51 protein-coding genes are annotated in these 57671 nt (G+C 44.4%); 28 read left to right on the top strand and 23 right to left on the bottom strand.

The genetic code is table 11. From position 1 onward, the window contains the following. Positions 1-220 precede the first annotated feature (220 nt). The 4 genes from BW928_RS08635 to hpt all read left to right on the top strand — a co-directional run bounded on the left by BW928_RS08635 (position 221) and on the right by hpt (position 4519). Complete coding sequence (locus BW928_RS08635) at positions 221-1621, top strand: 3-oxoacyl-ACP reductase (protein ID WP_076555828.1); 1401 nt, start codon at positions 221-223, stop codon at positions 1619-1621. Between the two features lie 100 nt (positions 1622-1721). After that, complete coding sequence (locus BW928_RS08630; RefSeq protein ID WP_076555827.1) at positions 1722-2609, top strand: MaoC family dehydratase; 888 nt, start codon at positions 1722-1724, stop codon at positions 2607-2609. 22 nt (positions 2610-2631) lie between these two features. Beyond that, positions 2632-3894 carry a serine hydrolase domain-containing protein gene (locus tag BW928_RS08625; protein ID WP_076555826.1) on the top strand — a complete coding sequence of 421 codons (1263 nt, stop codon included), beginning with the start codon at positions 2632-2634 and terminating at the stop codon, positions 3892-3894. Between the two features lie 88 nt (positions 3895-3982). Further along, positions 3983-4519 (top strand): hypoxanthine phosphoribosyltransferase, encoded by a 537-nt coding sequence (hpt, locus tag BW928_RS08620; protein ID WP_076555825.1) that lies wholly within the window; start codon positions 3983-3985, stop codon positions 4517-4519. Positions 4520-4640: 121 nt separating this feature from the next. On the opposite strand, the gene BW928_RS08615 is transcribed toward hpt, so the two are convergent. Beyond that, on the bottom strand, positions 4641-5027 hold the full coding sequence (locus tag BW928_RS08615; protein WP_076555824.1) for a hypothetical protein: 387 nt from the start codon (positions 5025-5027) through the stop codon (positions 4641-4643). 93 nt (positions 5028-5120) lie between these two features. Beyond that, complete coding sequence (locus BW928_RS08610; protein WP_076555823.1) at positions 5121-6623, bottom strand: YihY family inner membrane protein; 1503 nt, start codon at positions 6621-6623, stop codon at positions 5121-5123. A gap of 264 nt (positions 6624-6887) precedes the next feature. Here BW928_RS08610 and wrbA point away from each other — a divergent pair, with 264 nt between their 5' ends. Both wrbA and BW928_RS08600 read left to right on the top strand, forming a co-directional pair. Beyond that, positions 6888-7499, top strand: coding sequence for an NAD(P)H:quinone oxidoreductase (gene wrbA / locus BW928_RS08605; protein ID WP_076555822.1), 612 nt, complete (start codon positions 6888-6890; stop codon positions 7497-7499). Beyond that, the gene (locus BW928_RS08600; protein ID WP_076555821.1) at positions 7489-7914 is read left to right on the top strand and encodes a hypothetical protein; all 426 of its coding nucleotides are present in this window, start codon (positions 7489-7491) and stop codon (positions 7912-7914) included. The genes wrbA and BW928_RS08600 overlap by 11 nt, the downstream gene beginning before the upstream one ends. A 170-nt stretch (positions 7915-8084) precedes the next feature. Here the strand turns inward: BW928_RS08600 and BW928_RS08595 are convergent, their stop codons facing one another. Beyond that, a complete protein-coding gene (locus BW928_RS08595; protein ID WP_076555820.1) occupies positions 8085-8777 on the bottom strand; it encodes a DUF3108 domain-containing protein in 693 nt (230 codons plus the stop codon). 338 nt (positions 8778-9115) lie between these two features. Here BW928_RS08595 and BW928_RS08590 point away from each other — a divergent pair, with 338 nt between their 5' ends. After that, a complete protein-coding gene (locus tag BW928_RS08590) occupies positions 9116-9406 on the top strand; it encodes a co-chaperone GroES (protein WP_169835308.1) in 291 nt (96 codons plus the stop codon). Positions 9407-9465: 59 nt separating this feature from the next. Next, on the top strand, positions 9466-11109 hold the full coding sequence (gene groL / locus BW928_RS08585; protein WP_076555818.1) for a chaperonin GroEL: 1644 nt from the start codon (positions 9466-9468) through the stop codon (positions 11107-11109). 439 nt (positions 11110-11548) lie between these two features. On the opposite strand, the gene mqo is transcribed toward groL, so the two are convergent. Beyond that, positions 11549-13231, bottom strand: coding sequence for a malate dehydrogenase (quinone) (gene mqo, locus BW928_RS08580; protein WP_076555817.1), 1683 nt, complete (start codon positions 13229-13231; stop codon positions 11549-11551). 214 nt (positions 13232-13445) lie between these two features. Here mqo and BW928_RS08575 point away from each other — a divergent pair, with 214 nt between their 5' ends. The 9 genes from BW928_RS08575 to xerA all read left to right on the top strand — a co-directional run bounded on the left by BW928_RS08575 (position 13446) and on the right by xerA (position 21537). Continuing rightward, positions 13446-13949, top strand: coding sequence for a hypothetical protein (locus BW928_RS08575; RefSeq protein WP_076555816.1), 504 nt, complete (start codon positions 13446-13448; stop codon positions 13947-13949). Positions 13950-14047: 98 nt separating this feature from the next. Further along, a complete protein-coding gene (lgt, locus tag BW928_RS08570) occupies positions 14048-14926 on the top strand; it encodes a prolipoprotein diacylglyceryl transferase (RefSeq protein WP_076555815.1) in 879 nt (292 codons plus the stop codon). Continuing rightward, positions 14923-15765 carry a thymidylate synthase gene (thyA, locus tag BW928_RS08565; RefSeq protein ID WP_076555814.1) on the top strand — a complete coding sequence of 281 codons (843 nt, stop codon included), beginning with the start codon at positions 14923-14925 and terminating at the stop codon, positions 15763-15765. The genes lgt and thyA overlap by 4 nt, the downstream gene beginning before the upstream one ends. A gap of 11 nt (positions 15766-15776) precedes the next feature. After that, complete coding sequence (locus BW928_RS08560; RefSeq protein WP_076555813.1) at positions 15777-16319, top strand: dihydrofolate reductase; 543 nt, start codon at positions 15777-15779, stop codon at positions 16317-16319. A 115-nt stretch (positions 16320-16434) separates the two neighbouring features. Next, complete coding sequence (locus tag BW928_RS08555; protein WP_375537537.1) at positions 16435-17433, top strand: FAD:protein FMN transferase; 999 nt, start codon at positions 16435-16437, stop codon at positions 17431-17433. Positions 17434-17604: 171 nt separating this feature from the next. After that, a complete protein-coding gene (locus BW928_RS08550) occupies positions 17605-18045 on the top strand; it encodes a hypothetical protein (protein WP_076555812.1) in 441 nt (146 codons plus the stop codon). A gap of 40 nt (positions 18046-18085) precedes the next feature. Next, positions 18086-19279 carry a 5-demethoxyubiquinol-8 5-hydroxylase UbiM gene (gene ubiM / locus BW928_RS08545; RefSeq protein WP_076555811.1) on the top strand — a complete coding sequence of 398 codons (1194 nt, stop codon included), beginning with the start codon at positions 18086-18088 and terminating at the stop codon, positions 19277-19279. A gap of 366 nt (positions 19280-19645) precedes the next feature. Beyond that, positions 19646-20545: a diaminopimelate epimerase gene (gene dapF, locus BW928_RS08540; protein ID WP_076555810.1), complete on the top strand. Its 900-nt coding sequence runs from the start codon at positions 19646-19648 to the stop codon at positions 20543-20545. Between the two features lie 2 nt (positions 20546-20547). Next, positions 20548-21537: a site-specific tyrosine recombinase/integron integrase gene (gene xerA, locus BW928_RS08535; protein WP_200800841.1), complete on the top strand. Its 990-nt coding sequence runs from the start codon at positions 20548-20550 to the stop codon at positions 21535-21537. Positions 21538-22174: 637 nt separating this feature from the next. Here the strand turns inward: xerA and lysA are convergent. After that, positions 22175-23485: a diaminopimelate decarboxylase gene (gene lysA, locus BW928_RS08530; RefSeq protein WP_076555809.1), complete on the bottom strand. Its 1311-nt coding sequence runs from the start codon at positions 23483-23485 to the stop codon at positions 22175-22177. Between the two features lie 33 nt (positions 23486-23518). Next, complete coding sequence (lptM, locus tag BW928_RS08525) at positions 23519-23653, bottom strand: LPS translocon maturation chaperone LptM (protein WP_076555808.1); 135 nt, start codon at positions 23651-23653, stop codon at positions 23519-23521. A gap of 340 nt (positions 23654-23993) precedes the next feature. Here lptM and BW928_RS08520 point away from each other — a divergent pair, with 340 nt between their 5' ends. Both BW928_RS08520 and pta read left to right on the top strand, forming a co-directional pair. Beyond that, positions 23994-25178 carry an acetate/propionate family kinase gene (locus tag BW928_RS08520; protein ID WP_076555807.1) on the top strand — a complete coding sequence of 395 codons (1185 nt, stop codon included), beginning with the start codon at positions 23994-23996 and terminating at the stop codon, positions 25176-25178. A gap of 80 nt (positions 25179-25258) precedes the next feature. Continuing rightward, positions 25259-26731, top strand: coding sequence for a phosphate acetyltransferase (pta, locus tag BW928_RS08515; RefSeq protein WP_076555806.1), 1473 nt, complete (start codon positions 25259-25261; stop codon positions 26729-26731). Between the two features lie 58 nt (positions 26732-26789). Here pta and BW928_RS08510 read toward each other — a convergent pair whose 3' ends face one another. Continuing rightward, positions 26790-27668, bottom strand: a complete 879-nt coding sequence (locus tag BW928_RS08510; protein ID WP_076555805.1) for a pirin family protein — start codon at positions 27666-27668, stop codon at positions 26790-26792. A gap of 177 nt (positions 27669-27845) precedes the next feature. Beyond that, entirely contained in the window at positions 27846-28619 is a 774-nt protein-coding gene (gene yaaA, locus BW928_RS08505) for a peroxide stress protein YaaA (protein ID WP_076555804.1), read from the bottom strand. 271 nt (positions 28620-28890) lie between these two features. Here yaaA and BW928_RS08500 point away from each other — a divergent pair, with 271 nt between their 5' ends. Next, positions 28891-29973, top strand: a complete 1083-nt coding sequence (locus BW928_RS08500; protein WP_076555803.1) for an enoyl-CoA hydratase/isomerase family protein — start codon at positions 28891-28893, stop codon at positions 29971-29973. 180 nt (positions 29974-30153) lie between these two features. Here BW928_RS08500 and BW928_RS08495 read toward each other — a convergent pair whose 3' ends face one another. Beyond that, on the bottom strand, positions 30154-30759 hold the full coding sequence (locus BW928_RS08495) for a rhomboid family intramembrane serine protease (RefSeq protein ID WP_076555802.1): 606 nt from the start codon (positions 30757-30759) through the stop codon (positions 30154-30156). A 377-nt stretch (positions 30760-31136) separates the two neighbouring features. Here BW928_RS08495 and BW928_RS08490 point away from each other — a divergent pair, with 377 nt between their 5' ends. Both BW928_RS08490 and BW928_RS08485 read left to right on the top strand, forming a co-directional pair. Continuing rightward, entirely contained in the window at positions 31137-32765 is a 1629-nt protein-coding gene (locus tag BW928_RS08490) for an OmpA family protein (protein WP_076555801.1), read from the top strand. 103 nt (positions 32766-32868) lie between these two features. After that, complete coding sequence (locus BW928_RS08485; RefSeq protein ID WP_076555831.1) at positions 32869-33585, top strand: pseudouridine synthase; 717 nt, start codon at positions 32869-32871, stop codon at positions 33583-33585. A gap of 70 nt (positions 33586-33655) precedes the next feature. On the opposite strand, the gene BW928_RS08480 is transcribed toward BW928_RS08485, so the two are convergent. Next, on the bottom strand, positions 33656-35467 hold the full coding sequence (locus tag BW928_RS08480) for a M61 family metallopeptidase (protein WP_076555800.1): 1812 nt from the start codon (positions 35465-35467) through the stop codon (positions 33656-33658). A 307-nt stretch (positions 35468-35774) separates the two neighbouring features. On the opposite strand from BW928_RS08480, the gene BW928_RS08475 reads away from it, so the two are divergent. The 3 genes from BW928_RS08475 to BW928_RS08465 all read left to right on the top strand — a co-directional run bounded on the left by BW928_RS08475 (position 35775) and on the right by BW928_RS08465 (position 39929). Next, entirely contained in the window at positions 35775-36260 is a 486-nt protein-coding gene (locus BW928_RS08475) for an FKBP-type peptidyl-prolyl cis-trans isomerase (RefSeq protein WP_076555799.1), read from the top strand. A 234-nt stretch (positions 36261-36494) separates the two neighbouring features. Then, the gene (locus BW928_RS08470; RefSeq protein WP_076555798.1) at positions 36495-38084 is read left to right on the top strand and encodes an AbgT family transporter; all 1590 of its coding nucleotides are present in this window, start codon (positions 36495-36497) and stop codon (positions 38082-38084) included. Between the two features lie 330 nt (positions 38085-38414). Continuing rightward, positions 38415-39929, top strand: coding sequence for a catalase (locus BW928_RS08465; protein ID WP_076555797.1), 1515 nt, complete (start codon positions 38415-38417; stop codon positions 39927-39929). 258 nt (positions 39930-40187) lie between these two features. Here the strand turns inward: BW928_RS08465 and BW928_RS11675 are convergent, their stop codons facing one another. The 9 genes from BW928_RS11675 to rnr all read right to left on the bottom strand — a co-directional run bounded on the left by BW928_RS11675 (position 40188) and on the right by rnr (position 49532). Then, complete coding sequence (locus BW928_RS11675; protein WP_158078447.1) at positions 40188-40343, bottom strand: hypothetical protein; 156 nt, start codon at positions 40341-40343, stop codon at positions 40188-40190. Between the two features lie 78 nt (positions 40344-40421). Next, a complete protein-coding gene (gene nqrF / locus BW928_RS08460) occupies positions 40422-41657 on the bottom strand; it encodes an NADH:ubiquinone reductase (Na(+)-transporting) subunit F (RefSeq protein WP_076555796.1) in 1236 nt (411 codons plus the stop codon). Positions 41658-41666: 9 nt separating this feature from the next. Beyond that, positions 41667-42275, bottom strand: coding sequence for an NADH:ubiquinone reductase (Na(+)-transporting) subunit E (gene nqrE, locus BW928_RS08455; protein WP_076555795.1), 609 nt, complete (start codon positions 42273-42275; stop codon positions 41667-41669). Beyond that, positions 42275-42937 (bottom strand): NADH:ubiquinone reductase (Na(+)-transporting) subunit D, encoded by a 663-nt coding sequence (locus BW928_RS08450; RefSeq protein WP_076555794.1) that lies wholly within the window; start codon positions 42935-42937, stop codon positions 42275-42277. Before BW928_RS08450 ends, nqrE begins: the two co-directional genes overlap by 1 nt. A gap of 2 nt (positions 42938-42939) precedes the next feature. Continuing rightward, the gene (locus BW928_RS08445) at positions 42940-43743 is read right to left on the bottom strand and encodes a Na(+)-translocating NADH-quinone reductase subunit C (protein ID WP_076555793.1); all 804 of its coding nucleotides are present in this window, start codon (positions 43741-43743) and stop codon (positions 42940-42942) included. Further along, positions 43727-44959, bottom strand: a complete 1233-nt coding sequence (locus BW928_RS08440) for an NADH:ubiquinone reductase (Na(+)-transporting) subunit B (RefSeq protein ID WP_076555792.1) — start codon at positions 44957-44959, stop codon at positions 43727-43729. Before BW928_RS08440 ends, BW928_RS08445 begins: the two co-directional genes overlap by 17 nt. Positions 44960-44961: 2 nt before the next feature. Next, positions 44962-46314 (bottom strand): Na(+)-translocating NADH-quinone reductase subunit A, encoded by a 1353-nt coding sequence (locus BW928_RS08435; protein ID WP_076555791.1) that lies wholly within the window; start codon positions 46312-46314, stop codon positions 44962-44964. Between the two features lie 581 nt (positions 46315-46895). Next, positions 46896-47231 carry a hypothetical protein gene (locus BW928_RS08430; RefSeq protein ID WP_076555790.1) on the bottom strand — a complete coding sequence of 112 codons (336 nt, stop codon included), beginning with the start codon at positions 47229-47231 and terminating at the stop codon, positions 46896-46898. Between the two features lie 12 nt (positions 47232-47243). Further along, positions 47244-49532: a ribonuclease R gene (gene rnr / locus BW928_RS08425; RefSeq protein ID WP_076555789.1), complete on the bottom strand. Its 2289-nt coding sequence runs from the start codon at positions 49530-49532 to the stop codon at positions 47244-47246. Positions 49533-49618: 86 nt separating this feature from the next. Between rnr and BW928_RS08420 the strand changes: the two genes are divergently transcribed. Beyond that, positions 49619-50176 (top strand): GNAT family N-acetyltransferase, encoded by a 558-nt coding sequence (locus BW928_RS08420; RefSeq protein WP_076555788.1) that lies wholly within the window; start codon positions 49619-49621, stop codon positions 50174-50176. 59 nt (positions 50177-50235) lie between these two features. Here BW928_RS08420 and infC read toward each other — a convergent pair whose 3' ends face one another. The 4 genes from infC to thrS all read right to left on the bottom strand — a co-directional run bounded on the left by infC (position 50236) and on the right by thrS (position 53882). Beyond that, a complete protein-coding gene (infC, locus tag BW928_RS08415; protein WP_197719021.1) occupies positions 50236-50733 on the bottom strand; it encodes a translation initiation factor IF-3 in 498 nt (165 codons plus the stop codon). A 368-nt stretch (positions 50734-51101) separates the two neighbouring features. Next, positions 51102-51410 (bottom strand): SH3 domain-containing protein, encoded by a 309-nt coding sequence (locus BW928_RS08410; RefSeq protein WP_076555786.1) that lies wholly within the window; start codon positions 51408-51410, stop codon positions 51102-51104. A gap of 63 nt (positions 51411-51473) precedes the next feature. Next, positions 51474-51776: an SH3 domain-containing protein gene (locus BW928_RS08405; protein WP_076555785.1), complete on the bottom strand. Its 303-nt coding sequence runs from the start codon at positions 51774-51776 to the stop codon at positions 51474-51476. A gap of 168 nt (positions 51777-51944) precedes the next feature. After that, on the bottom strand, positions 51945-53882 hold the full coding sequence (gene thrS / locus BW928_RS08400; protein ID WP_076555784.1) for a threonine--tRNA ligase: 1938 nt from the start codon (positions 53880-53882) through the stop codon (positions 51945-51947). 348 nt (positions 53883-54230) lie between these two features. Between thrS and BW928_RS08395 the strand changes: the two genes are divergently transcribed. Together BW928_RS08395 and BW928_RS08390 are read left to right on the top strand one after the other, a co-directional pair. Then, positions 54231-55271: a threonine aldolase family protein gene (locus BW928_RS08395; protein ID WP_076555783.1), complete on the top strand. Its 1041-nt coding sequence runs from the start codon at positions 54231-54233 to the stop codon at positions 55269-55271. A gap of 438 nt (positions 55272-55709) precedes the next feature. Next, positions 55710-57443, top strand: coding sequence for a YadA-like family protein (locus BW928_RS08390; RefSeq protein ID WP_143821513.1), 1734 nt, complete (start codon positions 55710-55712; stop codon positions 57441-57443). Positions 57444-57671 lie beyond the last annotated feature (228 nt).

Genomic DNA, 57671 nt, shown 5'->3' with positions numbered 1-57671 from the left:
CAGTTGTGCAAGTGGTCAGAGCCACCTTTATCATTTATGATAATTTCACTTAATCAACCAAAAAGCACGATTTATCATTATTGTTGTTTTGTGCTACAATGGGGCGTTGTATTTGTATAAGATTTGGTTGCAAGGCATCTTGTGCTTAGTATTGCTGATGTGGCATTGCTAAGCATGGGTGTTTGACAAAAACAGGTTATTGTTTTATCAAGGAGTATTTATGAGCGATCGTTATGGGGAATTGGTGCAATCACCACTGGGCAGAAAAGTAGCAAAAAATCTTGGCTTGCCAATGCCAATCAAACTTGACCGCTATGAGCTGGGGCAGCCCGTGGTGCGTGGTGAGTTGGCACTGGGGCTGTCGGTGGGCGATGATAATTCGGTATCTGATGCATTGGCTGATATTTTGCAGGTGCATCAGGCGAAGATTGCCTGTAGTGAGCCTGAGCGTTTTGCTCTGCCAAGCAGCTCAATCAAGACGCGTCTGGAGGACGAAAATGCACGCTTTAAGGTGGTGATTTTTGATGCCAGTAATATCAAAAGCAGCGAGCAGTTGCAGCAGTTGTACCAATTTTTTCAGCCGCTGGCTCGCCGCATTAAGTCATCAGGTCGTGTGATTGTCATTGGTCGCCCTGAGTGCTGCACTGGCACAGATATTGGCTTTGCCTTAGCACAGCGTGCTTTGTTGGGCTTTGTTAAGTCCATCGCCAAAGAATTTAAACAGGGCATCACCGCCCAAGTGCTGTATGTAAAAAAAGGAGCAGAATCAGAGCTTGCGGTGGCACTTGAGTTCTTTATGTCAGCAAAATCTGCCTATGTGTCAGCACAAGCCGTTACCATTGTTGATGCTTATCAGTCTGCCACGCCGAGCGAATTGACAGCTTTTGCATTAAATAAATCTTTGCTTGACAAAAAAATACTGGTAACGGGTGCCAGTCGTGGCATTGGTGAGGCGATTGCACAGGTGCTGGCTCGTGAGGGTGCCAAAGTCTATTGCCTTGATGTGCCTGCCAATCTGGCACAATTGCAAAAAGTTGCAGGGCGGATTGGTGGCTATGCACTGCCGCTGGATATTACCGCCGATGATGCTGCCGAGCAGATTGTCCGTGCGTGTGGCGTGCTTGATGGCGTGGTGCATAATGCAGGCATTACACGAGATAAGACTTTGGCAAAAATGAGCCAAGAGCAGTGGGATTTGGTGATGCAGATTAACCTTGCTGCCATCGTGCGTATCAACGATTATTTGCTTGAGAATAATGGGCTTAGCGATACAGCTCGCATTGTGTGCGTGTCATCAATTTCGGGCATTGCTGGTAATTTGGGTCAGACAAATTACGCCACCAGCAAGGCAGGGGTGATTGGACTGACGCAGGCAACGGCCAAACTATTTGCTGGTACGGCACGCACCATCAACGCCGTTGCACCTGGATTTATTGAGACCAAGATGACCAGCCAAATCCCCTTTGCAATCCGTGAGGCAGGTCGCCGTATGAACTCAATGAGCCAAGGCGGCGAACCTGTTGATGTTGCCGAGACCATCGCATGGCTATTATCGCCTCGCTCAGGCGGCATTAATGGCAACATTATCCGTGTTTGTGGTCAGAGTTTATTGGGTGCTTGATGGGATTTTGGTGAATTGTTTGATAATGTGAAAATCTTCTAAAGAGATTTTATTGTAATTTCAAACAATTCATACAGTTTTTTGCACCAAGGGAGAAATTATGTCAGATTTACAATTTCAAGAGTTGCCAAAGCTGCACACCACTTATGCCAATGTCATCAAAAGCCTGCTGCCATCTGCTGACAATAAGGCAACCAGTCTGCCCAGTGGCGTATATACAGTGCAAAAATTAGCAATTGACCAAAGCAATTTGCGTGAATATCGCAAAATCTGCGGTTTTGTTGATGATGGCCGTGTGCCAGCGACTTATTTTGCAGTATTGTCGCAAACTTTGCAGATGAATATGATGGCAAGGCATGATTTTCCTTTTGCCATGCTTGGGCTTGTGCATATCGCCAACAGTGTCGTGCAGCACCGTGTGATTTTTGATACCGAGACGGTGAGTATGTCTGTGCGTTTGGACAATCTACAGCCGCATGACAAGGGGCAGCAGTTTGATTTTATTACCACAGTCAGTGTTGCAGATGAGCTGGTTTGGCAAGGGGTTTCGACCTATTTATCTCGCCAAAAAAAGAGCAAGCAGCGAACTGCTGGCGATACCAAACAGCTTGTCGCCGCCAAAATGCAACCAGTGGCAGGCGGTGTGGCACAAGAGATTGTCATCGATGAGGATATTGGTCGCCGTTATGCTTTTGTTTCTGGGGATTTTAATTTGATTCATCTGCATCCTTTGTCGGCTCGTGCCTTTGGCTTCCCGCGAGCAATCGCTCATGGTATGTGGACAAAGGCTCGCTCACTGGCGATAATTTCTCGTCAATACGCTCTGCCTGCTGCATTTCGTGTAGATGTGTCGTTTAAATTGCCAGTATTTTTGCCGTCAACGGTGGAGCTGATTAGCGATGAACCATGCCAGTTGGGCATTGAGTTTGCGATGTATGCCAAAAACAGCGACAAAACGCACCTGCTTGGTACAATTGCTTTTTTATAAATCAATAAATATAGGAAAATCAATGCAGTATGCAGATTTTCAAGCGACATTAGACGCTTTGCAATTTGATGATGTACCTGCTGGCGGTGCTTTGGTGATTTATCATCAAGGCGAGCAGGTGGTTTGTGCCAGCACAGGGCAAGCACTGCCAAATCAGCCGTGGTCAGACCAAACTTTGTCGGTGAATTTTTCTATCGGTAAAGGTGTGATGGCAACCTTGATTGCCATCTTGGTATCGCAGGGATTGCTGGAATATGAGCGACCTGTTAGCTATTATTGGCAAGATTTTGCCAAAAACGGCAAGGCGGATATTTTATTAAGTGAAGTCTTAAGTCATCGTGCTGGTTTGTTTGATATCAGTTCGGTGGCAAGTGATGCCGCGATATTGCTTGACTGGACGCAGATGCTCGATAGGGTTGCTGCCATGCCTGTCTGTATACCAAAATCACAAGACAAGGAAAACTATGCCAGTGCTTATAGTGCGTTGGTGTCAGGCTGGGTGCTGGGTGGTGTGGTTGAGCGAGCAACTGGTATGTCGCTTAATGAAGCCTTGCAGCGATATTTGGCCGAGCCGCTTGGGGTGTCAGGTCAGTTGTACTATGGTATCGATGCCTCTTTGTTAAATCAGATTGCCAAGCCAGTGCGGTATTTTTATGAATCGCCCAATGACACCACGGTGCGTCGCAAACCTGTGCTAAAGCCAGACAGTGAGGCGGTGCTTGAAAAATTAACCCAGCTTTCTGCCGCCAAGCACTGGCAAGAGGCACTGATGGGGCAAAAGCTCACCACCGCCAATATCAATCGCTTGTATTTTGATACCAGTCGCATGAATTTGAGCAATTATAAGAATGCACTCATGCCCAATGCCAAAGATGGGTTGGAGTATCATCGTGATGATGTGCTGATGGCGTGCATTCCAGCGGCAAATGGCGTGTCCACCGCACAGGCTTTGGCACGCATCTATGCCATGCACGCAGCCGATGGTGTATGGCAGGACAAGCAGTTTATTCGTCCTGAGGTCATGGCTCGGTTGCGTCTTGTGCAAACTGATGGCTTTGATGCGGTCATGCCAGCAAATATGCGTTGGCGTATGGGGTTTCATCGCTTATTTGCTCTACAGCAGACCGATGGCTATGGGCATATGGGTTATAATGGTTCGGTGGCATTTTGTGATCCCAAACGCAGGCTTGCTTTTGCTTTTATTCATAATTTTGACACTACCATGCTCAACGATATCAGGCAATTTGCCTTGTCCGAGATGGCGTTGGCAATGTTTGCACCGTGATGGAGCGGTGCTTATCTTTTAGCCTTGTTGGCATTATCAAGCAGATGGCACAACAAGCGTGAATGCGTATAACGATTTAGGAGTTTTTATGAAACAGCCAAAGGCACTGACTGTGATGATTTCTGCCGAGCAGATTGCCAGCAAGGTTACGCAGCTTGGTGAACAAATCACCGCCCATTATGCAACCAGCGACAAGCCGTTGGTGCTGATTGGGTTGCTGCGTGGCTCGGTGATTTTTATGGCAGATTTGTGCCGCAAGATTGACAAGCCGCATGAAATTGATTTTATGACGGTTTCTAGCTATCTGAACAAAACGACCATCTCTAGTGGCGATGTCAAAATCCTAAAAGACTTGGACAGCGACATTAAGGGCAAAGATGTGCTGGTGGTTGAAGATATTATTGATTCAGGGCGTACATTGGCAAAAGTTGTACAAATTTTACAAACGCGTGAGCCAAACTCGTTGCAGATTTGCACTTTGGTGAGCAAACCATCACGCCGAGAGGTTGAGATGGTAGTGCAGTTTTGTGGCTTTGAGGTTGAGGATAGATTCATCGTGGGCTATGGTTTGGACTATGATCAAAAATACCGCCACCTGCCATTTATTGGTGAGATTGGTTTGTAAGTTGCATAAAAAGTTTTGCCAAGTGGTCGCTTGGTTGGTTAATTGCCAATTATTATTTTGGCACTTGCCATTGCCCAAAAATCAAATGCCATCAAACAAATGATGGCATTTTTGTTGAAGGTTATTTATTCAGAAAGCTGCTTAAGGTATCGCTCATGCAGGCTTGTAGCGAGCCAACCACCACTTTTTGAGCCACTTGGGTGCGTGCTGCAGGGTCGATGGCAGCGGTAGCAACTTCGGCTAGGCTGACGGTTTTTGGTGCTTTGTCGGCAACGCAGCCACAGACAGTGTCAGAGACTTTGGCTTGTGTCTCTTGGGTCATGGCGACGCTGGCGATTTTCCAATATTGGTTTTTGTTAAGTTGGTTTTGGCAGCTTTGTTTGACCGCCGATTGGACAATGCCCATGCCGATGTTATTGGCAGTTGTGCCTACTTGAGTTGGGTCGGTGCTGGCACAGCCTGACAGGGCAATGATGGTTGCCAAGGTGGCAAGTTTGAAGCGTTTCATAAGCGTTCCTTTGGTTGGTTTTATAAAAATTAACTAAATAAAATGTACAAAATACTTACAATTAAATGAAATATTTTGACGGTTTAATTTGGCTTATTTATCAAATAATCGTTTGACTTCATTGATTTTTTGCTTGCTTTGACCAAAAATATGCCGTGCTTTTTTGAGCAGTCGCAAAACCTGCACAAAGCGACTTTCGGTAAAGGCTGCCTTGCCATCAGGAATCACCACCGAATTGCCAGATTCATCGATGGTGCGGCGTGCATCATTATCAAAACCTTGCATCTCGCCCGTGTCGTCAGTTTTTTCATCTGTGATACGCACGATGGTTTGTTTTTCACGCAGTGGCGTGGTGTCAAACAGCGTCGCCAATGACATATCCAAGGCAGAGCTTGCCGTGCGTTCGATTTTGTCCAAGTGCTGATATAGCTCAACAAACCATGGATCGTAGTCAGCAGCCTCAAGTTGATCAAGCTCTTGGCGAATGGGCAGTGGATAGGGCAGTTTTTTATAAAATTGCCACAAATTGATGGTGTTTAGGTCGGTTTTGAGCAGATATTCGTTATTTCTGGTTTCGGTAATTAGGTCGTTTTGCTGCAATTGAGCCAAATACATACTCCACTTGGGCAGCTCTTTGCGACCAAGCATATTGCGTAGCTCGTTTTCGCTGACGGTTTCGCCATTTTGATAGCGTTTGTATGCCAAATTAAGCATATCAAGCAAGCTAAGCAACGGGTGGCGTACTGGCACTTCTTTGGTCTCAAAAATTGTCAGCGTGTAGCTGATTTGTACACCAAGCAGGATTAAATTCCATGACAAATACACCCACAGCAAAAAGATTGGCAGGGCGGCAAATGCCCCATAGATTGCCTCATAGCTGGTGAAGTTGGTCATCACAGTGCCAAAAACTTGCTTGAGGCTTTCAAACAATACTGCAGTAACGATACCTGCGATGGCGGCATTTTTGATGGGAACTTGTGCTTTTGGGATAAACCAGTACATCAGCACAAAGCCACAGGTCATCAGGGCAAATGAGATGAGATATGCCCAAATACCCCAATCAATACCATAGCCACCGATTTGACGGTTCAAAAAATCCACGCTCTGAATGGCACTTGACGCACCAAATGCCACGCCCAAAATCACAGGGCCTAAGGTGATAATCATCCAGTAACGCACAATGCTTGCTGCACCGCCTGAGCGGTCTTGCACACGCCAAATTTTGTTAAATGCGTGCTCGATGGTATTGAGCGTCATGATGGCGGTAATGAATAAGCCTGCAACACCGATGATACCAAGATTGCTTGATTTTTCGGCAAAGGTCTTGATATGCTCACTGATTTGATTGCCAGCAGCTGGGAACAGATTGGTAGAAATCATCTGCTGAACCTGCTCACGCAAATCCGCCAACGCTGGCACACTGGAGAATATCACCAGTACCACAGTCAGCATAGGAACAAGCGACAGCAAAGTGGTATAGGTGAGACTGGCGGCTTTTTGTTGGCATTCGTCTTCCATAAAATGCCGTACCAATAACCGCAAATACATAAACCAAGCGTGATGTGCAAAGGGTAATTTGTTCAAAAAATTAGTCATGATAGCATCTTAGTGAGTGAGTTTGTCTATTAGTGTAACAAATCTGCTGTAATTTTACACAAGAAAAATTTTTGTAATTATGTATCTGTTGTTTGATATTTTGGCAATTTTACTTAGCTTGGTAAAATCGGCGGTTTGGTGTATTGGTTTTTGGATTTTCTGGTTTGGTTAATGATGAATGCAATGAAAAGTTATCTTGACTGCCAAAATCTTGTTATAATGCAGTTATTGGCTTGTGATTTTAGATAATAATGTGGGAAATGTATGACCGATTCTTATATTCTGGTGCTGTATGACAGCAACAAAAACACCACCAAGCAGTTGGCATATTTGATTGCCCAAGGGGTGAATGATGCAGGCATGGCGGTGAAAATTCGCCGTGTGCCAAAAGTTTCGCCATTAAGCGAGGCTGTGCTGCCAAGCATTCCTGATGAAGGCGATTTATATTGCAGTATTGATGAACTGATTGATTGTGCTGGGCTGGCACTGGGCAGTCCGACGCATTTTGGCAATATGTCAGCTTCAATGAAGTACTTTTGGGACAATACGGTGTCGGCTTGGCTGGCGGGTGATTTGCAGGGTAAGCCTGCTTGTGTGTTTACCAGTACAGGCAGTCAGCATGGCGGTCAAGAAAGTACGCTGTTGTCCATGATGTTGCCATTGTTGCATCATGGTATGTTAATCATGGGATTGCCTTATGCGTATCCTGAATTATCCAACACGACCAAAGGTGGCACGCCATACGGAGCAAGCCATGTGTCAGGTACGCAGCATCAATATCCTGTTAGCCAAGATGAGCAGGTGCTTGCCATTGCACAAGGTAGGCGATTGGCGATGTTGGCTCAAAAATTACAGGCGGGCAAAAATGAATCATAAGTATGATGACAAGGCGATTGTTGTAGCACGCCGTAGACTGTGGTGGTCTTGGTGCCTGTGGCTTGTGGTGGCATTGCTGCTGTATCCGTTGGCGGTGGTATCTGTGGTATCCTTGTCTTTGCCTTTGTGGCTTGGGGTGGTGGCTGAGCTACTTATGGTGCTGCCTGCATTGCTATGCACACCAGCGATAAAACGGGGCAGTTCGCCGTATGCGTTGATGTGGGTGAGCATGATTATGCTTATTTATTTGGGTCTGGCAGGTGTGCAGGTATTGATGGGTTTTTATGAAAAAGCACCAACATTGCTGTGGGCGGTGCAGTTTATCCGTATGCTGGCATTGCTTGCGGTGAATTACTGTTTGTTTATTCTGCTCAAGCGATTACCCGCCATGCATAAGCAGTACAATGCCGACTAAGTCAAATCAGCGATGATTTTTGGCATTGCTTGGTCAAACTTAGTCGGTTAATTGACTCTATGGCAATAGTGATTGTGCTGATTAATGTGCCACTTATAACAGAGCAGTACCAGCTGGATAATGGACTGCTCTGTATTTGTTTTAGATGGCAGATAACCAAAATTACCCCATCAGTTGATTTTGGTTAGCTCCATAGAGATGGTCTTGCCATCGTTGGTTTGGCTGACTTTGATCGGCAGATAATTTAGCGTGGGAGCCAGCCAAAAGCTGGTTGCACGATCTTTGTCATCATGAATGCGATCGATGCGTATCGTGTCATAAGTGCCTGCTGGTACGGTGATTTTGCTGCTGCCAGCTCGCTTGAATTTGGTGGTCTCCAGCCTGTCTCGCTTGACCAAGAGATAATTGCCAGAGAATTTACCCTGTAGTAGCTCTTGGCGAATTTGTGCCTCAAGGCTTAGGTCGTCATAGGCTTGGCGAGGCATATTGAGCGTGGCTGTCTTGCCCTTATAGGTGCTGGCAACACTTTTGGCACGATTATTAAAGCGGATATTGTGCGTATAGCCAATGCCCAAAATGCGGGTTGATAGGCTTGCTGAATTTGGCACAATGCGACCATCAGTCAAACTAAAGCTGGCTTCTTGCTTGAGTGTGGCGATGCCTGCTGCACGACCATCGATTTGGTATTGATAGGCATTGCCTGACTTGGTCAGCGTGCGTGTGGCGGTGCCAGTTTTGCCTTCGGCATTGATTTTATAAGTGGCTGAATAAGCGGCCAAATCCGCAGCACTTGCCAAAGTGGCTAGGCTGGTTGCCCCTGCGATGGCAGTGCTTGCGAATAAATTTTTGATTAAGTGTTTCATGATTGACCTCTTGTATGCATAAAGATGCTTGGCATCGAATGGTTGTATAATGGATAAATTTTGTTACATTTTCAAGGGCAAATACTCATGATTGTTTGAGTTTTTTGTGTCGCAATCGTCATTTTCTTGCACAGAGTTATACCAACGATGCGTAAATTCACAGTTATTTGGTGAAAATGTAATCAAATGATACTTTTTGTAAACTTATTAATGGGTGAAAAATCGCCAAATGGCAGAAATTTTTTGACTTTTTTCTTGAAATTTATCCAGCAAACTCCATTTTACAAAACATCTTAGGCTTTTGTGCCGATATTTTTTATTGACAACCAAATGGAGTGATTATGAAAATTCGTCCACTACACGATCGCATTGTCGTTCGCCGTACCGAAGAAGAGCAAAAAACCGCAGGGGGTATTTTATTGCCAGGTTCTGCCACCGAAAAACCACAACAAGGCGAAGTGCTTGCTGTTGGCAACGGTCAAATCACCGACAATGGCGTACGCTCATTGGATGTAAAAGTTGGCGATACCGTACTGTTTGGTCAATATGCTGGTCAAACTGTCAAGGTTGATGGCGAAGAGCTTCTGATTATGAAAGAATCTGATGTGCTTGGCGTGTTAGAAGCTTAATGCTTTTGACACTATGTTAAATTGCTAATAAACATAATTTATTTTAATTTAAGGAAACTATCATGGCAAAAGATGTAAGTTTTGGCACAAATGCTCGTGAAAAAATGATTGATGGCGTGAATATTTTGGCAAATGCCGTCAAGGTAACTTTGGGCCCAAAAGGTCGCAATGTGGTGATTGATAAATCATTTGGTGCACCAACCATTACCAAAGATGGTGTTTCTGTTGCCAAAGAGATTGAGCTTGAGGATAAGTTTGAGAATATGGGTGCACAATTGGTGCGTGAGGTGGCTGCCAAGACCAATGATGTTGCAGGCGATGGCACAACAACGGCAACCGTATTGGCACAGGCAATCTTGGTTGAGGGCATGAAAACCGTTGCTGCAGGCATGAACCCAATGGATCTAAAGCGTGGCATTGATAAAGGTGTGCGTGCTGCTGTTGCAGAAATCAAAGCACTATCAACCCCAGCCAACGACCATAAGGCAATCGCTCAAGTTGGCTCAATTTCGGCAAACTCAGATGCCACCATCGGCGAGCTTATTAGCCGTGCGATGGAGACCGTTGGCAAGCAAGGCGTGATCACCGTTGAGGAGGGTTCAGGCTTTGAAGATGCGTTGGAAGTGGTTGAGGGTATGCAGTTTGATCGTGGTTATATCAGCCCATATTTTGCCAACAAGCAAGACAGCCTAACTTGCGAATTTGACAATCCGTTTATCCTATTGGTGGACAAAAAAATCAGCAATATCCGTGAAATCGTACCTTTGCTTGAAAAAGTCATGCAAACCAGCCGTCCGCTACTTATCATTGCTGAAGATGTAGAAAATGAAGCATTGGCAACTTTGGTGGTGAATACCCTGCGTGGTGGTCTGAAAACTTGTGCGGTAAAAGCCCCCGGCTTTGGCGATCGCCGCAAAGCAATGCTGCAAGATATTGCTATCTTGACAGGTGGCGTGGTGATTTCTGAAGAAGTTGGACTGTCGCTTGAAGCTGCCGAAATTGAACATTTGGGTACTGCCAAAAAAGTTACCATCGGCAAAGAAAACACAGTGATTGTTGATGGTGCTGGCGACAAGGCAGCCATTGATGCCCGTGTTGAATCTATCCGCCGTCAAGTTGAAGAATCAACCTCTGAATACGACAAAGAAAAGCTACAAGAACGCGTGGCAAAACTATCAGGCGGTGTTGCTGTTATTAAAGTTGGTGCAGCCACCGAAACCGAAATGAAAGAGAAAAAAGACCGTGTTGATGATGCTTTGCACGCAACTCGTGCAGCGGTTGAAGAAGGTGTTGTACCGGGTGGCGGTGTGGCGTTGGTGCGTGCATTGGCAGCACTTAATGAGCTAAAAGGTGACAACGAAGACCAAAATGCTGGTATCAATATCCTACGCCGTGCGATGGAGGCACCGCTGCGTCAAATCGTAACCAACGCAGGTGATGAGGCCTCTGTGGTTATCAATGCAGTAAAAAATGGCACAGGCAACTATGGCTATAATGCTGCAACTGGCGAATATGGCGATATGATTGAGATGGGTATTTTGGACCCTGCAAAAGTAACTCGTTCTGCCTTGGAACACGCTGCTTCTGTAGCAGGTCTGATGCTGACCACTGAGGTGATGATCACCGATTTGCCTGCCAAAGATAATGCTGCTGCAATGCCTGCTGGTATGGGCGGTATGGGTGGCATGGGCGGTATGATGTAAACCGTCCGATTGCGGGCTGATGCACCATGGTGTCAGCCACGCTTAAGAATTTGACACCCTAAATAGCAGATGGCAAAAATACTTTTGGCATCTACAATCCCCAAAATCTTGCTGGTTTTGGGGATTTTTTAAGTCAAATTTTTGACAAAAAAACACTTGACTGACATTATAAAACCGCAACAATGAAAATTAGAAAATTAGAAAATTAGAAAATTAGAAAATTAGAAAATTAGAAAATTAGAAAATTAGAAAATTAGAAAATTAGAAAATTAGAAAATTAGAAAATTAGAAAATTAGAAAATTAGAAAATTAGCAATACGCCATTACGGCTGATGATTCGTGGCTGATGGCAAGGTTAATCTTGCCCAAGAGATATTCTGACGAAAAAAATAGGGGCTGATTTGCCCCTATTTATGCCAAGTAATTTTCTGCCAAGTAATCAAGCAGCAGGTTTGATGACAACTTCATCGCTGGTTTGCTTTAATCGTTCAACATTGGCTGCATCTGTCGCAGGTGAAACAGCAGGCGTGGACTTTGGTTGATAGTTCAAGCCCAAAGTACGGCTGGTATTGCGGCGAACTTCATCAAGCAAGGCAGCATCTTTTGACAAATCTTTGCCGTATGATGGAATGATTTCTTCAATTTTTGCCTTCCATTTGCCTTGAACCTGCTCAGGGAATGATTTTTCTAGTAGATTTAGCAAAATATGTGGCGAGGTTGATGCACCTGGTGATGCACCCAGTAGGGCGGTAACAGTACCGTCTTCAGAGCTGAAAATCTCTGTACCAAATTGTAATTTGGCTGGTTCGTTTGGCAGTTTTTTGATGATTTGCACACGCTGACCGCCTTGTACTGCTGTCCAGTCTTCCAGCTTGGCATTTGGATAGTATTTTTGTAGCTCTTTTAGGCGTTCGTCATCACTTAGCATGACTTGGCTGATTAAATATTTTACCAAATCAGTATTCTCAAGACCGATATTAATCATCGGTAGAGCATTATCCTTGGTGGCTGACTTGATAAGGTCAAGCTGCGAGCCATTTTTTAGGAACTTGTTAGAATAGGTGGCAAATGGGCCAAACAGCACATATTTTTTGCCATCAACATAGCGAGTGTCAATGTGTGGCACAGACATTGGCGGTGCACCCAATTCAGCCTTGCCGTACACTTTGGCGGTGTGTGCTGCAGTGATGGCAGGATTGTCGGTCATCAGGAACAGTCCGCCAACAGGGAAGCCTGCGTAATATTTGCTTTCTGGTAGGTCGGTGTATTGCAGTAATTTCACCGCTGCACCACCAGCACCAATGAAAACAAAGCGAGTTTTGGTTTGGCTAAGCTCACCTGTTTTTAGATTTTTGACGCTCACTGTCCAAGTTTTGTCAGCATTACGGCTAATTCCTGTTACTTCGCTATTGGTGGCAAGTGAGAAATTGGCGTTTTTGCTTAGGCTGTCAATCAGCTGTGTGGTGATTGCACCATAATTGACATCTGAACCAATGTCCATGCGTGTGGCAGCGACTTGTTGGTTGGCATCACGGCCTTGCATCACCAGCGGAGACCAGCGTTCGATTTCTGCCTTGTCTTCGGTATAGACCATGTCGGCAAATAAAGGTGATTTTACCATCGCTTGATAGCGGCGTTTGAGATAATCAACCTCATTGCCCCAGACAAAGGCGATGTGCGGCACAGGGTTGATGAAGGTATTTGGCTGACCCAAGCGGCCGTTTTGTACTTGATATGCCCAAAATTGCTTGGCGACCTCAAACTGGCTGGCGATGTTTTCGGCACGCTTGATGTCAATGCTGCCATCGTCAGCTTGTGGCGTGTAGTTCATTTCCATAAAGCCAGAATGCCCTGTGCCAGCATTATTAAAGGCGTATGAGCTTTCTTGGGCAACCGTATCAAGTCGCTCGTACATTTGGATTTTCCAGTCAGGTTCAAGCTCATTCAGATAAGTACCCAGCGTGGCACTCATGATACCGCCACCGATTAGCACAGCATCAACGACAGGCTCGCCATCGTTGCCAGTAACAGGTTTGCTGGCAACAGGGCGGAATAAAAATACCAAGATTGCCAGCAGGATGAGTGCCAGTACAATCAGTAAATAACGCAAAAATTTTTTCATAATAACACTTATTGGATTAATAAAAAAACGCCCCAGCGACAGAAATAAAGACAACTCCTGCTTGGTCGGCGTAGAAAAACGGTCTATTATACCCCATCATTCACCAAAAGTCATCAAGCACTGATTGATGGTGTGCGTTTGCTGTGGTTTTGCAGTATAATACAGTTGTGGCATTGTGCCGCATGATTTATAAGCCCAAAACAAAGGATGGACCATGAAAAACCGTATCTGTGCGACGCTGCTTGTGGTATTGTGTGGCGTAGCTGCTGCCCTGCCGACAATAACCCATGCCAAGACTGGCAAAAAATCAGTTTCGCTGACTGCCACAGAGCGGAAGATGCTTGGCAGGTGGTTTTGCCAAGCGACTTGGAATCCACCCTTTGAGATGCTATCTTTTGTCACCATTGATTATCGCCCTGATAGAACTTATCAAGCCGAAGAGGTCGGGCAAATGACTTATGATGAACTGACGGGCTTGTGGCGTGTTGGCTACCAAGGAAAGTGGTCAGCCCGAGATGATAGCTATCAGTGGCAGATGCAGACAGTACATAGTCCAAAATTTGATGATGTGCTCCTTGCAATAAATGATGGGGAACTTGAGCCTAATTATGAACCCACTACGGTAGAAATCCAAAAACTTGATGACAAAAACTTGACATATAAAATCACCGAACGGGATTCGGAGTCGGAGATAGCCACAATGAACTGCAAACGCTAAATTTATGATGAATTTTGGCAAAAAGTATAAAAAATAGCGAAATTGCACTATAATAAGCACCCTTAATCAACCAATAACAAATCAATGGTGGGCGGACTATGGCTGTATTGCATCCACAATTTAACCCAGTGGCACTGGATTTGGGCGTCATCAAGCTGCATTGGTATGGCTTGATGTATTTGCTTGCTTTTGCGGCGGCGTATTTTTTGGCATGGCAGCGTACCAAAAAGCGTGAGGATTTTAATGCTCAGATGGTATCGGATTTGGTGTTTTTTGGCTCATTGGGCGTGATTTTGGGCGGTCGCATTGGCTATGTGCTGCTTTATAACTTTGGTGAGTTTTTGGCAAATCCATTATATCTGCTGCGTGTTTGGGAAGGGGGCATGAGTTTTCATGGCGGCTTTGTGGGTGTCTTGGTTGCCATGTGCTATTTTGCTTATAAATATCAAAAGTCAGCTTTTACCGTGCTTGATTTTATTGCTCCGTGCATACCGACAGGGCTACTGTTTGGGCGAATTGGTAATTTTATCAATGGCGAACTGTGGGGGCGTGTTTCACAAGCAAATGCGTCTTATTTGATGTATTTTCCGCAAGCAGCAGATGCCGATTTTCAGCTGCTACAAGCTGAGCCGAGCCTACAAAGTCTTGCCAGCAATATCGGCGGTTATTTGTTATTGCCACGCCATCCCTCGCAGTTGTATCAAGCAGCAACGGAGGGCGTGTTGTTATTTGTGCTTTTGTGGTGGTTTAGTGCCAAGCCTCGCCCACGCTATGCAGTATCGGCGTTATTTTTGTTGGGTTATGGCATCAGTCGCTTTATCACCGAATTTTTCCGCCAGCCAGATGTCGGCTACCAGCTGATTTTTGGGTGGATGAGCAAAGGGCAATTATACAGCGTGCCGATGATTGTCGCAGGTGTCATTTTGATGATTATGGCGTATCGCAAACCGATTTATGACTGGAAAATAACCCAATGAAACAGTATTTGCAATTATTACAGCATATTCTAGACAATGGTGAGGATAAATCTGACCGAACAGGCACAGGCACTCGCTCGGTTTTTGGTTATCAAATGCGTTTTGATTTGGCGACAGGTTTTCCGCTGCTAACGACCAAAAAAGTACACATCAAATCCATCGTCCATGAGCTGCTTTGGTTTTTAAGGGGTGAAACCACCATTGACTATCTGACCGCCAATCAAGTAACCATTTGGGATGAGTGGGCAACCGATGAGCAGACCGCACGCTTTGGGCGGCAGGCAGGGGACTTGGGGCCTGTGTATGGTCATCAGTGGCGAAATTTTGGGGCGAGCAAAGATGAGGCTGGCAACTATCGTGATGATGGTTTTGACCAGATTTCTTGGCTGGTGAATGAAATAAAAACCAACCCAAACTCACGCCGACTTATTGTCTCTGGTTGGAATCCCAACGAGGTAGCCACAGTAGCTCTGCCACCTTGCCATACGCTGTTTCAATTTTTTGTGCAGCAGGGCAAATTGTCTTGTCAGCTGTATCAACGCAGTGCTGATGTATTTTTGGGCGTGCCGTTTAATATCGCAAGTTATGCACTTTTGACCCACATGATTGCCCAAGTGTGCGATTTGCAAGTGGGCGAATTTGTTTGGACAGGTGGCGATACGCATCTATATAGCAACCACTTTGAGCAGGCTCGTTTGCAGTTAAGTCGCAGCCCCATGCCGCCATGCCAGCTGTGGCTCAATCCGCAAGTGCGTGATATCTTTGATTTCACCTTTGAAGATATTAAAATTCTTAATTACCAATCACACTCTGCCATCAAGGCAGAAGTGTCTGTTTGATGGATAGTGCTATGAAAACACTTTTTTGCCAGTCGGCTGTCCAAATTGTGCAGGTGGTCGCCATCAGTCGCAATCGTGCCATTGGCAAAGACAATCAGCTCTTGTGGCATATTCCTGAGGATTTGCAGCACTTTAAGCGGCTAACAGATGGCGGTGTCATCGTCATGGGTCGCAAGACCTTTGAGTCGCTTGGACGAGTGTTGCCCAATCGCAGCCATCATGTCATCACTCGCCAAAGCGATTTTTGTCATGCAGGCGTGGTTGTTGCAGGTTCGCTTGATGAGGCATTACGCCAAGCAGTTGATGATGCCATCAGTCGCAATCAGCAAAAAATCTTTATCATTGGCGGTGGTGAAATTTATCAGCAAAGCCTACCAATTACTCATGTGCTGGAGATTACCGAAGTGGATATTGAGGTGGCGGGCGATGCTTATTATCCAGATATTGATGATAAATTTTTCATAAAAACTTATCAAAGCGATACAAAAACGGACAAAAAAAGCGGTCTGAATTATCGCTTTACTACTTGGTGCCGCCGATCAGAAGCGGCTTAGATTTGCTAAGATTTATTTCATTAAATGTATATTAATTATTAATAAAATTACCCCTGTGGAGTGGTGAATGACTATGCGTTATGCTTATGTTGCCTTGGCTTGTAGTGCGATTGTGATGGCTGCGTGTGATAGCAAGCCCAGTTACCAGCGTATCAGCGGTGAAACGATGGGAACAAGCTACCATATTAGCTTGCAGGCAAACAAAGCAGACCTTGCCAAGATTCAGTCGGTGATAGATAAGCGATTGCAGGACATTAATAACAGTATGTCCACCTATCAGCAAGATAGCACCATCAGCCGCTTTAATCGTCTACAGGCAAATACACCTTTGGTGATTGATGCTGATTTTATCAAAGTGCTAACAGACAGTCAGCAGGTATATCAAGCGTCAAATCGTGCCTTTGATCCGACTGTGTATCCTTTGGTTGAGCTATGGGGCTTTGGCAGCAAGATGAGTGTTGAGCGACTGCAATCACCACCAAGCGACAGTGAGATTGCTGCCGCATCAGCTTTGGTTGGTTTGGATAAAATCAGCCTAGAGGGCGACAAAATCAGCAAACGCACACAGGGCATTGGCTTGGATTTTTCGGCAATTGCCAAAGGCTATGCGGTTGATGTGATTGCTAATACCTTACGAGAGAATTATGGCATTAATAATTATATGGTTGAGATTGGCGGCGAGGTTGCAACCATGGGTGTCAATGACAAGGGCAGGGCATGGGTGCTGGGCATTGATGCACCTGTGATTGATAGCACGCAGAGCAATCGCACAACGCTAACAACACTCACTCAGCCTGCTGGTGGTTCTTTGCACATCGCCACTTCGGGAGGTTATCGCAACTCGGTGGTTTATGATGGCAAGCGATACAGCCACACGATCAACCCTGTTACGGGCAAGCCTGTGGCAGACAATGCACCAAGTGTAACAGTGCTGCACGATACGGTTGCACTGGCGGACGCGTGGGCGACTGCTTTGACCGCCATGCCATATCAGCAGGCGATCAATCTTGCCAATGAACAGGGCGTGATGGCGTTGTTTGTGATTGAAAATGCCAACAAAACAGGTTTTGAGCTGGTTAAAAGCACCGCCATGCAACAAAAGTTTACCCAATAATATCAGATTGCACGCACGGCAGTTTTGATTTACAATACTATTAATTAATAGTTTTACAGATTATATTCGGTGCTTGTTTGGCAAATGAGCGGTTGTTGGGCGTTTTGCATTCATCGACAATTGCCACCAAATGGGCAACGGTTTATATTCACCAACCAAAAAAGGTTTGCTATGGCTAATTTTTCACCAAGTATTCAGTTTGCCAAGCGTTGGCTTGCCACACCAGCTGCAGCACGCAAGGCGATCTATGATGAGCTAGATGATATTATCAATTTGCTTGATAGTGATACGCCAAGCAAAGCGTTTGTTTTTACCCATGCTGATTTTTATCAGGCAGTTGCTACAGCCATCAATCAAGGCGAGGCTGTCAGCACACCAAGCCGCTTGATTCATTCCATCGAAACCACCTCATTGAGTGCTGAAAAAACTTCCCATGCGGCAAATCAGGTGGATTTTAAGGCGGTTGAAGCTCGCCTAAATGAGAGTTTGGCAACGCAGATTGATGAATTTTTGGTGGAGCATACCGCCCAATTGGCTGACGATTTGCGAGCATGGGTACAGATGGCAGTGCGTCATGAATTGGCAAACTATCAGCAAGCAGGTCAAGAATAATCCCTGTTACAGATAAGAAAATAGTGCGATTGGAGCGGTCATGAACACAGTGCAGCATAGCGACATCATCGTTGTGGGAGCAGGGCCTGCAGGGCTGGCGTTTGCTCGCTTTTTTTTGGGTAGCGATATTCGTTTGCGTGTCATTGACAAAGCACCGATAGCCGCACTGCAAAATCCAGCGTATGATGGGCGTGAAATTGCTCTAACCAACAGCTCCAAAGAAATCCTGCAAAATTTGGGCGTGTGGCAGCGTCTGAATGAGGATGAAATTTACCCACTAAAAGATGCCAAAGTTTATAATGGCACTTTGGATTATGCGTTGCATTTTCAAGTTCCCAAATCTATGCGTGCCATGCGTTCGCTTGACCGCTTGGGCAATCTGGTCTCAAATCACCACATCCGCAAGGCACTGTACGATGAAGTGTCAACGATGCCAAATGTTGAGCTGATTGGCGATGCGTGTGTTGATACAGTAAAGACAGGAGAGGGCAGGGCGACTGTTACGCTATCAGATGGGCGACAGTTTACCGCAGATTTGTTAATTGCTGCTGATAGTCGCATGTCTGGCGTACGGCGTTTGTTGGGCATTGGTGCAGATATGAATGACTTTGGGCGGACGGTGATTGTGTTTCGTGTTAGCCACCCAGAATCCAATACTGCCACTGCTCAAGAATGCTTTTTGCACGGTCGAACTTTGGCGATTCTGCCATTGACTGATACCATGAGCAATTGTGTGATTACTGTGGATAATACACAGGCTCAAGCACTGCTTAGTCTGTCGCCAGCCCAATTGGCACACGAGGCACAGCGAATGTTTGGCGATAAATTGGGCAAGTTTAGCATTGCTGGCACGGTGCATCATTATCCATTGATTGGGGTGCACGCACAGAGCTTTGTGTCGCAGCGTGCGGCATTGATTGGTGATGCTGCGGTTGGTATGCATCCTGTAACTGCACACGGTTATAATTTGGGGCTTGCCAGTGCCAAGACGCTGACTTCGCTGATTTTGCAGGCTTATGATAAGCAATCTGATATCGGCTCTTGGCAGCTGCTCGCCAGTTATAATCGCCAGCATCAAGCTCATACACGACCTTTGTATCATGGCACCAATGCGATGGTTCGGCTGTTTACCACAGACAATAAGCTTGTGCGTCCACTGCGAGATTTGACGCTGCGAGTGAGCAATAATTTACCACCCATTAAGCACTGGATTGCCAAGCAGTTGGTTGGCTGAGTTGTTTGATGTTTGATGTTGATAGGGCTTGTCGGTTTGTTTGGCGACAAGCCTGATTTATAAAAATGCTTGGTGGTTTAATTTCTCAATTTCTCAATTTTTTAATTTTTTAATTTTTTAATTTTTTAATTTTTTAATTTTTTAATTTTTTAATTTTTTAATTTTTTAATTTTTTAATTTTTTAATTTTTTAATTTTTTAATTTTTTAATTTTTTAATTTTTTAATTTTTTAATTTTTTAATTGAAGCTCCGAGCATACAAAATGGCATAAGAAAGGAAATTTATTTTATGCGACAAAAGCATTAGCAAGCGGGCGTTTTTCGTGATAAGATAATCAGTAATTTAAAAAATAATAAGGGCAAGACAATGCTTATTGAATTCACAAAAATGCACGGACTGGGCAATGACTTTATGGTTATTGATTTGGTTACTCAACGCATGACGCTCACGCCCGAGCTTGTGCGATTGCTTGCCGATCGCCGTCTTGGGGTGGGTTTTGATCAGCTGTTGATTGTTGAGCCGCCAACTCGCCCTGATGTGGATTTTCGCTACCGTATTTTTAATGCAGATGGTTCTGAAGTGGCACAATGCGGCAATGGTGCGCGTTGTTTTGCTTCGTTTGTCCAAGCTCGCAAATTATCCTTCAAGCAACGATTGCGTGTTGAGACGGCAAGTGGCATCATTGTGCTATCCACAGACCGCTATGGCTGGGTGCAGGTGGACATGGGCAAGCCAAAATTTGAACCAGCGGAAATTCCTTTTGCCCCAAAAGCCATCACCAAAATTGGCAATGCCTACCGCCTCGATGTTGATGGCACGCCTGTGCAGCTGTATGTGGCAAATATGGGCAATCCGCACGCAATTATTAAGGTTGATGATGTTCTCACTGCCGAAGTTGAGCGGCTGGGCAAGCTCATTGAGTCGCACGAGGCATTTCCTGATCGGGTGAATGTGAATTTTGTACAAATTGTCAATCAGCGACACATTCGTATTCGTGTTTTTGAGCGTGGCGTTGGCGAAACGCAGGCGTGCGGTACAGGTGCTTGTGCGTCTGTGGCGACAGCAATTCGTGAGGGCTGGCTGGACGAAGGGGTGGATATTCGTGCACAACTGTACGGTGGCTCATTGGCGATTCGCTGGCAAGAGGGCTATAATTTATCCATGACAGGGCCGACAGCTTTTGTTTATGAAGGTGTGTTTAGTCCAGATGGGTTGGCAGCGTCTGTTGGGCTAAAACTAGACCCAAATGACGACAGCACTTATTGATAATGCGACTATCTCACCTATTGACACCGCCAAGCAATACGGGTAACAATCATGATTGCGACATTGCTTGGCAATGTTCAAATGACTGGCTTGACGAACTGGCTTGGCAAAATTATGCCGACCATACCATCAAAACTTATCAATTGGCGGTATCGCAATTTTTGACTTTTGTTGAGCAGGATAGCCAGATTGCCACCGCTTTTGCTTGTACTCGCCAAGACTTATTACGATTTTTTGGCACACGCCTTGAGGAGAGTGGCATTCAGCCAGTCAGTGCCAAACTGGCTTTGTCCGCCATCAAAAGTTTTTATCAATTTGCCATCAATCAAGGCATCACAACGACCGATCCTACTGTTGGTTATCGCCTAAAACCTGCCACAAAAAAACTTCCCAGCATTGCCGATGTGGATCTTATCAATCAGCTTCTTGATCAGCCGATGCCTGACGATGCCGCCAAAGCACGCTTGTGGGTGCGAGATAAGGCAATGTTTGAGCTGATGTACAGCAGTGGGTTGCGAGTATCCGAGCTTGCATCGTTGGATATTGGCGATATTGATTTGGCGGCAGGTTTGGTGCGTGTGCTTGGCAAGGGCAATAAGACACGCCAAGTACCCGTTGGACGCAAGGCGGTCATTGCCATTACTAATTACTTGCCGCATCGTGATTTGTGGCAGGAGCAAGATTCTGCCGCTTTATTCATCAGTGAGCGACACGGCACACGCCTAAGCACGCGAGCGATACAGTTGCGACTAAAGCTTGCCGCCACTGCCGCTGGGATTGATTTGAACCTATATCCCCATTTGCTACGCCATTGTTTTGCATCGCATCTATTATCTGCCAGTGGTGATTTGCGTGCGGTGCAAGAATTGCTTGGTCATAGCAATATCAGCACCACCCAAATCTACACTCATGTTGATTTTGCTGCTTTGACACGCATCTATGATCATGCCCATCCGCGTGCTCAGTTGTACAAAAAATCCCACAATGCTTAATCACCAGCCTTTTTGACTCATCTTTGCTACACAAAAAAAGTTATCCACAGTTTTGTCCACATTATTAATTTGCTATTTTGTGAAACCATAAGGCTAAAGAAAATCACAAAAAACAGCCAATGATTCACAAAGATAATCATTCAGAAGTTTATTGAAAATTTTTAAGTCATTGATTTTAAATAATTTATTTTATTTATGACAAATTGATTAATTTTCATTCAATCGTCTCAAACACTTGGTGCTACTAGCCATGACGAATAAAAAATTTATGCATTTGCTAAGTTATCCACAATTTGTGGGGAAAAGCAAACAAAGCCTGACAGGCTAAGGTTTGGCAGACTGGATTGTCAAATGAACGGTTGATTGAGCCAGTTTTATTGATTATATTTATTAATAGTATAATTAATAAATAATTATTTTGTTTCACAAATTGGCTGATAATTTTGCCACTGGTTGATTATTTTGTAAAATTATCCACAGATTACCCACATTGATATGCCATTTATCCACATACTTTCCACAGATTTTGCCGTGCAGAGCTTGATTTTGGGTTATTAAAAAGTAGGCTGTGTGCATTTGCCCGTGTTGTGATGAATGATGATACTAAAAAGCCCTCAAATCATGAGGGCTGGTTGGTTTAGATAATTTCATCACGCCATAAATCAGCAAGAGATTCACGCTTACGAATCAGGCGATGACTGCCGTCATCAACCATCACTTCGCAAGGGCGTGGACGGCTGTTGTAATTGCACGCCATGCTAAAGCCATAGGCACCAGCACCTGTGATTGCCAGTATGTCGCCCACTTGCAGGCCACAGGCACGGTCTTTGCCCAAAAAGTCGCTGGATTCACAGACAGAGCCGACAATGTCCCAAGTGTGAATTTCGCGAGCATTGCGTGTGTCGGTGGGGATAATCGCCATCACAGCCTCATAAAGTGCTGGACGAATCAGCTCGCTCATCGAGGCGTCAATGATGGCAAAATTCTTAAATTCGGTGGGTTTTAGGACATCAACACGGCTAAGCAAAACGCCTGCATTGGCAAGCAAGCTGCGACCCGGCTCTAGGTAGAGCTTTAATCCAAGCTTTCGAAGGCGAGGCAGTAGCAACTTGGCAAAATCATCAACACTGGCTGGATTTTCGTCAATATAACGCACGCCAAGCCCACCACCAAGATCGATATGCTCCAGATGAATGCCGTGTGATTTTAATTCATCAATCAGCTCAATCAGCTTGTCTAATGCATCAGAAAATCCTTGAATATCAATCAGTTGTGAGCCAATATGACAGTCAATGCCAACGATTTGTAGATATGGCAGTTGTTTGGCATGCAGATAGGCTTGCACGGCAGCTTGGTGGCTGATGCCAAATTTGTTGGACTTTAGACCTGTGGAGATATAAGGGTGAGTTTTGGCATCAACATCAGGATTGATACGCAAAGAAATGCGAGCGGTTTTATTAAGGCGTGTGGCAACTTGGGAAATGGTATCAAGTTCGCTAACGGCCTCAACATTAAAGCAGCAAATATCGGCATTGAGTGCGTATTCAATGTCATCTGCGGTTTTGCCCACGCCAGAATAGACGACTTTTTTGCCATCGGTTACTTGTAATACGCGTGCCAGCTCACCTTTTGAGACGATATCAAAGCCTGCACCGATTTGGGCAAGGCTTTTGAGAACGGCAAGATTGGAATTGGTTTTAACAGCATAACAAATCTGATGGTCAAGGCTTGCAAATGCTCGACTGTAGGCTTGATAATTATCCAAGATGGCACGCTGTGAATAAACATAAGAAGGCGTACCGTATTGCTTGGCAAGTTCAAGACTACTCACGCCGTCAATGTGCAGCACACCATCAATATAATCAAAATACGGCAGGGCAGAGACAAGTATATCGGCATCAATATGCAAGCTGTCATTAATATAATGGCTGGCTGGGCGAAAAGTCATATAATTATCCTTTATTCAATTATTTATTTTATCTTAATAATCATTTGGATCGCTGCTGGCAGGCGTGGTATCAATCACTGGATTGCTATTTGGTAGGTACAATGCACCTTTTTGACCGCAGCCAGTAATTAGGGTAATCAAAACAAGGCAGGGGAGTATTTTTTTCATGATGTGTCCAAAATTTGTCAAAATGAGCAGCTTGGGTGGTTATAATGCTTAAGGGGCAGTTGTTAAATCTGCTTATTTTAGCATAAATTTGCCGAATAGTTATCCAGAAGTATGCAAATGCTGATTTTATTTGTATCTATCATCAAAAGTTTGCTGAAGCAATCAAGTTACTTGTTAGTCATTATAATCAATGGCATAAAAAGTTTGGCAAAACAGCATTTATTACTTGACAATCTTGGCAATCAAGGTTAATTTATAATGTTTTTACAATCCCAAAGTTGCCGAATAATATTTGTAAGAAAAAGGCATTTTGGTTACACATTATTTTTAGGAGTGCTTAATGAGCTTAGTCAATCCAACCTTGGTACTAAACTGTGGTTCGTCATCAATTAAATATGCCCTAATCAGCGAAGATGGCGAAAGCCGCATCGAAGGATTGGCAGAAGGTCTGGGTAATCCTGAAGCACGAATCAAGCACAAAAACTTGGCGGGCGAGGCAACCATCATCGAAATTCCCAATGGCGTACATGCTGATGCCTTAAAGGTGATTTTAGAAGATTTAATCAAAGAGCATAAGCCTGTGGCGGTCGGTCATCGTGTTGTGCATGGTGGTGATAAATTTAAATCAGCAACCATCATCAATGATGAAGTATTGGCAACCATCGAAGAGCTGACCAGCTTGGCACCGCTACACAACCCTGCCAACGCTGCAGGTATTCGTGCGATTAATAGTATTTATCCTGACCTACCACAAGTGGCGATTTTTGATACCGCATTCCACCAAACCATGCCAGCACACGCTTATCGCTATGCTGTGCCAAAGCAATTGTACACCGAACATCAAATCCGCCGTTACGGTTTTCATGGTTCATCGCACGCCTATGTATCAAACCGTGCCAGCGAATTAACCAGCAAGCCTGCAACGCATGGTTGGGTGATTGCACACTTGGGCAATGGCTGCTCGGCAACAGCGGTATATGACGGCAAGAGCTTGGATACCAGCATGGGCATCACGCCACTTGAGGGCTTGATGATGGGTACTCGCAGTGGTGATGTTGATCCTAGCTTGCACATTCATCTAAATCGCACGCTGGGTCTGTCGATTGAAGAGATTGATACCCTATTAAACAAAAAAAGTGGCTTGCTTGGCGTATCGGGCATCTCAAATGATATGCGTAATCTAGAAGCTGCCGATGCCGAAGGTAACGAAGATGCTCGCTTGGCACTACAGATGTTTGCCTATCGCACTGCAAAATATATCTTGGGCTTGACAGCTGCTTTGCCTGAGCTGACTGGCATTGCCTTCACAGGCGGTGTTGGCGAAAATGGTGCTGATATGCGTGCTGCCATCGTTGCTCACTTGAAGCATTTGGGTGCTAAGATTGATACCGCCAAAAATGATACATTGTTCCGTGGGGCAGAAGGCAGTTTTCATGCTGCTGATTCGGCGATCGAGCTGTGGGTTATTCCAACAGATGAAGAGCGACAAATTGCCAACGAAAGCCGTGCGGTACTTGGCTTATAAGCTGGTAAGTTGATTTAATCAGATAATTGCTTTATCCATATACTTGTGATATTCATTAAATAAATTGTTTAGGAATATTTATGAAATCTTTGTTATTAGTTCCAACTTTCCGTGCCGAAAATTTCGCCAGTATCGCCGAAAATTTCGCCAAAGCGATTGGTGCAGCTTATTTGGCACCGTTTGATGGTGCAGGTGAGGACAAATTGCGTCAGGCGGTCAGCGATGGCGTGGCAGATGAACTGCTTGAGCAAGTTGTCGCGGAGCAAACAGCAGCTCTTACGGTTGTCAAAGGGGTGATGGCGAGTGAAGTTGCACCTTTTGCCAATCAGGTGAATAAAAATTTGGCAAATGGGCTAGATGCTGATGTGTTGTTTGTCAGTCAAAATGCCAGCGAGTTTGCTTTATTTGCAGCGACTTTTGGTGGCGTTACTGCATCGCGTGTTTTGGGCGTGATTGCAGCTGATACTGCTGATTTTGCCGATACTGCTGTTTGGGCAAATGTAAGTGGCGAAGCGGTTATTGTCAATGATACGCTTGTTAATGAGTACAAGGCGGCAGCTCGTGAGAAAAAACTATCGCCTTATGCGTTTCGCAACCAAGTGGTGCAAAAAGCCCAAGCTGCCAAAAAACGCATTGTGCTACCAGAGGGTGATGAGCCTCGCACCATTGAAGCGGCAGCAATCTGCCAAAGTCGTGGCATTGCACAGTGTGTATTGTTGGGCGAACGCAGCAAAATTGAACAGGTGGCACAAGCACGCGGCGTTGTTTTGCCAGCGGATATTGAGATTATTGATCCTGCAAGCATCGCAGATAATTATGTTGCACCGATGGTTGAACGCCGAAAGGGCAAACTTGATGAGGCGGGTGCAAAACAAGCATTGACCGATACGGTTGTCTTGGGTACGATGATGCTACACATGGGCGATGTTGATGGTCTGGTTTCGGGTGCGGTGCATACAACCGCCGATACCATTCGTCCAGCCTTTCAATTAATCAAAACCGCTCCACAGTACTCTTTGGTGTCGAGTGTGTTTTTTATGCTACTGCCTGAGCAGGTGATGGTTTATGGTGATTGTGCGGTGAATCCAAATCCAACAGCTGAACAGCTTGCAGAGATTGCCATTCAGTCTGCCGAGTCTGCCAAAGCCTTTGGTATCGAGCCAAAAGTTGCCATGATGAGCTACTCTACCATCAATTCAGGTGCAGGCGAAGATGTCGAAACGGTGAAAGCTGCTGTTGAGATTATTCGCAGCAAAGCTCCAGAATTAAAAGTTGATGGGCCGCTACAGTTTGATGCGGCAACGGTGCCAAATGTCGGTAAGCAAAAAGCACCGAACTCACCAGTAGCAGGTGAGGCCAATGTGCTAATTTTCCCAGATTTAAACACGGGCAACACAACTTACAAAGCAGTGCAACGCACCGCAGGCGTTATCAGTGTTGGCCCAATGCTGCAAGGCTTAAATAAACCTGTTAATGATTTGTCTCGTGGTGCTTTGGTTGAGGATATTGTCTATACCATCGCCTTGACGGCAATTCAAGCGATTGGTGAATAATTATCGCAGCTTAAAATGCACAAAACCCCAAAGCATGACTTTGGGGTTTTTGTTATTATTAGGGCTGGGAGATGGGTCTGAGCTGCCCAAAATTACCACGCTGCACATCGTCAATCGCCTCAATGATTTGTGCTTTTGTATTCATCACAAATGGACCATGTCCAACCACAGGTTCATTGATTGGCTCACCTGTCAAGATGAGAATTTTGGCATCGCTGATGGCATGGATTTTTACGCTCTGACCGCCTTGCTCAAAGGTGGCAAGCTCGGCAGCCTGTGCTGTGTGCGTATCGTTAATCACAATCTCACCTGACAGCACTAAAATCAACAAATTGTGCGATTGTGGAACATCAAAGACATAGCCACCACCAGCAATGAGCTGCGTATCCCATAGATTAATCGAGCCAAAGGTGTCAGCAGGGCCTGTGATACCATCAAGCGTGCCTGCGATGATTTTGGCAGTGCCAGCACCCAGTAGATTTACTGTGGGTATCGTATCGCTTTTGATGGCTTGGTATTTTGGCGGTGTCATCTTGTCTTTGGCGGCTAAATTAACCCAAAGCTGCACCATCTCAAAAACCCCACCTGCTTGGGAGAATGCTGGTGAATGAAATTCCTCATGCATCACCCCAGAGCCTGCCGTCATCCATTGTACATCACCTGATTTGATGACACCGCCACCACCTGCCGAGTCTTGGTGAGCAACCTCGCCTTGATAGGCAATGGTAACTGTCTGAAATCCACGATGAGGATGCTCGCCAACACCCTTGGGCTGTGCGGTATTGCTGGCAAAATAATGCGGTGCAGCATAATCCATCAACAAAAACGGGTCAATATTTTTATAACTTTGTTGATAATGAAACATGGTATGCACCAAAAAACCATCACCAACCCAATGCTTTGTAGGTGCAGAATAAACCTTCAAAACTTGTTTCATAACATACTCCAAATGCTAGGCTAGTTGTTTGCCTTGTTGTCATTGATAAGTTTATAAGGTTTTGCTTACCAAAATAAATAGCGATTTTTGCAAAATAAATTTGCAAAAATACAAACCTGCCAACGATAGGTATTGATAATTTATCGTGCATGATTTGGTTTGGGGCAAGGGTTATTTTTATTCATCGCGGCGAAAGACCCATTCATGCTCACCGCTTAGCTGTGGAACAAAATAATAGCCTTCGCTGTCAAATGCTTTTAGTTCATCAGGGTGGCTGATATTGTGCTTGGCGGCAAAATTCACCATCATGCCACGAGCTTTTTTGGCATAAAAACTAATGACTTTATATTTGCCATTTTTTTTGTCCTCAAAACGAGGCGTGATGATTTGTGCGTTGATTTTTTTGGCATTGACTGCCGAAAAGTATTCGTTTGATGCCAAATTAACCAGCGTATCGCCCGTTTTGGCTAAGTTTTGGTTGATGGCTTCGGTAATGCTATCGCCCCAGAACTGATACAAATTATCCGCCTGTGGGGTTTTAAATTTAACCCCCATTTCCAAGCGATAAGGCAGCATTAAGTCCAAAGGTTTTAGCAGTCCATACAGACCTGACAAAATGCCCAGATGCTGATTGAGGTATGTGATTTGCTCTTGCTTTAGGGCATAAGCGTCCAGCCCTGTATAGACATCGCCATCAAACAGATAAACCGCAGGCTTGGCAGTGTTGTCAAATGGATATGCCCATCGCTGATTGCGATCGACATTTAATTGGGCGATTTTGGCTGATACGCCCATCAACTCTTGAATATCAAGCACATCGCAGTGCTTGAGCGTTTGCATGAGCGTTATTGATTGTTCAATCAGCACAGGGTTTGTGTAGCAAGACTGTAACGGCAGTGGCACTGGCGTTGTTTCGTCCAAATTCTTAGCAGGAGATAATAAAAAATACATATTTTGTCCAAAGTTGAGAATAAATCAGAGTTATCGGCATCAATATCAGCCATGATGGCGACTTGATGGCTGCATAATAAGCGTATAATTGATTATTATAGCAAATTTTGACAAAAATTAACGCCAGTGGTGTTGTGTCGGTCTAATTTGGTTTTGGCGGTGTGCTTGCTTGGCTTGATAAGTATGAGTAAAAATTTGCGATGATGGTGATATTTTTTGTATAATCAAAAAACCAAGTCATCAAAACAAGCCATCAAAATTTGGAGGGAGAATGAGCATTATCACGGATTTTATCATTGTTAATGATAACAAAAAAATTGCACGCCTATGCCTAAATAACCCCAATTCGCTCAATGCTCAAACTGTGCAAATGGTCAGTCAGAGCGGGGCGTTGCTTCGTCAATGGGCAGATGATGAGACGGTAGTTGCGGTGCTGATAGAAGGAACAGGCGACAAGGCATTTTGTGCAGGGGGTGATATCCGTGGGCTGTATCATGCTTATGATCCGAGTGTTTTTCCCAATCAGGCGGCGTGTGAATTTTTTGGCACAGAATATGAGCTGTGCAAGCAAATCAAGCATTATACCAAGCCTGTCATCGTTTGGGCAAATGGCATCGTGATGGGTGGCGGTATGGGCATTGCCACGCCAGCAAGCTATCGTATTGCTACCTGCACCACCATGATGGCAATGCCTGAGGTGGCGATTGGGCTGTTTCCTGATGCTGGTGGTTCGTTCTTTTTGTCAAGATTGCCTGATGACATTGGTTTGTTTTTGGGATTGACTGGTGCTAGGATTAATGCCTCAGATGCGCTGGCATTAGGGCTCGTTGATTATGCTTTATCAGGTGATGTAGGCGGTGAATATGAGCGTCTTATTACTGCTTTGCAGGCAATGTGCTGGCATGATGATATAATAACAAATCATAAAAATTTAAAAAATACATTAAAAAAATTACACAATACTACAGGCTTGGCAGAGGGTTGGCTACTGCCTTATTATGACAAGATTGTACAGCTTATGCGTGTGGATAGCTTGTATGATTTTGATACTTTGGCAAGAATGCAAACCAAGCAAGCTGATGGTGGCTATATCCATCAGGCTTTGTTAAATTATCTTAACGGTTCGCCAATTTCGGCAGCGATTACATGGCGTGCCTATCATCAGGCAAAGAAGATGGAATTTGATGCGGTGATGGCGATGGAGTTTGTTATCGCTGTGCATTGTATGCACGAAGGTGAATTTGCCGAAGGCGTGAGGGCGTTGCTGATTGACAAGGATAAAAATCCCAATTGGCGTTATACCTTACAGACGCTACCTGTGGGTTATATTGAGCGATATTTTCAGGCGTGGTGATTGTTGATTGTTTGGTGGATTTGCCAAAATTTCAAGTTTAATTTTTGGCAAATTTTAATAAAAAGTAAACAATCAGCGGTTTTTTTGTTTATATAATCTAATTAAATAAAATAGTATTTTTATAAAATGGCGTTGCAATTTATACTGTTGCCAACGCCATTTTGTCAATGCGTCTTGGCATCAAAAGGCTGGGTTTAGTAATTTTTCGATAAAATACAGCACGATGCTAGGCTCGATGATGATGGTGGCAACCACGCCAAAAACCGCACCGAATAAATGTGCTGAATGATTGATGTTGCCGCCATGCTGACGGTCTGCCCAGACGCTATAGCCAACATAAGCGATGGCAAAAACAATCGCAGGAATTGGCACAATGGCAAAAAGATATAAAGTACTCCAAGGGGCAAATAAAATATAGGCAAACAGCACTGCCGATACCGCACCTGACGCACCAAGGCTTCGGTATCTGGCGTTGTTTTTGTGGCGTAGATAACTTGGAATGATGGCAACAACAATCGCCAATACATAAAAAGCCACAAAGCCTAGGCTGCCGAATTTGTCAATATAAAATCGCTCAATCGCACGCCCAAAAAAGTACAGCGTAAACATATTAAACAACAAGTGCATGCCGTCTGCATGGATAAATCCGTGCGTCAGCAGGCGATCATATTGACCACGCTGCACCGCAGGCGGATAAAAAATCAATCGCTCCAACAAAGGGCGAGATTGCCAAGCGGCAATGCTGATAATAACTGTGATAATAATGATGGCAGTGGTGTGGTTCATGGGCTTAAAGAGTGTGATAATGTGCTAAATGTGCGGATTATTGTATCAAAACGATGCCAAAAAATCACCTTAATTGTACCATGATGAGAAGTATACCAAAGTAAATCAGCTTTGATGGCGGCATTAATCATCAAACCTACCAAACTGTTGCGATACTGTAAATAATTACAAAGATTTCAGGCGGTTTTGTAACACGATGGGCGTTTTTGGTGGCAGATGGCGTTGATTTGTTTATCAATTGTTGCAAACCCTTTTAACTTAGATAAAAATCAGTCAAAATATGTCCAAATCGGTGGCTTTGCCATTATGTTTATATTGTTTTTGTTATTGCAACAATTACGGTTAATTTTGAAAATTTAGCCCACAGGGAGCAACTTATGAGTTTAATTAGCAAATTACACGAATTGATTACGCCACATGTTTTGGCTGCCATCAAAAATCAAGATGGAGACAATGCCAGTAAATCAAACCTGCTTGAGACATTTTATGCCATTTTTGCAGCTCGCTTGAGTAATGACGATGTGTATCAGCGTGTTGCTACTTTGCCAGAAAATGAGCTGGGTTATGGTCATCATCTGCTAAAAATTGCTTTTGGTACAGATGACGAGCAGGGCATTACCTTAAGCGACAAGCTGGGTCAAGAATTTGGGCTATCAACCGTGTCTGCACATACAGCGATTGCAACAGCAGCACCTTTGGTAGTGGCACGCCTAAAAGAATTGGCAGGCACAACTGCTGTTCCTGCTTTTTTGCGTAATCAGTTGGCTAATGAGCAGAGCCGTTTGCCAGCGTGGGCGTATGCGTTATTGCCAGCAGGTTTATTTGCTGCAGGTACTGCCGCAGCCAATACAGCTACTGCCGAAGCACCTGTAGCAGCTGTAGCCACGCCAGTAAGCAAGCCTGAACCACAGGCCGCTCATGTGAATACTGCTGCCGAAAAGCATTATGAAAAAGAAAAGAGCAGTTTTTTGAAGACGATATTGCCAATCATTGGTTTGTTGATTTTTGCAGGTTTGGCATGGCTATTATTGCGTGCTTGCCAAGAAAAACCAGCACCAGTTGCTGCTCCAGTTAGCGAAACCGCAGCACCAGCAGCTGACACTGCCGATACAGGTGCTGTGGCAGCCGCTCCTGCAACTTTGAGCTTGTCGGTTGATGAGACAGGCAAGGCGATTTATTCATGCCGTACTCAAGTTGGTAATGAGCAATTGGCTGGTCAAGTGCGTGCAGCGGTTGCACAAGTATTTGGCACAGAAAACTGCTCGGCAGAGACCACAAATACACACGCCACCACCATGCCTGCTGCTGAATACTTGCCAGCGATTTTGGGTTTGATGAAAGATATGCCAAGCTCAAGCGTTGCCATCAACGGACAAACTGTTCGCTTTAATGCAGCAAGTCCTGAGCATATTACACATCTGGTTGATGGTGCCAAAGGTATTTTGCCAGCAGATTTTACCATCGAAGCCGAGCCTGTCTTAGATATCCAAACAGCTGTGGCATCAAGCATTGAATCTGCACGCACGGCGATTTCTGGATTGGGTGAAGGTGCAGAAGTATCAGTAGATGACTTGGTGCGTGCTTTGAACTTGCAAATCATCAATTTTGCTACCGATTCTAGCGACATTCCTGCCGAGAACAAAGAAATTCTTGACTTGGCAGCTGCCAAATTGGCAAGCCTACCTGCAGCAACTTTGCGTATCATCGGTCATACCGATAACCAAGGCAGCGATGAATACAACCAAAAATTATCAGAGTCTCGTGCGGCAGCTGTGCGTGATTATTTGGTGTCAAAAGGTGTGCCAGCAGAGCGTTTGAGCGTGAAAGGTGCAAGTTTTAGTGAGCCTGTTGCCTCAAATGCCACTGAACAAGGTCGTTTCCAAAATCGCCGCATTGAATTTACTGTGCTAAAAGAAGGTGAGCAAGTTGCAGCCGTTGGTAATGCTGACAACAGCGAGGCAACTGCCACCGAGCAAGCACAAAAAGCCGATGCTGATAAGAAATAATCTGACCATTGCTCTTTGAGTAATTGTATCAACAGATTGTCAAATGCAAAACCAAGCGGTATGATATCGCTTGGTTTTTTGATTGTGATTTATGGTGGTGCTGATGGCAAAAGTTGTATTGTTTAACAAGCCTTTTGGTGTACATAGTCAATTTCGTAAAGATAACGAACAGATGCTGACCTTGGCAGATTTTTTTGATGATAAGAGCTTGCGTGTGGCAGGGCGATTGGACAAAGATTCTGAAGGCTTATTGGTGCTGACAGATCACGGTGGGCTGAACCATGCCATCACCACGCCACCTGTGGGGCAGGCTCATAAAAATCAAACAAAGCACGCCAAAACTTATTTGGTGCAGGTTGAGCATACCCCAAGTGATGAGCAGTTAAACGCATTGCGAGCTGGCGTGTTATTAAAAGATGGCAAGACATTGCCCGCCAAGGTGCGGCACTTGGCACAGTCGCAGTTGCCAATCACGCTATGGTCAAGACAGCCACCGATACGGCAGCGTAAACACATTGCGACCGCATGGCTTGCCATCACCATCTGTGAGGGCAAAAACCGCCAAGTCAGGCGTATGGTGGCAAGTGTTGGTTTGCCGTGCTTACGCTTGATTCGTTATCAAGTGGGCAGTTGGCGACTTGATGATTTGGCAGTTGGTGAGAGTCGCACGATATTTATCAGTGATGAAAAATTGGCAAATCTTGGTGTTGTGGCTCGCCCAAAAGTCGCACAACGCACACGGTCTGGAGCTGGTCATTTTGGCACCAAATCATCAATACGCCGAAACCAAAACCCAAAAAGACACAGATTTGCCGACTAGCTTATTTTGGGCGTGTAGTCTTAGGTTGTCAAGTATATTTACCAGATTGACAACCTTGATTGGGCATTGGTTATTTATCAAAACAAAACGACAGCCACTGCCCGCCATCACCAGATAAGCTAACGGTTTGGTGATATGTATTGTCTGGTGGGAGTTCAAAGGTCATCAGCTCATCACGGCGAAAAGCATGAATCTGCACAGGCTGCTTGGTGATGGATTGTTGTTGGTTTAGCAGTGTTAGCAGTTGATTGGTTGCTTTTAGCCCATCGATGGCAATGATGGTGTCATTATACGCCAGTCCCGCTTGGCTTGCGGCTGATTGGCGATGGATATGCGTGATGGTCAGCTGATCGCCAGCAGATAGGCTCATGCCCCAAGGCTTGCTTGTCTCTTGGTGATTGACCGTGATGGCAAATTTGCCAAGATATTCCTCCAGCGGCAGAGGCTGAGTGCCGATGACATAATTTTCATAAAATTCTTGCCATGTTTGTCTGCCCAGTACAGGTGCAATAATATCGCCCAAAATTTCGGTTGTTAGTCCAAAAGGTTGATTGTTGCTTTGCTGATAGCAGTGTTTGATGACATCAAGCAGGCGATAATTGCCCGAGCTTTTGTCAAGCAGCATCAAATCCAGTAATAATGCCACCAATGCCCCTTTGTTATAATAGCTGATGCCTTGATTGGTTGAGTTTTCGTCAGGGCGATAAAATTTAATCCATGCATCAAAACTGGATTCGGCAACACTTTGATAGGCCTTGCCATCTGTTTGTTGATAGCGGTTGATTTGGTCGCTGATGAGCTTAAAATAACTGGCTTTGTCAATCACACCAGCAACAAGCAGCATCAAATCATCAACATAGCTGGTAAAGCCCTCAAAGACCCACAACAACGGTGTGTAGGATTCATGGGTGAGTGGATTGTTTATCATCACATCAGGTTTGACGGTTTTTACCCACCATGCATGAAAATATTCATGACTGCACAGACCTAAGAATCGTTGATAGCCATCGCTTGGCGGCATGGGTTCGTCAATGCGTGGCATATCGCTGCGTGGACTGATGAGTGCTGTTGAGTTGATATGCTCAAGCCCGCCATAGTCTTTGTTGGTAACCATCGCCATGAAGGTGTAGTGCCCAAATGGTGCATCACCCAGCCAATCAAGGTAAGTTTGGCAGATTTTTTGCAGGTCGCTTTGTAGGCGAGTAAGCTGTCCATGATGACGACCTGTCAAGAAAAATCGGTGTGGCAGGGTTTTTTGCTGATGATTAACCACAAACTCAAAAGTATCCTGCGTGCCGATTTCAAAAGGATAATCCAAATAGTCAAATGCCGCCAAAGCAGCAAAGCGATATTCAATACCTGTTTTGCTTTGTACGGTTTCGTGCTGTAGCCCACAGGCGATTTGGCAGTTTGGGTGCTGTGCCAAAAACTGCATCGGCACAGATAAGGTCAGGGTTGCAGGCGTGTGTTTGGCATCATCAAGCAAAAGCAGCAATGAGCTAAAATTACCAAATAATCTGGTCTGATCAACAAACGCTGTACGCACTGACAAATCTCGGCAATATACCTCGTATCGCACACGGACACGGTCGCCTGCCTTGACATGGCTAAGTTTGAAGGTATTTTTGTTGAGTTTTTCGCTGCGATGGGTTGTGCCGTCAAGCTGATAATCAACAGCGGTAATATTTTTGCTAAATTCACGAATCAAATAACTGCCCGCCAGCCAAGTTACCATGGACAGGGTGGGGGCGTGTGTGGTGGCAACGAAGTCAAAGCATATATCGGCTAAGTGTTCGTTAAATCGCTCAAAGCTAATTTGATAGTGTGGCGTGTTTGCCAAAAGGGCGTGTTGATTGTCGGTGGGTGCAGATTGGATGGTCATGATAATAAACTCAAGTTTGCAAAAATAATTTTATCATGCTAATAATGAAATATTGCTTAATTATATTTATATAAAATTTAACAACTACATCATAACATCAAAAACAAATTATCATCATACCAAAATTTACCATCTTTTCAAATTTTTCTGTTAATTTTCTTTAAGAAGTTACACACTGTAACGACTTTTTTGCAAAGCATTGGGAAAAGCGACAAATTTCTGTTATAATGAAAGCAACTTTTTGCCATGCTGTGGTCTTAAACATTTGGTTTGGATGCCAAGCTGGCACATTTACTAAGGAATACTTATGACAATCATCGCCAACGATACCATCGTGAAATTCAACTACACACTGACCAATACACAAGGTGAGGTGCTTGATCAATCTCGTGGTGAGCCACTTGCATATTTGCATGGTCATCATAATATTATCCCCGGCCTTGAAAAGCAAATGGCTGGCAAAAAAGTTGGCGATAAGTTCACCGCCACTGTTGCCCCAAAAGATGCTTATGGTGAGTACCTTGCCGAAGCTGTGCAAGAGGTGCCTCGTGCCAATTTTCAGGGCGTGGACAAAATTGAAGCTGGTATGCAGTTCCAATCACAAACTGACGATGGTCAAGTCATGCTTGTTACGGTTAAAGAAGCAAATGACGAGGTTGTTATCGTTGATGGCAATCACCCGTTGGCAGGCGTTGAGCTGACTTTTGAGGTGGAGATTATTGAGGTGCGTGAAGCAACCGCTGATGAGATTGCTCATGGTCATGCACATGGTGCAGGCGGTCATCAGCACTGATTTTTGAGTGTATTTAAGCCCAAGATGATTCTTGGGCTTTTTATTTGCCTGATGTAATGATAATAAGATTTAAATGAGAATGAGTTGTTTTTAAGTTTTGACTATGGCGATTTTATTGCTATAATATGACAGTAATATAACATTTTCTATTATTACAAATAAGAAAAATGCAAAAATGCTCTGATTGGCGGTATTGTCAGTTATTTTTGTTTTGCAAAACAACAAGGAGAGATAATGAGTACTTCAACACCCCCCCCTGCGGCAAACAGCTCTCGTATGCAACGCTTTTTGCGTGGCGTTGAGTGGCTGGGGAATTTGTTACCACACCCTGTGATTTTATTCGTGTGGATGTCGCTGATTTTATTGGTCTTGTCAGCGGTGATGTCAATGATGGGCGTGTCAGTGCTAGACCCGAGACCTGAAGGGGCAAAAGGTCGCAGTGCTGATGGCATGATTTATGTGGTCAATCTGCTAAATGGCGATGGCTTGGCACGCATTGTTGAGAATTTGGTGAGCAATTTTACTGGATTTATTCCATTGGGAACGGTGCTGGTGGCATTGCTTGGCGTGGGGATTGCTGAACATTCGGGCATGATTTCGGCGGCACTGCGAGGGCTTGTGATGAATGCACCTCGCAAGATGGTAACGCTGGTGGTGGTATTTGCAGGCATTATGTCAAACACCGCATCAGAGCTTGGCTATGTGGTGCTAATTCCACTGGCGGCGATGATTTTTCATTCGCTGGGTCGCCATCCTCTGGCAGGTTTGGCGGCTGCATTTGCAGGGGTTTCGGGTGGATACAGTGCCAACCTTTTGCTGGGTACTGTCGATCCTTTGCTATCAGGCATCAGCCAAGAGGCGGCACGCATTATTGACCCTAATTATGTCGTTGGTGCAGAGGCGAACTGGTATTTTATGGCAGCGAGTACTTTCTTGGTCAGTGCTTTGGGCTATTTTGTTACCGAAAAAATCGTTGAGCCAAGTCTTGGTAAATACAATCCCAATGATGCTGACGACCCCAGCGTGCTAGATAGCAAGATTGAGCAATTGACCGCCACGGAGAAAAAAGGGCTAATCTGGGCAGGTGTCAGCATGGTGGTATTTTGTTTGTTGCTGGCGTGGACGATTGTCCCTGCCGATGGTGTGCTGCGAAACCCCGAAACAGGACTTGTGGCAGGTTCGCCATTTTTAAATGGCATTGTGGTGTTTATTTTTGTGTTCTTCGCCATTCCGGGTTATATTTATGGCAAGATTACAGGCAGTATCAAGAATAACCAAGATGTTGTCGATGCGATGAGTCAGGCGATGAGTTCGCTTAGCATGTACATTGTGCTTGTGTTTTTTGCAGCACAGTTTACGGCATTTTTCAATTGGTCAAATATCGGTCAAGTGATGGCGGTTTCTGGGGCGAATTTTTTGAATAATATCGGTCTGACTGGTCCGTTGCTATTGGTTGGGTTTATTTTGATTTGTGCATTGGTGAATTTGATGCTCGGGTCGGCCTCGGCACAATGGGCGATTACCGCACCGATTTTTGTGCCGATGTTGATGCTGACAGGCTATGCACCTGAGATGATTCAAGCCGCCTATCGTATTGGCGACAGTACAACCAATATCATCACGCCGATGATGAGTTACTTTGGGCTGATTATGGCGGTGGCGATTCGCTATAAAAAAGACACAGGGGTTGGCACGCTGATGGCGATGATGTTGCCGTACTCGATGATTTTCTTATTTGGTTGGACGCTGCTGTTTTATATTTGGGTATTTGTACTGGGTCTGCCAGTTGGCCCTGGGTCAGCGACTTATTATCAAATGGGCTAAGTTGCCTGTGTATAAATTGAGTTACAATAGCCACTTAAGTGTTACGCTTAAGTGGTTTTTTATAAAAACAAATAGGCATCATGCCACTTGATGTGCTATCTTAACTTGTGCCAATTGGCAAAATAATAGCAAACAGTGGCACGATGTTATCGTCATCGCTTACCCAAAATTGATTTATAAAATCGATTGATATAATTAAAAATTATTATTTTACCAATCATAGAGAAATTGGCATAATGTTTGTGTTGGTTGGCAGCTGATGTAGCCACCAAGCCACCGCAAATCGCCCATCATTGGCGAATTAATAAAACATAACATGAGGACAGTCTAATGAGCAAATGCCCTGTAACCCATCTTACCATGAGTAATGGTGCACCAGTTGCCGACAACCAAAACAGTCTTACTGCAGGTTCGCGTGGACCGCTGCTTGCCCAAGATTTGTGGCTAAATGAAAAGTTGGCAGATTTTGCCCGTGAGGTTATTCCAGAACGCCGTATGCACGCCAAAGGTTCTGGTGCTTTTGGTACTTTTACAGTAACAGGTGATATTAGCCGTTACACTCGTGCGGCGATGTTTAGCGAAATTGGCAAAAAAACCGAAATGTTTGCTCGTTTCACCACAGTGGCAGGTGAGCGAGGAGCTGCTGATGCTGAGCGTGATATTCGTGGTTTTGCCCTGAAGTTTTATACCGAAGAGGGTAACTGGGATATGGTGGGCAATAATACCCCTGTGTTTTTCTTGCGAGATCCACGCAAATTCCCTGATTTGAACAAAGCGGTCAAGCGTGATCCACGCACCAATATGCGTTCTGCGACCAACAACTGGGATTTTTGGACGCTGCTGCCCGAAGCATTCCATCAAGTAACCATCGTCATGAGCGATCGCGGCATTCCCAAATCCTATCGCCATATGCACGGTTTTGGCAGCCATACTTACAGTTTTTGGAATGCCGAAGGCGAGCGTTTTTGGGTGAAGTTTCATTTCAAGACTCAGCAAGGTATCCAAAATCTAACCGATGCCGAGGCAGAAGCGGTGATTGGCAAAGATCGTGAGAGCCACCAAAAAGATTTGTTTGAGGCGATTGAGCGTGGTGATTTTCCCAAGTGGACAATGTATGTACAAATCATGCCAGAAGCAGATGCTGAAAAAGTGCCATACCACCCCTTTGACTTGACCAAAGTATGGCCAAAGGCGGATTATCCACTGATTGAAGTTGGTGAATTTGAACTCAATAAAAATCCAGAAAACTTCTTTGCAGATGTTGAGCAGGCGGCTTTTGCCCCGAGCAATTTGGTGCCTGGGATTGGTGTGTCGCCAGACAAAATGTTGCAAGCACGCCTATTTAACTATGCTGATGCTCAGCGTTATCGCTTGGGCGTGAATCGCAATCAAATCCCTGTCAATGCCCCTCGCTGCCCTGTAATGAGCAACCATAGAGACGGGCAGGGTCGTGTAGACGGCAATTATGGCGGACTAAAACACTATGAGCCAAACAGCTTTAATCAATGGCAAGAGCAGCCTGAATATGCCGAGCCACCGCTAAAAATGAATGGCGATGCCGCCCATTGGGATTTCCGTGCTGATGATGACGATTATTTTAGCCAGCCACGAGCATTATTCCAATTGATGAGTGATGCACAAAAGCAAGCCTTGTTTGATAATACTGCTGCGGCGATGGGCGATGCTCCTGATTTTATCAAATACCGCCACATTCGCAATTGCAACAAATGCGATATAGCCTATGGTGAAGGCGTTGCCAAGGCACTGGGGTTAAGCGTTGCTGATGCCATAGCAGCCTATGACAGCGATCCTGCGATGGGGCAGGCGGGGCTACTTAAGCCATAATAGAACAAAATGAAAAATCGGATACTGGTTATCCGATTTTTTTTTTGTAATTTGTTTTTATTGATAAAGATAAATAACGATGCCAAAAATAACCTGCCGTGTATTTATTCAAATTCAACTAACTGGTGGGGTGGTTTGGCAAAGGCGAGCAAATGACAACCGATATGATGATTTGTAAGCCATTCATATTAACTTTATGCGATTTGTTGTAAGAGCTGGGGCTGATTGTGTCGCTTATGCCACTAAGCCGACAAATGATTAAGCTGAAATGTAATAATCCATAAGTGATGACAAAGCAAGGTCGTGGGCTGTGATGGGGTCTATTGTCAGAGAATTTGGAGTGTGGGCTTGGCGGATGATGAGTAAATTCAGCAATGCAACAAAGCTGTGGCTTGAGATTTGTAATAAAGCCATACCGATGGCAATTTCAGCACAAAAACAATGGTGGTTGCAGTATAAAAAACCGCCAGCATTTGCCAGCGGTTTGTGCTTTTAGCCACCAAAATCATCAAGCAAGATATTTTCATCTTCTACGCCCAGATCTTTTAGCATCTTGATGACAGCGGCGTTCATTACTGGAGGCCCACACATATAGAACTCGCAGTCCTCTGGTGCTGGGTGGTCTTTTAGGTAGTTTTCGTACAAGACATTATGAATAAATCCTGTATAACCTTCCCAGTTGTCCTCTGGCATTGGGTCAGATAGAGCAACATGCCACTCAAAGTTATCAAACTCTGCTGCCAAGCCATCATAATCCTCAACATAGAACATTTCACGCTTGGAGCGAGCACCGTACCAAAAGCTGATTTTGCGGTTGGATTTGAGGCGTTTTAATTGGTCAAAAATATGCGAACGCATCGGTGCCATGCCAGCACCACCACCAATAAACACCATCTCAGCATCAGTATCTTTGGCAAAAAATTCACCATAAGGCCCAGAAACGGTAATCTTATCCCCTGGCTTTAGGCTAAAGACATAAGAAGACATTTTGCCCGGTGGGATACCTTCGCCGCCACGAGGTGGTGGGCTGGCGATACGGATGTTAAACTTGATGATGCCTTTTTCTTCAGGATAGTTTGCCATTGAATAAGCACGAATCACAGACTCGGTTACTGTTGAGCTGTATTGCCACAGATTGAACTTGTCCCAGTCCTCGTGATATTCCTCGGCGATATCAAAGTCCTTATAATGCACAGTGTGCGGTGGGGCTTCTAGCTGCACATAGCCACCTGCACGAAATGGCACAACTTCGCCTTCAGGGATTTTTAGGGTCAGTTCTTTAATGAAAGTTGCGACATTGTCATTAGAGATAACCTCACATTCCCATTTTTTGACATCAAAAAATTCAGGATCAATCTCAATTTGCATGTCTTGCTTGACTGCTACTTGGCAGGCAAGACGCATATTATCACGGATTTCACCTTGGGTAAAATGCCCCTCTTCGGTTGGCAAAATCTCACCACCGCCAGAGATAACCTTGCAGCGACACTGACCACAAGTGCCACCACCGCCACAGGCTGATGATAAAAATATGCCTTCGTTAGCAAGCGTTTGTAGCAATTTGCCACCCGCTTCGGTAACGACATTATTGTCAGGATTGTCATTGATATTAATGGTAACTTTACCAGTGCTAACCAATCGTGAGCGTGCTGCCAGAATCACTGCAACCAAGCTCATGATGATGATGGTAAACATTACCACACCACCTATCGCTGTACCAAATTCCATAACCTCTCCTTATAGCGACATACCACCAAAGGACATAAAGCCAAGGCTCATCAGTCCAACGGTGATAAAAGTAATACCAAGTCCACGCAAAGGAGCAGGGACATCTGAATATTTGAGTCGTTCACGGATACCTGCCAAAGCGGCAATTGCTAATGCCCAGCCTGTGCCAGCACCGATGCCATAAACGATAGATTCGCCAAAGTTATAATCACGCTCAACCATGAACAATACACCACCCATGATGGCACAGTTCACGGTAATCAGTGGCAAGAATACGCCAAGAGCATTGTATAGACTTGGGACGAACTTATCCAAGAACATTTCCATAATCTGTACAACTGCTGCAATCAGGGCGATATAGCTTAGCAATCCCAAAAAGCTAAGATCAACATCAGGATAGCCAGCCCATGCCAATGCACCATCTTTTAAGAGGTATTGATACAGCAGGTTGTTAAGAGGTACGGTGATTGTCATCACAACAATAACAGCAATACCTAGGCTGATGGCGGTTGAGACTTTTTTGGAGATGGCAATAAAAGTACACATACCCAAGAAAAAGGCCAACGCCATATTCTCAATAAAAACTGAGGTAATAAATAAGCTGATATAGTGTCCCATTAGTGTCCTCCCATGCCTTTGGATTGTGGCTTCATGACAAATTCGGCAGGCTCAACTTGTTCAGGCTTGCAGGTGCGAACGATGGCAATAAACAATGCAATCACAAAGAATGCCGATGGTGGCAAGAGCAACAGACCGTTTGGCACATACCAGCCGCCGTCGGTGATTTTTTCGAGTAGCTGCATACCGAACCAGCTGCCATTGCCCAAGATTTCACGAATACTGGCAACAAAAAGCAATACGGCTGAATAACCCAAGCCATTACCGATACCGTCCAAGAAACTTGGGATTGGTGGGTTACTCATCGCGAAGGCTTCAGCACGACCCATTACGATACAGTTGGTAATAATCAAGCCAACGAATACAGAAAGAGATTTGCTGACATCATAGGCAACGGCTTTTAGAATTTGATCAACCACGATAACCAACGAGGCAATAACAACCATCTGCACGATGATACGAATGCTGGCTGGAATGTGATTTCTGATGATTGAGATAAAAAAGCTAGAAAACGCTGTAACCAGTGTTAATGCAATACACATAACCAAGGCGTTGGTCATGCTGGTGGTTACCGCCAGAGCCGAACAAATGCCAAGAATTTGTAGAGCAATGGGGTTGTTATTGAACACAGGTCTGGTCAAGATTTCTTTGGTATCTGCCATGATTATGCTCCTTTTTCTGCTTTATTGGCACGCAGATTGTCTAAAAATGGCTTATAGCCTTCTTCGCCCAACCAAAACTGCACCATATTGTTTACGCCACGACCTGTCAAGGTTGCACCGCTGATGCCGTCAATTTGAGTGTCTTTGGCTGTACCATTTTTGACAATGGCCATGTGTAACTTGCCTTGTTCGTCATAGAGGGTTTTATCCACCCATTGAGCACGCCATGGCTCATCGGTAATGCGAGAACCCAGACCCGGCGTTTCTTTATGTTGATAAAAATTCACCCCTTTGATGGTATTAAGGTCTTTGTCAATGGTGATTAGTCCATAGATTTGACCCCATAGTCCTGCACCATTAAATGGCAGAACAAGCAGCTCAAGCTCGCCATTGGCATCTTTTGATAGATAAACCTTGCCAAATTTTGGCTTGCCACCGATTGCCGCAATGTCATTTTCAAGCGGTGTAGATAGGGCTGGCACTCTGGCTGCTTTGGCGACATCATAGCTTGCAGCATCGCTAATGCCTGCTTCGGCCAATTCTTGCTCAGTGGCAAATTGACCAGTTTGCAGATTAATCAGACGCACCTCGAAGTTGTCAAATCGCTCTGCAATAACGCTGTTATTGTCGCTGTTTGGATCAAATTTCCCAGCAGCAATCAAGATGTTTTTGTTCAAATCAAGGCGTGCATTGTCTTGCTGTTGTGGTTTTAGACCAACGGCAACGGCAGAAACCATCACCGAGCAGACCAAACACAGCACCAAAGCGGTGGTGATGGTCTTGATGTTGCTATTTTTGGCTGACATTTGCTAACCTCCGTGCGGTTTGGCGTTTGATGTTGGCTTGGACAACAAAGTAATCAAAAATCGGTGCAAACAAGTTGGCGAACAAGATTGCCAACATGATACCCTCAGGGAATGCAGGGTTTATCACACGAATGGCAACTGTCATAAAGCCAATAAGAAGTCCGTAGCACCAGCGACCTGCGTTGGTGTGGGCAGCAGACACTGGGTCGGTTGCCATAAATACCGCACCAAACATAAAGCCACCGATAACCAAGTGCCACTGAGGGGCAAGGCTTGCCATAGGGTTGCTGCCATCGCTGAATAAATTAAAGGCAAGTGCTGTCAGTACCAAGCCAATGATTGAGCCTGCAATCACACGCCAGCTGGCGATTTTGGTATAAATAAGTACCGCACCACCGATTAAGATAGCAAGTGTTGAAACCTCGCCGATGGCACCTTGCATATTGCCCAAGAAAGCATCGCTCCAAGTGATGGCTTTGCCATAAGCATCAACGAATTGATCTGGCGTTACGCCTAGGGCTGCAAGACCGAGCGGTGTTGCACCACTAAAGCCATCAACCGCAGTCCATACCGCATCACCTGAGATATAGGCAGGATAAGCAAAGTACAAAAATGCACGACCTGCAAGTGCTGGGTTGATGAAGTTTTTGCCAGTACCACCAAAGACCTCTTTGGCGACAACAACACCGAAGCTGATACCCAAAGCAACTTGCCATAGTGGAATATCAGGTGGTAGTGATAGGGCGAACAGAACTGAGGTAACAAAGAAACCTTCGTTTACTTCGTGTCCACGCACCACCGCAAAGATGATTTCCCACAAGATACCAACGATAAAAGTTACTGCATAAATTGGCAAAAATTGCATCGCACCATAGACAAAGCACGCCCAGATGCTGTTCGGGTCATAGCCTGCCAGAGCAGTGATGACGGTACGCCAACCTTCAGGGGCGATACCCATGGCATTGATGGCGGTCAGTGCCTGAAAGCCGACATTATACATGCCCCAAAACATCGCAGGGAAAGTACATAGCCAGACGGTAATCATGATACGCTTTAGGTCAATGCCATCACGCACATGGCTTGCCGAATAGGTCTGAGATGAAGGCTGACGAAAGAAAGTGTCAAACATCTCAAAGATGGCATAATATTTTTCGTACTTGCCGCCTTTGGTGAAGGACGGCTCCATACGGTCAAAGATATTGTGAATAAATTTCATCGTTAGCCTTCCTGCTCAATACGGGTCAAGTTATCACGCAAAATATCGCCAAACTCATACTTGCCTGGAGATACAAAGGTGCAAAGTGCCAAATCTTCTTCGTCAAGCTCCAAAGCACCCAGCTCTACCGCTTTGATGATGTCTTCAACAATCAAGGCACGCAGCAGCTGTGTGGGCAGATAATCTTGTGGCATAACTCTTTCAAAAACGCCGATTGGCACCATTGCACGCGGCGAACCATTGGTGCTGGTGGTGAAATCGTATTTTTTGTTTTTGAAAAATTGCGAGATATAAATCGGTAGTTTGGAGAAGCGATTTGATCCTAGGCTAAAAAAGTGCATCGCAGGGCGTTCACGACCTTCGGCAAGCACCGATACTTGGTTGTGGAAACGACCCAAAAACGCCACCGCCTGTTTGGCAGTGCGACCTGACAGTACCGAGCCTGAGATGATGCGATTGTCATTACCCTTTAGCTCGCTTTGAGTCAGTTCAATCAAATCTGCACCTCTTGTGGTGCGGATCAGGCGTGGATTATTGACCGCAGGGCCTGCAAGGCTAATCAGTCGCTCGGTGTGGATACGCCCTGTGGTGAACAGTTTGCCGATAGCGATAACATCTTGATAATTGATTGTCCAGACGGTTGTGCCGCGTGCCAATGGGTGCAAAAAGTGAATATGCGTGCCAGCATTGCCTGCTGGATGTACACCTGTAAAGCCTTGATAGACGGTTTCGTTACCATCAGCGGCTTTTGTCAGAGCCTCTGGAGCGACATCGCCATGACAAACGAAAGTTTTTGGCGACAGGGTAGATAGTACCGCCAAGCCATCATTAAATGATGCAATTTCTTCAAACAATACCGCCGCAGGATCGACAGCAAGCGGATTGGTGTCGGTTGCGGTAACAAAGATGGCACTTGGAGTGCTGTCAATGTGCGGTGTGCGACTAAAGGGGCGTGTGCGAAATGCCGTCCATTCGCCAGAGGCAACCAGTTGCTCAACCACAGTTGCTCTATCTAGTGCTGCCAAGTCCTCGCTGCGATAGGCATTGAAAGTGATTTCGTTGTTGTTTTGTGGATCGGCAGCGATAACCAAACTTTCAAAAACTCGTCGTTCGCCACGATTGATTGCAACAACAGTGCCGCTGATTGGTGCTGTATAGACAACACCTGAGCGTTTTTTGTCTTCGTACAGCACCTGTCCTTTGGCGACAGTATCGCCTGGCTGAACATACATGGTGGGACGCATGCCGACATAATCGTAGCCGACCAACGCTACCTTGGTGGGCGTATGTTCGCTAACTTGTTTGGCGGGTTCACCTGTGATGGGTAGATCCAAGCCTTTTTTTATGGTAATCATAAGCGGATACTTAAATTAAGACCAAAACATTCCAGCCAATTGCCAAAAAGTAGGATTGATGGCTGGTTCCAAAATTCCTAAAAACACAAAGCTGGTGCGACCGACAGGTGGCGTAGCTGTTTTGTCCAAAGGAGAGCATGAAACGAAACATTGGCAAAATTATCACACAAAGTTTGCCAAAATATGAATGTTCATACCATTAACCTACCCATTATACGCCAAAATGGCAAAAATTTATAGGGCAAAAGCCGAAATATAAGCCAAAAAATGATGAAAACATTTGTAAAATCAATAAATAAAAGCCAGTTTTTGCTTTAGTTATAAAACCATTTGCCAAAAATTAACCAGCTGACACGGTTATTATTAATTAATTTTTATTTATAATATGATAATTTATTATAATTATTGACAATATAAAGGCTCTGATGATGGATTGGTGCTTGAACAAGTAAGTGATTGATGCCAAGCTAATAGGCATTAATTAAAGAAGTGTGGTTTGGTGTGTTTGATGGGCGTGCTGATATATCAAGCCAAAGCCTGCAAATGACGGCGTGGTGATTTGTTTGTAATGAATAGATGGTTTATTTTTTGTAAATTTTAATTTTATAATAACGATATGTTAAGAAAATATGCGTCATTAACATAAAGCCAATTACCAACCAAGTTGCTGTCAATTCTTGCTGGATTGGCAAAATTGCCAGAGTTGCCACAAGGCAAAAAATCAATGCCAATATATAACAAGCGAATTTAAACAGAGTGAAATTCAATGCAAAACTTAGCAGGATAATAATAAATAGAGCAACGGCAAATAACAGCAGTGTACCACCACCAGTAAGCAGCACAATGCTGCCACTGATAAGATAAGCACACAGCCAGTCGCCCAAGCCTTCGATAAGTGGATAATGATGTTGTTTCATTGGCGTTTGGTGTTATGAAGTTTTGCTGGATTTTTTGCGTTTGTTTTTTGGCTTGTCGCTTGATTTTTTGGAGAGTTTTTTGCTGACACCATCACGATCAACACGACCCAATTGTTCAATCAAACGAAAATCAATTTGTAGTAAATCCATATTAACCGCCGCCACTTCGATAAGCAGCGTATCACCCAAGCCAAAATAGGAGCCTTTGTCGCCAACAAGTTTTTGTTCTTGTTCATCATAATCAAAATACTCATTGCCCAGCCCCGAAATATGCACCAAGCCTTCGATGAATAAGTCGTTTAGCACAGCAAATAGACCAAAACTGGTAACGCTGCTGACCGTTGCGGTAAATTGCTCGCCCAGATGACGCTGCATATAGTGGCATTTTAGCCAAGTTTCTACATCACGAGATGCCTCCTCGGCACGCCGTTCGGTTAGGCTGGTTTGTTCACCTGCCTCATGCAGGGTTTTGTAAATGGGTGCTTGTGGTTTTTGTTTGCTCACTTTATCCTTGATGGCACGGTGGAGCATCAGGTCAGGGTAGCGGCGAATTGGACTGGTGAAATGACTGTATTCATCATAAGCCAAGCCAAAATGGCCGATATTATCTGGGCTGTAGTTCGCCTGCATCATTGAGCGAAGCAGCATACTATGAATGCTGGCGGCATCTGGTCTGTCGGCAGTTGCCTTGATGATTCGCTGATAGTCTTCGTGCGTGGGCGATGATTCGGGAAATGACAGACCGAAATTTTTGACATAGTCATGCAATCTGGCTGATTTTTCTTCGTTTGGCTTGTCATGATTGCGATACAAGACAGGCAAATCGTGTTTTAGAGCAAAGTTTGCCGCACAGGTATTGGCAAGCAACATACACTCTTCGATGAGCTTGTGAGCCTCGCCACGAGTACGAGCAACAATGTCAATAATATCACCATCTTTGCCAAATTTTATGTAAGTTTCTGCTGTTTCAAATGCCATCGCTCCACGCTCTTCGCGGCGTTTGTCAAGCACTTGATATAGTTGGTGCAGTGTGTCAATGGATTTAAGAACCGCAGGGTTTTTGACAAGTTCATCAGGCAGCGTTTCGTTGGTTGGGTCGTCAAAATACGCATTGACTTGATTATAGGTCAGGCGAGCCTGTGAGTGCATGATGGCAGGGTAGAATTCATAAGCGGTAACCTTGCCTGCACGAGATAATTTAATATCAGCGACCATGCACAGTCTGTCCACTTTGGGATTGAGTGAACACAGTCCATTTGACAGTATCTCTGGCAGCATCGGTATCACACGATGGGGAAAATATACCGAAGTGCCACGCTCATAAGCATCGCTATCTAGTGCTGATTGTGGCGTTACATAGTGGCTGACATCAGCAATGGCAACAACGACACGATAGTTGCCACCAGCACGCTTTTCGGCATAGACCGCATCGTCAAAATCTCGTGAATCTTCACCATCAATGGTAACCAAAGGCAAATGACGCAAATCAACTCTGCCTTTATAATCTTTTTCGTTTGGCTCATTAAAAAGCTCTGCTTGTTTGATGGCGGCATGGCTAAATTCATGCGGAATGCCATAATTATACAGCGTGGTCTCAATAATCAGCTCACGGTCATTTAAGCTGCTAAGCAGTTCGGTGATTTTGCCAGTGGCAAATTCTTGATAACTTGGCAGATCAATCAGTGCCACCTTGACATCATCACCAACGCCTGCATTCATCTCTTCGACATTTTCGGTGGTAACGGTGATGGGCTGATGGGCATTGACACCTGTAAGCTGTACAAAATACCCTTCGTTATCAGAGCTTAATTTACCGATAAACTCCAGCTGATTGCGTTCGGTAACTTTGGTAATGCGTGCTTCGTCTTTGCCACGATATTGTGTGGCAACCACTTCAACTTTATCACCATCAAACACCAATCGCATCTGCTTTTCGTGCAAAAACAAATCAGGCATATCATCAAGCACCACAAAGCCAAAGCCTTTTGGGCTACAGCTGACCGTGCCTGACAGCACAGTTGGCAAGGGGGCGACGCTAAAATGAATGCCATCACTGCGTTCAAGCTGTCCATCTCTTAGCATGGCTTTTAGTCGATTGGTCAAGGCAAAAAAACGATCTTCATCGTCCAAAAAGCCAAAGTGCATTGCCAGCGATTCTTGGGTGGCAGCCTGTGCTTGATTGGTCAAAGCAGCGACTGTTTGTAGGATTAATAAGCGTGAAGGAATGGGGTTTTGGTATTTTGAAGCCTCAATGGCGGCATTTGGGTCATTCCATTTGGTTTTTTTTGTTTTGTTTGTCATCGTAATTTACCTAAAAAATATTTTCTCATTTTGTGCTTTATTGTATCATAAAGCCTGCTTTGTGTGTGATAAGATATGGTGGATTTATGGTGGTTATTTTGGACGGCAAAACTGCGTGCCAATGGCATGATTTGTTGGAGCATTTGGCTTATTTGGAGCAATCAGCCTTGCCTGACGATGCTTGGCAGGTGGGGTCAATTAAGACCATGCTTGGGCAATTTGGAGCAGCTGTTGCTGTGGTGGTTGCAGCCAAGCCAATCGATGGTGCTATGCGTGGCGACTGTTTGCAAGGAGAGGCAGCAACGATGTGGCTACAGCAGTCGCTAGCAGACAATCAGTTGTCAATTGTGGCATATTGTTTGTTTCAGGTGGTGTTTGAGACTGCCGAAATCCACCGCATTGGCACCCACCCTGATTATCATCGGCGAGGGCTAGCAACACGCTTGATGACGGCGGTCAATCAGTCGGTAGCGGCAGCTGGTGCAGAGCGGCTATTGCTTGAGGTGCGAGCGGATAATGTTGCTGCCATTGGCTTGTACCAACGACAAGGCTTTGAGCCAATCGATGTGCGAGAGGGCTATTATCGTGCTGACGATGGGCAATCGGTTGATGCTTTGATTATGCAGCAGCGTATCCATGATTAGCTGATGTGGTTACAAAGCACCAATCATCTTGGTGCTTTGTTTGATGATGCTCAGCAAGTTTATTTTTTCTTGGCTGGACCAAGTAGCATACCCATCTGGCGACCTTCAACTTTTGGTGCCTGCTCAACGCTGGCAATCTCGGCAGTGTCAGCGATGATGCGTTCAAGTTGTGCCTTGCCGATTTCTTGGTGTGCCATTTCGCGACCACGGAAACGAATGCTGACTTTGACCTTGTCTTTGTCTTCAATGAATTCAACAATTTTACGCAGCTTGACTTGATAGTCTGCTTCTTCGGTGCCGGGGCGAAGTTTGATTTCACGCACTTGCGTTTGTTTTTGGTTTTTTTTGGCTTCTTTGGCTTTTTGTTTTTGTTCATAAAGATAACGCTTATAATCCATTACTTTACAAACAGGGGGTTTGGCATCGGCAACGATTTCTACCAAATCCAAGCCTTCATCAGCAGCCGTTTTTAATGCGGTTTGCAAATCAACCACGCCAAGCTGCTCGCCATCTTCTTTAACCAAGCGAACTTCTTTGGCACGGATTTCTTCGTTGATGTTTAAACGATTTGACGGTTTAATGGGTCTTACTCCAATCTGATTGCTCTTTTGTCAATAAGTGATGCAGTCTAGGCAATCAATCATTGACCTGTCTGCCAATACTTTTTGGCATTAAAGTGTCTATTATTACCATTTGCTAAATTTTTGTCAAATGGTTTTATGCACTTTTAAAAAATTTACCCAATATTAGGCGATATTGGGTAAATTAATCTTGGTAAATGATTAACAGCTTAGGTAATTATAATACACCCAGCCCAAAAAACGATTATTTGAATGGCTAAATGCACGCACCCAAGGTTTGCCATTTTTGTCAATTTTCCAATCATTGATATAAATCCATGTACCGTTTTAGTGTACCGAGTGAATTATTTAGGGTACATTGTGCATCGCAAGTATTTGAGATACACCCAGCCTAAGCTGTTATCATCACCGCCACCTGTGGGATAAACTTCAACCCAAGGTTTGCCATTTTTATCATACCGATAATCTTCAATGATATAAACTTTTCTGCCATTTTTAAGCGTGCCAAGCACTTTGCCGTATGGAGCGGAGCGATATTTTAATGGCGTACCTGTAGGGTCGGCAACAATACATTCGCCATCGGTCGGTGGTGTGGCGTGTGCCGAAATGCCAAAGGTTAGAGCTGCCAAAGTGATAAATACAAGTTTTTTCATTGATTGGATCCTGGTTCAATTCTTGGACAATGTTGAAAAATACAAATTATATAATTTATGGAGTCAATCTTTGCATTTTAGATATTTGGCTCGAACATATCCTTCAATGCTGCTCGAAGGCTGACTAATGTACTTCCAAGTACGCCCCTTGCTATCATAATAAGTGATATAGTCCTGAGTAACTGGCGAACCATTTTTTAAGGTTCCAATGATGGGATTCTCAGCACCAGGTGCAATACGAATGTTTAATGGAGTGCGAGCATTAACTACTGTACACCAACCGCCAGTACCTGCATTTACCTGTGAAGCAATCCCGCTGGATAAAGTAAGTACTGAACCCAAGATTAAAGGTTTGATTATTTTCATTTCCGCTCCTTGATCTAAAATAAAATGTTGATAAGAGTTGATAAGAACAGTATTTAGATTCTAATTCTACCTCAAAATTCTTAAAAAAAAAGTCTCTCTTTGGTTAAATTAAAAAAATTTAAAAAAGCCAAGATTATGATAATCTTGGCTTTGGTGCGTTAAGTGTTTTTATGCTTTTTCAGCTGTCTTCGCCACATAATTGCCTTTTTGGGCGATGGCCTCATTGAGCAGGGTGATAAAGGCATCGACACTCATGCTGCCCAAATTCGCCCCTTCGCGAGTACGCACATTTACTGTGCCTTCTTCGACTTCTTTGTCGCCCAAAACGAGCATAAACGGAATGCGTTCTAGGGTGCGTTCACGAATTTTAAAGCCGATTTTTTCGTTACGCAAATCAGCTTTGGCACGCAAACCTGCTTGTGTCAGCTTGCCAACCACCGCTTCAACTGCCGCTGCTTGCTTGTCGGTGATGTTCATCACTACCGCTTGGGTTGGGGCAAGCCAAGGTGGCATAAAGCCTGCATATTCCTCAATCAAAATACCGATAAAGCGTTCAAACGACCCCAAAATCGCACGGTGCAACATGACAGGGCGTTCTCTTTCGCCTTGTTCGTTGATAAATTCAGCACCGAGTCGTTCAGGCAGGTTAAAGTCAAGTTGCAAAGTGCCACATTGCCAAACACGCCCTAGGCAGTCTTTTAGGCTAAACTCAATCTTAGGCCCATAAAATGCCCCTTCGCCTTCTTGTAGCTCCCAGTCTAGACCTGCATCATTGAGTGCATCGGCCAGATCTTTTTCTGCCAAATCCCACAATTCATCAGCACCAACACGCTTTTCTGGGCGAGTGGAGAGCTTCATTTGTACTTCATTAAAGCCAAAGTCTTTATAGACATTTAAGGTAAGTTTAATAAAGTCATGTGCCTCTTGGCGAATTTGCTCATTGCTACAAAAGATGTGTGCATCATCTTGGGTAAAGCCTCGCACACGCATGATACCATGTAGTGAGCCAGATGGCTCGTTGCGATGACAGGCACCAAATTCTGCCAGTCGCAGCGGCAAATCACGGTAAGATTTTAGCCCTTGATTGAACACCTGCACATGACAAGGGCAGTTCATTGGTTTGATGGCATAGTCTCGTTTTTCGCTTGAGGTGGTGAACATCATTTCGCCATAATTTTCCCAATGGCCAGATTTTTCCCACAGGCTGCGATCAACGATTTGTGGCGTTTTGATTTCAAGATAGCCATTGTCTTTTTGTACTTGACGCATATATTGCTCAAGCGTTTGGTAAATTGTCCAGCCATTTGGGTGCCAAAAAACCATGCCAGGGGCTTGCTCTTGTAGATGGAACAGCTCCAGTGCCTTGCCGATTTTGCGATGGTCGCGTTTTTCGGCTTCTTCGATACGCTCAATGTAGGCTTTTAGGTCTTTTTTGTCCGCCCAAGCAGTGCCATAGATACGCTGCAATTGTTCATTTTTGGCATCGCCACGCCAGTAAGCACCGCTCATTTTGGTGAGCTTAAATGCCTTTAAAAAGCGAGTATTTGGCACATGCGGGCCACGGCACATATCAATGTATTCTTGGTGATAATACAGACCCATGGCGGTTTCGTCAGGCATATCGTCAATCAGACGCAGTTTATAGTCTTCGCCACGAGCTTTGAATACCTCAATCACCTCATCTCTTGGTGTCATTTTTTTGATGACATCATAATCTTGGTTGATAAGCTCAACCATGCGTGCTTCGATGGCTGCCATATCTTCTGGGGTGAATGGGCGTTCGCTATAGACATCATAATAAAAGCCATCTTCAATGACAGGGCCGATGACCATTTTTACTTCAGGGTATAGCTGTTTGACGGCATGACCAAGCAAATGAGCACACGAATGGCGGATAATTTCTACGCCTTCGGCATCTTTGGCGGTGATGATTTGGACGCTGGCATCGGCTGTGATGGGGTCGCACGCATCCACCAGTTTGCCATTGACTTTGCCTGCGATGGTGGCTTTGGCAAGACCTGCACCGATATTTTGGGCGATTTGCATGACGGTGGTTTCGCCGTCAAATTCACGAATACTGCCGTCTGGTAAAGTGATTGCGACCATAAAAACTCCTTAAGTTGGCGTTGGTAGTGATGTTTGCTACTTTCAAACATATAACCGCTACCGATTGGAAAAATAAAAATAGACCTTGTATTGTAGCAAATTTTATCGCAATAGGCAAAATTCCTGCACAATAATCTGCCCATGATTCCTGCACCATTTTTGTAATGAAATAATATAAAGTCAAATGAAGCTGGTGATTGGTTTAAGATGGTAAGTGGTTTGTTGCTGATGGTTTGGGTTGTAAAAGGTTTATCTTTTACCAAAAATGCTTTATAATCAATAGCATTGTCAATATATAATACAGATTTTTGATTGGTTTATTTTATAAATTTTATTAAAGGAGCTGATATGAGCCAATCTTTTGCCAAAACTTTCGCATCGGATAATTATTCAGGGGTGCATTCGGCGATTATGCAGGCGTTGATTGATGCCAATGTTGGTCATGTCGCTGCTTATGGTTATGATGAATATACCGATGCTTTGCAGCAGATTATCCGTGAGCATTTTGGCAAAGATGCCCATGCGTTTGCTGTATTTAATGGCACGGGGGCAAATGTATTGGGTCTGCAGGCGTTAATGCCTCGCTGGGGAGCGGTGATTTGTGCCGAATCAGCACACATTCATCAAGATGAAAGCACCGCACCACAGGTGGTTGGGGGCTTAAAGCTATTGCCAGTTGCCAGCACCGATGGCAAACTTAGCCCAGAGCTTATCAAATCACAGCTTTATAATATCGGCAGTGAGCATCGGGCCCAGCCTGCGGTTGTGTATATCAGCCAAACAACCGAATGCGGCACTTGTTATACGCTTGATGAGCTGCGTAACATTTGCCAAACGGCACATGAGCATAATCTAAAAGTTTTTGTTGATGGTGCCAGATTGTCAAATGCAGCGGTGCATTTGGGCGTGGGCTTTCGTCAGATGATTACCGATACTGGCGTGGATATGCTGTCTTTTGGTGGCACCAAAAATGGCATGATGATGGGCGAGTGCTTGATTACTTTTGATGATAAGCTGACACAATCCATGCGTTTTTTGCGTAAGGTTGGCCTACAAACCGCCTCAAAGATGCGTTTTATTTCTGCTCAATTTATCGCTTTGCTTAGCAATAATTTATACCTTGAAAATGCCAAAAATGCCAACGACATGGCAACTTTGTTGGCAGAAAAATTACAAGCACTGGGCATTACGCCATTGTACCCCGTGCAGTCAAATGGCGTATTTGTCAGATTGTCCGACCAGCAGTCAGCCACCGCTCGCCAAAAATACGCATTTTATGATTGGGACGGATTTGATGGTAATGATGGCAAGGTGGTGCGTTTGATGTGTAGTTTTGATACAACAGTTGCCGAAGTGGAGGATTTGGTTGCATTAATCGCAAAAGGCTGATGTTAAAAAGCGTTATCACAAAGGCTTGGTGTTTTGCCAAGCTTTTTTATTACAACTTGTCAGATGGCATAATAATCAATATATAACTGACAATAATGAATATGGATATGATAGATAGGCATAAGAAGACAGCCGCCATCATAAAAATTTATTTTAAAATCAATAACTTAAAATATCAGGGGGGGGGCTAAAAAATTTAAGAAATTTATTTGCTTTTGTGTAATATTTGTACTAGAATAACAGAACACTGTTAATAAGTGTGATTTTATTTTATTTAAACTTTCAACCTTAAGGATTTGACATGAAACTCAAGAAATCGGTTGTACTTGTCAGCAGTTTGCTAGCAGTTACCCCCCCCTAGCAGGTGCTTCTTACACCAAGGCAGAGGCTGATGCCAGATTTGCATTGCTAAGCTCACTAACAGCAACAAATACAAATGTGAATGGCAATTCATTCCGAATTGCTACACTGGAGAGCAGTATTAATAACAATAATGCTCAGGTTCAGACCAATACTAATGATATCGCAACCAATAAAGCAGATATCGCTGCTAATGGTGCAAAAATTGATGTAGCAAACGCATTAATTGTTCAAAATGCCAATGGTGTTGCACAAAATAAAGCAAACATTGCTGACTTAGCGGATGAAGTTGCCACCAAAGCTAATCAAGCCGATGTTGATATGCTGCAAGGTGTAGTTATTGCCAATACCCTAAACATTAGCACACTAGGCAGTGAAGTTGTATCAAACAAAGCTGATATTGAGCAAAACAAAGTTGATATCGCAACCAACAAGGCAGATATTGCAAGTAATAAAGCGGATATTGTCATCTTGCATCAGGGTTTGCAACAGAATCAAAGTTTAGCCAGTCAAAATTCATTCTTAATTAAGCAGTTGGATGATAAGTTTGGCAGAACGACCGCTGGCATTGTTCGCAATGATCTTGATGACCTTAAAACAGCAGTTGATAGCAATACCGCAGATATCGCTGCTAATGGTGCAAAAATTGATGTAGCAAACGCATTAATTGTTCAAAATGCCAATGGCGTTGCAAAAAACAAAGCTGATATCGCAACCAACAGCCAAAAAATCGATAATGCAAACACATTGATTGCTCAAAATTCTAATGGTATTTTGTTCAACAAAGCAAATATCGAATTGCTAAGCGATGAAATTGTGTCAACCAAAGCTGATATCGCACAAAACCAAGCAGATATCGCAACCAACAAGCAGGCAATTGATACAAATAAAGCCTATATCGATACTTTGGCACCAGTTGTTGCACAAAATAAAGCTGATATCTACACTTTGGCACCAGTTGTCGCCAAAAACAAAGCTGACATTGCTCAAATTGCCCCAGTGGTTGTTGAAAACAGAAGAGCGATTGCACAAAATCAAGCAGCAATTGTTGTTAATAAACTAAATATCGAATTGCTAAGCGATGAAGTTGTATCAAACAAAGCTGATATTGCACAAAACCAAGCTGATATCGCAACCAACAAAACCGCTATCGAGAAAAACGCTGCCAATATCGCAACCAACAGCCAAAAAATCGACAATGCAAACACATTGATTGCTCAAAATTCTAATGGTATTTTGCTAAACAAGGCTGATATTGCACAAAACAAAGCAGATATTAACGCTGTGGCACTGCTTTCAACAGTTAATAAAGAAAGCATTGATGCTTTGACTCCAGTTGTTGCAGCCAATGTGGCAGACATTGAGCAAAACAAAGTGAATATTGCCAGCAATGCAACCAATATTCAAACTCTAAAAGACAGCGTTTATACCAAAACCGAGTCTGATGCCAAATTTGCCGAAAAAGCCAGCGTACAAGATGTAACTGCCCTGACAACCCGTGTTGATGGTGTGGAAAATACTTTGGCAGGCAAGGCTGACAAAACTCAAGTAGATGCGTTGTCAAATCGCTTTGACGGTCTAGAAAAAGAAACTCGTCAGGGCATGGCAACCCAAGCAGCTTTGGCAGGTTTGTTCCAGCCATACAATGTTGGCAAAGTGAATGTGTCAGCAGCTGTTGGTGGTTATAAGTCTGAAACTGCCGTTGCAATTGGTGCAGGTTATCGTTTCAATGAGCAATTTGCGACCAAATTGGGTTTGGCAACCAACAGTGCAGGCACTTCTTACAACCTAGCTGTAAACTATGAATTCTAATTCATAGCTCATGCTAATTTCTCCTTAAACCTAAAAATCCCCATTTTTTGATGGGGATTTTTATTTTTTGATGATAATTTTGCTTTTTGCTTGATAGCATAACCAAATTTAACGAAAAAAATTAAAAAACAAACCCCCTAAAATCAACAACTTACAAACTTTATTCCCAATCCCCCAAAAAACCCCTTTACAACATGAATTCTGGTGCGTATAATACGCACCACTCAA

The sequence above is a fragment of the Moraxella cuniculi DSM 21768 genome (assembly GCF_900156515.1).
GTDB classification, from domain to species: domain Bacteria; phylum Pseudomonadota; class Gammaproteobacteria; order Pseudomonadales; family Moraxellaceae; genus Moraxella; species Moraxella cuniculi.
This window is presented reverse-complemented; position numbering and strand designations above follow the sequence as displayed.

What these genes read in the sequence shown, in the direction of transcription:
- BW928_RS08635 (WP_076555828.1), top strand. Translation starts at nt 221, where the DNA reads ATGAGCGATCGTTATGGGGAATTGGTGCAATCACCACTGGGCAGAAAA.
- BW928_RS08630 (WP_076555827.1), top strand. Translation starts at nt 1,722, where the DNA reads ATGTCAGATTTACAATTTCAAGAGTTGCCAAAGCTGCACACCACTTAT.
- BW928_RS08625 (WP_076555826.1), top strand. Translation starts at nt 2,632, where the DNA reads ATGCAGTATGCAGATTTTCAAGCGACATTAGACGCTTTGCAATTTGAT.
- hpt (WP_076555825.1), top strand. Translation starts at nt 3,983, where the DNA reads ATGAAACAGCCAAAGGCACTGACTGTGATGATTTCTGCCGAGCAGATT.
- BW928_RS08615 (WP_076555824.1), bottom strand. Translation starts at nt 5,027, where the DNA reads ATGAAACGCTTCAAACTTGCCACCTTGGCAACCATCATTGCCCTGTCA.
- BW928_RS08610 (WP_076555823.1), bottom strand. Translation starts at nt 6,623, where the DNA reads ATGACTAATTTTTTGAACAAATTACCCTTTGCACATCACGCTTGGTTT.
- wrbA (WP_076555822.1), top strand. Translation starts at nt 6,888, where the DNA reads ATGACCGATTCTTATATTCTGGTGCTGTATGACAGCAACAAAAACACC.
- BW928_RS08600 (WP_076555821.1), top strand. Translation starts at nt 7,489, where the DNA reads ATGAATCATAAGTATGATGACAAGGCGATTGTTGTAGCACGCCGTAGA.
- BW928_RS08595 (WP_076555820.1), bottom strand. Translation starts at nt 8,777, where the DNA reads ATGAAACACTTAATCAAAAATTTATTCGCAAGCACTGCCATCGCAGGG.
- mqo (WP_076555817.1), bottom strand. Translation starts at nt 13,231, where the DNA reads ATGAAAAAATTTTTGCGTTATTTACTGATTGTACTGGCACTCATCCTG.
- BW928_RS08575 (WP_076555816.1), top strand. Translation starts at nt 13,446, where the DNA reads ATGAAAAACCGTATCTGTGCGACGCTGCTTGTGGTATTGTGTGGCGTA.
- lgt (WP_076555815.1), top strand. Translation starts at nt 14,048, where the DNA reads ATGGCTGTATTGCATCCACAATTTAACCCAGTGGCACTGGATTTGGGC.
- thyA (WP_076555814.1), top strand. Translation starts at nt 14,923, where the DNA reads ATGAAACAGTATTTGCAATTATTACAGCATATTCTAGACAATGGTGAG.
- BW928_RS08560 (WP_076555813.1), top strand. Translation starts at nt 15,777, where the DNA reads ATGAAAACACTTTTTTGCCAGTCGGCTGTCCAAATTGTGCAGGTGGTC.
- BW928_RS08555 (WP_375537537.1), top strand. Translation starts at nt 16,435, where the DNA reads ATGGCTGCGTGTGATAGCAAGCCCAGTTACCAGCGTATCAGCGGTGAA.
- BW928_RS08550 (WP_076555812.1), top strand. Translation starts at nt 17,605, where the DNA reads ATGGCTAATTTTTCACCAAGTATTCAGTTTGCCAAGCGTTGGCTTGCC.
- ubiM (WP_076555811.1), top strand. Translation starts at nt 18,086, where the DNA reads ATGAACACAGTGCAGCATAGCGACATCATCGTTGTGGGAGCAGGGCCT.
- dapF (WP_076555810.1), top strand. Translation starts at nt 19,646, where the DNA reads ATGCTTATTGAATTCACAAAAATGCACGGACTGGGCAATGACTTTATG.
- xerA (WP_200800841.1), top strand. Translation starts at nt 20,548, where the DNA reads ATGCGACTATCTCACCTATTGACACCGCCAAGCAATACGGGTAACAAT.
- lysA (WP_076555809.1), bottom strand. Translation starts at nt 23,485, where the DNA reads ATGACTTTTCGCCCAGCCAGCCATTATATTAATGACAGCTTGCATATT.
- lptM (WP_076555808.1), bottom strand. Translation starts at nt 23,653, where the DNA reads ATGAAAAAAATACTCCCCTGCCTTGTTTTGATTACCCTAATTACTGGC.
- BW928_RS08520 (WP_076555807.1), top strand. Translation starts at nt 23,994, where the DNA reads ATGAGCTTAGTCAATCCAACCTTGGTACTAAACTGTGGTTCGTCATCA.
- pta (WP_076555806.1), top strand. Translation starts at nt 25,259, where the DNA reads ATGAAATCTTTGTTATTAGTTCCAACTTTCCGTGCCGAAAATTTCGCC.
- BW928_RS08510 (WP_076555805.1), bottom strand. Translation starts at nt 27,668, where the DNA reads ATGAAACAAGTTTTGAAGGTTTATTCTGCACCTACAAAGCATTGGGTT.
- yaaA (WP_076555804.1), bottom strand. Translation starts at nt 28,619, where the DNA reads ATGTATTTTTTATTATCTCCTGCTAAGAATTTGGACGAAACAACGCCA.
- BW928_RS08500 (WP_076555803.1), top strand. Translation starts at nt 28,891, where the DNA reads ATGAGCATTATCACGGATTTTATCATTGTTAATGATAACAAAAAAATT.
- BW928_RS08495 (WP_076555802.1), bottom strand. Translation starts at nt 30,759, where the DNA reads ATGAACCACACCACTGCCATCATTATTATCACAGTTATTATCAGCATT.
- BW928_RS08490 (WP_076555801.1), top strand. Translation starts at nt 31,137, where the DNA reads ATGAGTTTAATTAGCAAATTACACGAATTGATTACGCCACATGTTTTG.
- BW928_RS08485 (WP_076555831.1), top strand. Translation starts at nt 32,869, where the DNA reads ATGGCAAAAGTTGTATTGTTTAACAAGCCTTTTGGTGTACATAGTCAA.
- BW928_RS08480 (WP_076555800.1), bottom strand. Translation starts at nt 35,467, where the DNA reads ATGACCATCCAATCTGCACCCACCGACAATCAACACGCCCTTTTGGCA.
- BW928_RS08475 (WP_076555799.1), top strand. Translation starts at nt 35,775, where the DNA reads ATGACAATCATCGCCAACGATACCATCGTGAAATTCAACTACACACTG.
- BW928_RS08470 (WP_076555798.1), top strand. Translation starts at nt 36,495, where the DNA reads ATGAGTACTTCAACACCCCCCCCTGCGGCAAACAGCTCTCGTATGCAA.
- BW928_RS08465 (WP_076555797.1), top strand. Translation starts at nt 38,415, where the DNA reads ATGAGCAAATGCCCTGTAACCCATCTTACCATGAGTAATGGTGCACCA.
- BW928_RS11675 (WP_158078447.1), bottom strand. Translation starts at nt 40,343, where the DNA reads ATGGCTTTATTACAAATCTCAAGCCACAGCTTTGTTGCATTGCTGAAT.
- nqrF (WP_076555796.1), bottom strand. Translation starts at nt 41,657, where the DNA reads ATGGAATTTGGTACAGCGATAGGTGGTGTGGTAATGTTTACCATCATC.
- nqrE (WP_076555795.1), bottom strand. Translation starts at nt 42,275, where the DNA reads ATGGGACACTATATCAGCTTATTTATTACCTCAGTTTTTATTGAGAAT.
- BW928_RS08450 (WP_076555794.1), bottom strand. Translation starts at nt 42,937, where the DNA reads ATGGCAGATACCAAAGAAATCTTGACCAGACCTGTGTTCAATAACAAC.
- BW928_RS08445 (WP_076555793.1), bottom strand. Translation starts at nt 43,743, where the DNA reads ATGTCAGCCAAAAATAGCAACATCAAGACCATCACCACCGCTTTGGTG.
- BW928_RS08440 (WP_076555792.1), bottom strand. Translation starts at nt 44,959, where the DNA reads ATGAAATTTATTCACAATATCTTTGACCGTATGGAGCCGTCCTTCACC.
- BW928_RS08435 (WP_076555791.1), bottom strand. Translation starts at nt 46,314, where the DNA reads ATGATTACCATAAAAAAAGGCTTGGATCTACCCATCACAGGTGAACCC.
- BW928_RS08430 (WP_076555790.1), bottom strand. Translation starts at nt 47,231, where the DNA reads ATGAAACAACATCATTATCCACTTATCGAAGGCTTGGGCGACTGGCTG.
- rnr (WP_076555789.1), bottom strand. Translation starts at nt 49,532, where the DNA reads ATGACAAACAAAACAAAAAAAACCAAATGGAATGACCCAAATGCCGCC.
- BW928_RS08420 (WP_076555788.1), top strand. Translation starts at nt 49,619, where the DNA reads ATGGTGGTTATTTTGGACGGCAAAACTGCGTGCCAATGGCATGATTTG.
- BW928_RS08410 (WP_076555786.1), bottom strand. Translation starts at nt 51,410, where the DNA reads ATGAAAAAACTTGTATTTATCACTTTGGCAGCTCTAACCTTTGGCATT.
- BW928_RS08405 (WP_076555785.1), bottom strand. Translation starts at nt 51,776, where the DNA reads ATGAAAATAATCAAACCTTTAATCTTGGGTTCAGTACTTACTTTATCC.
- thrS (WP_076555784.1), bottom strand. Translation starts at nt 53,882, where the DNA reads ATGGTCGCAATCACTTTACCAGACGGCAGTATTCGTGAATTTGACGGC.
- BW928_RS08395 (WP_076555783.1), top strand. Translation starts at nt 54,231, where the DNA reads ATGAGCCAATCTTTTGCCAAAACTTTCGCATCGGATAATTATTCAGGG.